The organism is Piezobacter thermophilus (assembly GCF_055386745.1).
This window is the reverse complement of sequence record NZ_AP042380.1, coordinates 2,095,278-2,151,587: the sequence shown is the minus strand read 5'-3', so window position 1 is coordinate 2,151,587 and position 56,310 is coordinate 2,095,278. Positions and strand designations below refer to the sequence as shown.

The window sequence follows — 56,310 nt, the reverse complement described above, 5'->3', positions numbered from 1 at the left end:
GGAATGATCGGGGCGGGCTCAGCGGTCGCGCCTGCGGCGCGAAGCTTTTCGGTCGGGGCGAGGGGCGCTGCCCCTCGCGCTCCCCGGGATATTTGGGGCCAGAAAATGATCGGGAAACGGGCGGGAAAGCGGTGAAACGGGTGTATCTGGACCACAATGCGACGGCGCCCTTGCGCGCCGAGGCGCGGGCGGCGATGGTCGCGGCGATGGAGGTGGTGGGTAACCCGTCCTCGGTGCATGCTGAGGGGCGCGCGGCGCGGGCGCTTGTGGAACGGGCGCGGGCGCAGGTGGCGGTGGCGTTCGGGGCCGAAGGGGCCGAGGTGGTGTTCACCTCCGGCGCGACCGAGGCGGCGGCACTGGCCTGTGCGGGGCGTTCGTTGCACGGGGCGGAGATTGAGCATGATGCGGTCAGGGCCTGGGTGGAGGAGGATCTTCCGGTGCGCCCGGATGGCGCGGTCGAGGTGGCCGATCCGGCGGCATCGGTGCTGCAGATGGCCAATTCCGAGACCGGGATCATCCAGGACCTGCCCTCGGGGCTGGCGGTGACCGATGCCACCCAGGCCTTCGGCAAGCTGCCGGTGGCCTTCAACTGGTGTGGGGCCGAGATGGCGCTGATCTCGGCGCACAAGCTGGGCGGGCCGAAGGGTGTGGGCGCGCTGGTGTTGCGGCGCGGGCTGGAGGTTGCGGCGGTGTTGCGCGGTGGCGGACAGGAGATGGGCCGGCGCGCGGGCACCGAGAACGTCATCGGCATTGCCGGCTTCGGCGCGGCGGCCGAGGCGGCGGCGCGGGATCTGGCCGATGGCGTGTGGGAGCGCGTGGCCGGCCTGCGCGACCTGCTGGAGGAGGCTCTTGCCGCCGGCGCGAAACAGACTGTTTTTGTCGGGAAAGATGCGCTACGGCTTCCCAACACGCTGTGCCTCGCGACGCCGGGCTGGAAGGGCGAGACGCAGGTGATGCAGATGGACCTTGCGGGATTTGCCATCAGCGCCGGGTCGGCCTGTTCCAGCGGCAAGGTGCGTGCCAGCCGCGTGTTGCGGGCGATGGGGTTTGACGAGTCGGTGGCCGCCAGCGCGATCCGCGTCTCGCTGGGGCCGCAGACGCGGGAAGAGGATGTGCTGCGTTTCGCCGAGACGTGGCTGGACAAGGAAAAGAAGCATCGCGCCCGCGCGGCGTGAGGTCAGGAGAAACGGACATGGCCGCATTGGACAACAACGAAGTCAAGGAAGGTGTCGATCAGGAAACGGTCGATGCGGTGCGCGAGGTCGGCGGCACCTACAAGTATGGCTGGGAAACCGAGATCGAGATGGAATACGCCCCCAAGGGGGTGAACGAGGACATCGTGCGGCTGATCTCGGAGAAGAACGGCGAGCCGGAGTGGATGACCGAGTGGCGGCTTGAGGCCTTCCGCCGCTGGGAGAAGATGGAAGAGCCGAAATGGGCCATGGTCAACTACCCCGAGATCGATTTTCAGGACCAGTATTACTATGCCCGGCCCAAGAGCATGGAGAAAAAGCCGAAGTCCCTGGACGAGGTGGATCCCAAGCTGCTGGCCACCTATGAAAAGCTGGGCATTCCGCTGCGCGAGCAGATGATCCTGGCCGGGGTCGAGGGGGCCGAGGCCGCCCCCGCCGAAGGGCGCCGGGTGGCGGTGGATGCGGTCTTTGACAGCGTCTCGGTGGGCACCACCTTCCAGGAAGAACTGAAGAAGGCCGGGGTGATCTTCTGTTCGATCTCCGAGGCGATCCGCGAGCATCCCGAGCTGGTGAAGAAATATCTCGGCTCGGTGGTGCCGCCCACCGACAATTTCTACGCGACGCTGAACAGCGCGGTGTTCTCGGACGGCTCCTTCGTCTACGTGCCCCCCGGCGTGCGCTGTCCGATGGAACTGAGCACCTATTTCCGCATCAATGCCGAAAACACCGGGCAGTTCGAGCGCACGCTCATCATCGCCGACAAGGGCAGTTACGTGAGCTATCTGGAGGGTTGCACCGCGCCCAAGCGCGACACCGCGCAGCTGCATGCGGCGGTGGTGGAGATCGTCATCCTGGAGGATGCCGAGGTGAAGTATTCCACCGTGCAGAACTGGTATCCGGGCGATGAAGAGGGCCGGGGCGGCATCTACAACTTCGTCACCAAGCGCGCCGACTGCCGCGGCGACCGCTCCCGGGTGATGTGGACGCAGGTGGAAACCGGCAGCGCGGTGACGTGGAAATACCCCTCCTGCATCCTGCGCGGCGAGGGCAGCCAGGGCGAGTTCTACTCGATCGCCATCACCAACAATTACCAGCAGGCAGATACCGGCACCAAGATGATCCATCTGGGCGCCAATACGCGTTCGCGCATCGTGTCCAAGGGGATCAGCGCGGGGCACGCCCAGAACACCTATCGCGGGCTGGTGTCGATGCACCCGAAGGCGAAGAATGCCCGCAACTACACCCAGTGCGACAGCCTGCTGATCGGCGACAAATGCGGGGCCCATACGGTGCCCTATATCGAGGTGCGCAACAACTCGGCCCGGGTCGAGCACGAGGCGACCACCTCGAAGGTGGACGAGGATCAGCTGTTCTACTGCCGCTCGCGTGGCATGGACGAGGAAGAGGCCGTGGCGCTGGTGGTCAACGGCTTCTGCAAGGACGTGCTGCAGGCGCTGCCGATGGAATTCGCCATGGAGGCGCAGCAGCTGGTGGCGATCTCGCTGGAAGGGTCGGTGGGATGACGGCGGGGATGGTGGCGGCGCGGGCTGCGACCGGTACGGCGCCCGGCGGGCGGTCCGGTGGATGAGGCCGGCGGCCGGGCATATGGAGCGTCCGGTGCTGACCATGCCCGAGGAGGCGGCCGCGGCCGTGCGCGAAGCCTATGGGCGGGCCTCGGTGATCCTGGAATACGGCTCGGGCGGCTCGACCGTTCTGGCGGCCGAGATGCCGGGCAAGCAGGTGACCAGCGTCGAAAGCGACCGCAAATGGGCGCGGATGATGCGGAGCTGGTTCGACGCCAACCCGCCGGTGGCAGGCTCGCAGGTCGAGATCGTCCATGCCGATATCGGTCCGACCCGGGAATGGGGGCGGCCGGTGGACGACCGCGCCTGGCGGCGCTTTGCCCGCTATCCGCTGGCGGTGTGGGAGGAGGGCGCGCGTCCCCACCCGGACGTGGTGCTGGTCGATGGGCGCTTCCGGGTCGGCTGTGCGCTGGCCTGCGCCTTTCACATCACCCGGCCGGTGACGCTGCTGTTCGACGACTACCGGGATCGCAAGTGGTTTCATCAGGTCAAGGAGTTCATCGGCCCGCCGGCGCGGATGGCCGGGCGCATGGCGGTGTTCGATCTGGCGCCGATGGCGATCCCGCTTGGGCGGCTGTCGCGCGTCATCCGCCTGATGCAGCGGCCATGAGAATTTTGCCGCAGGCGCGGCTCGGAACATGAGAGACGAGGAAAAAATGCTGAAAATCAACAATCTGCACGTGAAACTTGAGGAAGAGGACAAGGAAATCCTCAAGGGCGTGGACCTGACGGTCGAGGCCGGCAAGGTGCACGCGATCATGGGGCCGAACGGCTCGGGCAAATCGACGCTGAGCTATGTGCTCTCGGGGCGCGACGGCTATGAGGTCACGGAAGGCTCGGCCACGCTGGACGGGCGCGACCTGCTGGCGATGGAGCCCGAGGAACGCGCCGCCGCCGGGCTGTTCCTCGCCTTCCAGTATCCGGTCGAGATCCCCGGCGTCGGCAACATGACCTTTCTGCGTACCGCCGTGAACGCTCAGCGCAAGGCCCGCGGAGAAGAGGAGATCAGCGCCGCCGATTTCCTCAAGCTGGTGCGCCAGAAGGCGAAGACGCTGAAGATCGACGCCGAGATGCTCAAGCGCCCCGTCAATGTGGGCTTTTCGGGCGGCGAGAAGAAGCGCAACGAGATCCTCCAGATGGCCATGCTGGAGCCGCGCATGTGCATCCTCGACGAAACCGATTCGGGGCTGGACGTGGACGCGATGAAGCTGGTCGCCGAAGGGGTGAACGCGCTGCGCAGCCCCGATCGCGGCTTTCTGGTCATCACCCATTACCAGCGGCTTCTGGATCATATCAAACCGGACGTGGTGCATATCATGGCCGATGGCCGCATCGTGAAGACCGGCGGGCCCGAGCTGGCGCTGGAGGTGGAAAACAACGGCTATGCCGACATTCTGGCCGAGGTGATGTGATGGGGCTGGCCGAACGCAAGCAGGATGCGACCGCGGCCCGGCTGGCCGGGCTGGAGATTCCCCGCGGCGGGTGCACCGAAGCCGCGCGCGAGGAGGCGCTGGCCCGGCTGCGCGAGATGGGTCTGCCGGGGCGGCGCGACGAATACTGGAAATACACCCGCCCCGAGACTCTGGTCCAGCCCGACCCGCCGCCGGCGGCGGTGCTGCGCACGGACGAGCCGCCGATGTTCGACGCCTTCGAGCGGCTGAAGATCGTCTTCGTGGACGGGGTGTTCGACCCGCAGGCCTCGGATGATCTGGCGCTTGAAGGGGTGCGCATCGAGCGCATCGCCGATCTGTGTGCGCGCGATATCCACTGGGCGCGCGATCTCTACGGCGTGCTCGAGGCACGCGGGCAGAAGCCCGTGCCGCGGCCTCTGGCAGCCTTCAACACCGCCTTTGCCCGCGACGGGGTGGTGATCCACGTCACCGGCAGGCCCTCGAAGCCGATCAATCTGATCTATCGCCATGAATCGGAAGAGTCCGATGCGGTGCTTCACCACCTGCTGCGCATCGAGAAGGGCGCCGAGGCGACGATCCTCGAAAACGGCCCGGCGGCGGCGCGCTTCAACAAGTGCATGGAGATCGACATCGCCGATGGCGGCAGGCTGCATTTGGTGCGTGCCCAGGGGCGCGATCACGAACGGCGCGCGGCCACGCACATCTTCGCCCGGCTGGGGCGGGAATCGGTGTTCAAATGCTTCACCCTGACGGTCAACGGTGTGCTGACCCGCAACGAGGTGGTGGTCGAACTGACCGGCGACGAGGCGGTGGCGCATGTGGCCGGGGCCTGCGTGGGGGATGGCGATTTTCACCATGACGATACGGTGTTCGTCACCCATGACGCGGTGGGCTGCGAAAGCCGCCAGGTGTTCAAGAAGGTGCTGCGCAACGGCGCCACCGGCGTCTTTCAGGGCAAGATCCTGGTGCGCGAGGGGGCGCAGAAGACCGACGGCTATCAGATCAGTCAGGCGCTGCTGCTGGACGGGGACAGCCAGGTCTTCGCCAAGCCCGAGCTTGAAATCTACGCCGATGACGTGGCCTGCAGCCACGGCTCGACCAGCGGCGCCATCGACGAGGAGGCGCTTTTCTACCTGCGCTCGCGCGGGGTGCCCGCGGGCGAGGCGACGGATCTTCTGACGCTGGCCTTTCTGGCCGAGGCCATGGACGAGATCGAGGACCGCGCCCTGGCCGAGGAGATCACCGGGCGTGTCCGGGGCTGGCTTGCGCGTCATCGCTGATGTCGGTCACCCTGGACATTGCGGCCACCTGGCGCGGGCCGCGCCGGGTCATGCGGCGGCTGCTGGCCATGGGCCAGCGCGAGGACCGTGCGCTGGCCTTCCTGATGGGATTCTGCCTGCTGGCCTTCACCGCCGAGATGCCGGCGCTGGCCCGCAAGTCCTATCTCGAGGGCCTGGAACTGAACCCGCTTCTGGGTGGGGCGCTGCTGGGGACGGTGGTCATCCTGCCGCTGCTGCTTTATGGCCTGGCGGCGCTTTCGCATCTGCTGGCGCGGCTCGCGGGCGGGCGTGGCAGCTGGTACGGGGCGCGGCTGGCGCTGTTCTGGTCGCTGCTGGCGGCCTCGCCGCTGCTGCTCCTGCGCGGGCTGGTGGCGGGCATGATCGGCCCCGGGGCGGGATTGACCCTTGTGGATGTGCTGTGGCTGGCCATATTCCTGTGGTTCTGGGCCTCCTGCCTGTTCGAATCCGAAAGGGCCGATTCATGACCTCTGCCGATCTGCGTGCGTTGTTCCTGGCAACGCTGACCGACCCCGCCCGCGCCGCCCGACAGCTGATCGCCGCCGAGCTGCCCCGTCAGGCGGTGTGGCTGGCGCTGCTGCTGGCGGCGGCGCTGAACGCAATCCTGTTTTCGCTGTCGAACATGGCTCTGCCCACGCCCGAGATGTTCCCCGGCTTCATGCGTTCGCCACTGGTCTATTTCGCGCTGGTGGTGCTGGGCATGGTCGTCTTCGTGATGGCGCTGTCATGGGCCGGCCGGCTGCTGGGAGGACTGGGCGAGTTCGACCGGGTGCTGGTGGTGATGGTCTGGTTCCAGTATCTGCGCCTGGGCGTCCAGGCGGCCTCTTTCGTGCTGGTGCTGACCATTCCGGTCCTGTCGGTGGTGCTGGTGATGGCGGCCACAGTGGTCGGCATCTGGATCCTGCTGCATTTCATCGCCCAGGCGCACGGGCTGGACAATCTGGGCCGGGCTGCCGGGGTTCTGATCGTGGCGGCCCTGGCCATGGTGGTCGCCACTTCCATGTTCATCGCCCTTGTCGGAGGGCCCATGCTGGGATCCGTGCATCATGTATGACGTCGAAGCGATCCGCGCCGAGTTTCCGATTCTCGCGCGCCAGGTGAACGGGCGGCCGCTGACCTATCTGGACAACGGGGCTTCGGCGCAGAAGCCGCAGGCGGTGATAGACGCCGTCACCCGCGCCTATGCCGAGGAATACGCGAATGTCCATCGCGGCCTGCACTACCTGTCCAACATCGCCACCGAGAAATACGAGGCCGTGCGCAGCATCGTGGCACGGTTCCTCGGCGCGCGGGACGAGGACGAGATCGTGCTCACCACCGGATCGACCTTCGGCATCAACATGGTCGCCTATGGCTGGGCCATGCCGCGGCTGCAGGCGGGCGACGAGATCGTCCTTTCGGTGATGGAGCATCACGCCAATATCGTGCCCTGGCATTTCCTGCGCGAACGTCAGGGCGTGGTGCTGAAATGGGTCGATATCGCCGATGACGGCGCGCTGGATCCGCAGGCGGTGATCGACGCCATCGGGCCCAGGACGAAGCTGGTGGCGGTGACCCATGTCTCGAACGTGCTGGGCACGGTGGTGGACGTGAAGGCGATCACCCGGGGCGCCCATGACAGGGGCGTGCCGGTGCTGGTCGATGGCAGCCAGGGCGCGGTGCACATGCCGGTGAACGTGGACGACATCGGCTGCGATTTCTATGCCATCACCGGGCACAAGCTTTACGGTCCCTCGGCCTCGGGCGCGATCCACATCCGCAAGGAGCGCATGAACCAGATGCGCCCCTTTCTGGGCGGCGGCGACATGATCAGGGAGGTCACGCGCGACGAGGTGATCTACAACGATCCGCCGATGAAGTTCGAAGCCGGCACGCCGGGCATCGTGCAGACGATCGGGCTGGGCGTGGCGCTGGAATACCTGATGGATCTGGGCATGGAGAACATTGCCGCCCACGAGGCCGATCTGCGCGATTACGCCCTGTCGCGGCTTTCGGGTCTGAACTGGCTGCATCTTCAGGGCACGGCGCCGGGCAAGGCAGCGATCTTCAGCTTCACGCTTGAGGGTGCGGCACATGCCCATGACATCTCGACCATTCTCGACAAGAAGGGGGTGGCGGTGCGCGCCGGCCACCACTGTGCTGGCCCGCTGATGGAGCGCCTGGGGCTGACGGCCACATGCCGGGCCTCGTTCGGGTTGTACAATACGCGCGAAGAGGTGGACCGGCTGGTCGAGGCGCTGGAGCTGGCCCATGATCTGTTCTGCTGAGAGCGTTTCCCTTCGCGCCGGCGAATTTTGCGATTGCGACGGGGCCGGTGCGCGGCTATACCCCGCCTGGCAAGGCACCTGTAGCTCAGCTGGATAGAGCGCTGCCCTCCGAAGGCAGAGGCCAGAGGTTCGAATCCTCTCAGGTGCGCCAGAATCTCCCCTGATCGGTCGCGGGCCTGCATCCGTAGACAGCCCGGCCCCGATCGTCCGCATCGCCGGGCGGTGGCCCGAGCGACGGGCATCCCGGGACTGCTCGCAGACCCTTGTGCCCCGCTGTGCAAAAGTTTCTCAAACCTGTTGCGGTAATGCATCAGCCCATGTGGCGCGCGGAAAATTGATCACGTCCGCAAACCCTTAGGTTTTTCTCTTGCGAAGTGAACGACCGGCTGTTTCCTCCCTCGAAACGGTTCCCGGGGTGACGGGCATCTGTCCGCCCCTTCACGAACACATTATCGCCCGTATCATGCATACATCATTGGCGATGAAATCAGACGAGCGACCACGACCAAGACCGACGACCCAGACACTCCCAGGAAATATGGACCAGCAAGACCCCCCGGCATGTCGTCCGGGGGCCCTCGGATATTTTTCTGCAAGCCGCTCTGACGCAAGCAGCCGGAAATAAGGAGGAACGCATCCAGACCCGCCAGGACGCCTGCGTGTCGCATGTCAGGCAGCAGAGACAAGACGATGAACAAGGCTTCTCAATCTTCGCGAACACCGCACGGCACCAATTCCCTGATCCGGAAAATCGATAATGCCAAGTATAGGATCGCTGAAATATACGACACGCTCGACCTTCTGCCCGTGTCGGTAACCATGATAGATCCCGCCACCCTGCGTTTCGTATATCTCAACCGGGCCGCGAAAAGGCGGTTCGGCTGGTCGGATGCGGAATATCGCACCAGGACGCCGCTCGAGGCATTGAGCGATCTCGACGAGGACGGCTATCGCAGCCTGGTCGCGCCGCTGTTCACGGGGAAGGCCGACCAAGTGGCCCATGAACTGGTCGACAGGAACGGCCGTCCGGTCGAGGTCACGTTTCACCTTGTCCGGCGGTCGGGCGCCGACGAGGCCCTCATCGTCACCATTGCCCAGGACATTTCGGAGCGCAGGAAATCCGAGGAACGGATCCGGGAACTGGAATTCACGCTCGATTACGTCGAGCACGAAGTCTACATGTTCTGGCCGGACAGCAGGCGGTTTTTCTATGCCAACAAGGCCGCGCTGCACCGCAACGGGTTGACCGAGGACGAGATCCTGAACCTTGTTCCGACCGACCTGAAGAACAGTCTGACCGCAGAGGACTGTCGCTCTGTCCTGGGGCCGATGATCCGCGGCGACAGGACCAAGGCAAGTTTCGAGCGCAACTACCAGCGTCAGGACGGAACCTGGGTCACGGGCGAGATTACCATCCAGCTCATCCATCCCGAGGGCCACGCCCCCCGCTTTCTGATGACGATCCGGGACATATCGGACAAGAAGGCGGCACAGGACGAAGCCACGCTGCTGTCCCAGACGCTCGACCTGACCCAGGACGAGGTTTACCTGTTCTGGCCGGACAGCTACGAGTTCATCTATCTGAACGAGGCAGCCGCCGCCCGCGCCGAGGCCGACGGGTTGAAATGGCGCGGACGGCGGGTGGACGAGTTCATCTCGGAGTCCCGTTTCGCGGCGCTCCGGCAGCGATGCGCAACCCTGATGCGAGGCCCCGCGCGCAGCCTGTCCTACGAACTGACGGACAGGGACGGGCGAATGATCGAGGTCTTCCTGCATCTGGTTCAGCCGAGGGGGGCCAAGCCGCGATTTCTGGCCATCTATCGCGACATCACCGAACGCAAGGTGGCCGACAGGGCCAAGGCCGAATTCATTTCCACCGTCAGTCACGAGTTGCGCACGCCGCTGACCTCGATCAAGGGTGCATTGAGCCTGATCGGAGCCGGTGCAGGAGGAAATCTTCCGGCCGAAACGGCCACGCTGGTTTCGCTTGCGAACAGGAATTGCGATCGTCTCGTTCTGCTGATCAACGATCTGCTGGATCTGGACAGGTTGAGTTCGGGAGATATCCATCTGAAGATGGAGCCCCTGTGCCTGGCCGACCTGGTGCGGGAGGCGATCGAGGCGAACCGCGGTTATGGCGAGGAATTCGGCGTCTGCTTTGACGCCACGCATCTTGAAGAGAGCGTCGTGGTCAGAGGCGACAGGATGAGGCTCATGCAGGTTCTGGACAACCTGATGTCGAATGCCGCGAAATTCTCGAACAAGGGTGACCAGGTCGAACTTTCGGTCACCCGAGAAGATGATATCGCGGTGATCTCGGTCAGGGATCACGGCGTGGGCATTCCCGAGGACGCGCGCGATCGGATATTCGAGAGATTCACCCAGGCCGATTCCTCCGACCAGCGGCAGAAGGGCGGCACCGGCCTGGGATTGAACATTGCCAGATCGATCGTCGGGCTGCATCGCGGCAAGATCAGTTTCGTCAGCCGGATAGGCGAAGGAACCGAGTTCTTCGTGCGCCTGCCGATCACGCGAGAGTGGAGCGGCGCCGCGATGCAGGCCGGCTGAAGGCGGCCCATCGAATTGCTCGGAACTGCCCGACCGGTCGGGCCTTGCCCCGCATGTCTTTGGGGTTCGCCATGCGCGCGGCTGCGAAAGCCGGCACCGCGCGTGCCGCCGTCCGGCCGGGCGCCCGGGCGGCTCCGGCTCCGGCAAATTGTCCGGGGGATTCCCATTGCCCGCGCCGGGGTCTATGGTGCCTTCGGCAGACGGGCCGGAACAAGGCCCGATCTATACGGGGCGCGCGTTGGGCGATGGGCAGGTTTCTCTTCTGGCTGACATGGGCGATGACCGTGGCAAGCGCCGCGGTCGCGCAGGATTTCAGTGCTCTGGCCCGCATCGACCCGGCGACAAGCCGTATCACCGACAGCGGCGATGGGGTCGAGATCGAACTGGGGCTCAGCCAGGGCGTGCCGTGGCGGCTGTTCACGCTGGCTTCGCCGCCGCGGCTGGTGCTCGATTTTCAGGAAGTGGACTGGACCGGGCTGCAGGCCGAGGCGCTGCTGCGCTCGCGGCGGGTCCGATCCGTCCGTTTCGGCAGCTACGTGCCCGGCTGGTCGCGGCTGGTGGCCGAGCTTGCCGGGCCTTACGGCATCGACAGTGCCGGGATGCGCGTGGACGAGGCCACCGGGTGGGCCCGGTTGTCGGTGCGGTTGAGCCGGCGTGACGAGGAAAGCTTCGTCGCCGGGTCCGGTGCGCCCCATGACCCGCGCTGGGATCTGCCCGAACCGAGCCTGCCGGTGGCAACTGGCGCGGGGAACGGGACCGGGGATGACACTCGCCCGATGGTGGTGGTGATCGATCCCGGCCATGGCGGTATCGACCCTGGCGCCCAGGTGCCCGGCATCGACGAGAAGGCGGTCACTCTTGCCTTCGCGCGCGAACTGCGCGAGGCGTTCGTGCGCGGCGGGCGCGTGCGGGTGGTGCTCACCCGCGAGGACGATCGCTTCGTGTCGCTCGAGCGGCGCATATCGGTGGCGCAGGAGGCCGGTGCCGACCTGTTCATCTCGCTGCATGCGGATTCGCTGTCGGAGGGGCTGGCGCACGGGGCCACGGTGCATGTGCTTTCGCCCGAGGCCTCGGATGCGGCCAGCGCGCGCCTGGCCGAGCGCCACGACCGGGACGAGATCCTCTCGGGCGTCGATCTTTCCGGGACCGATGACGAGGTGACCGACATCCTGCTGGATCTGGCCCGCCAGGAGACTCAGCCGCGCACCGAGGCGCTGGCGCGGGCGCTGGTCGAGGGCATGGCCCAGGTCGGCGGTCCGATCAACCGCAGGCCGCTGCGGCGGGCGGCGTTTTCGGTGCTGAAATCGGCCGACATTCCCTCGGTCCTGATCGAGATCGGCTTCCTCTCGAGCCCCCGAGACCTGAAGAATCTGCAGGATCCGCAGTGGCGGGCGCGGCTGGCCCGCGGCATTCGCAACGGTGTGATGAACTGGCGCGCCGCCGACCTTGCCCGCCGGCCGCTGGTGCGGCAATAGCTGGCCGGAGGCTTCCCGGCCGGTTGGGGGCCTGTCCGCGCACTGCCGGAGCCGGCATCAATCCGCCGTCCCGGCGCCCGTGCCGGCGTCTTCCGGTTTTGACCCCGGCCGGAACCCCGCCTATATAGGCCGCACGGCGCTAACGAAGGCATCAACGTGATCCGGTTCATCCTCTCCTTTCTCGGAGCGATCTTCAGCTTTTTCACGCTGGGCATCTTCATGGTCATGCTGACCGTGGGCGGCATCTTCTGGATGTACAGCCGGGATCTGCCAAGTCACGAGTCGCTGGCCCAGTATCAGCCGCCGATGATCAGCCGGATCTATTCCGGCGAGGGCAGGCTGATCGACGAATTCGCGCGCGAACGGCGCCTGTTCACCCCGGCCGAGGAAATCCCGGACCTGATCAAGCAGGCCTTCATCTCGGCCGAGGACAAGAACTTCTACAACCACAAGGGCTATGACACCCGTGGCATCGCGGCGGCGGCCTTCGAGGCCATCCGCTCGCGCGGGCGCAACGTGCGCGGGGCTTCGACCATCACCCAGCAGGTGATGAAGAACTTCCTGCTTTCGGGCGACCGCAAGATCGAGCGCAAGATCAAGGAGATCATCCTCGCCGCGCGGCTGGAGGAGACGCTGCCCAAGGAAAAGATCCTGGAACTCTACCTGAACGAGATTTTCCTCGGCCAGAATTCCTATGGTGTGACTGCCGCCGCGCAGACCTATTTCAACAAGACCCTGGACGAGCTGGCCCCGCACGAGGCGGCCATGCTGGCGGCGCTGCCCAAGGCGCCGTCCGACTATCATCCGGTGCGGAACAAAAAGCGCCTGCTCGAGCGGCGCAACTACGTGCTGCGCGAGATGTATCAGAACGGTTATCTCTCGAAGGCGGTCTACGAGCGCGAGATCGAGGCGCCGCTGAAGACGGTCCAGAACGGCGACTACCCGAACTTTCGCGCGGCCCTGCCGCCGCGCGACTATTTCACGGATGAAATCCGCCGGCAGCTGACCGAATCGGACGAATTCATCGGCCAGCGCGGCGAGGACGGCTTCTTCACTGGTGGCTACACGGTCCGCGCCACCATCGACGAAGAAATGCAGCAGGCGGCGGCGCTGGCTCTGCGCACCCAGCTGGAAAAATACGACCGCGGGCGGGGGGTGTGGCGGGGCACCGGCAAGAGGATCCCGGCCGAGCGGCTGACATCCGAGGAAAGTTGGCGCGCGGCGCTGGCCGAGATCGAACTGCCCCGCGATGTGGTGCTGCCGACGCGGTGGTATCCGGCGGTGGTGCTGGAGGTGGGCCGACAGGATGCCCGCATCGGCATCGAGGACGTGCCTGAGAAACCGGGCGGTCACTGGATTCGTGCGCGCGACGTGCAATGGGCGCGCCCGCTGGGTCCCGACGGCAGGCCGGGGCGCAAGGCGCGGGTCGCGGGCGACCTGCTTTCGGTGGGCGACGTGGTTCTGGTGCGGGCGGTGACCAGCGACAAGGATGGCTCGGTCAAGGGCTGGAGCCTGCGCCAGATCCCCGAGATCCAAGGCGCCTTCGTGGCCATGGACGTCCATACGGGGCGGGTTCTGGCCATGCAGGGCGGGTTTTCCTACCAGTCGTCGGTGTTCAACCGCGCCACCCAGGCGATGCGCCAGCCGGGGTCGAACTTCAAGCCCTTCGTCTATGCCGCCGCCCTCGACAGCGGCTATTCTCCGGCCACCATCGTCGTCGATGCCCCGATCGAGATCGACACGCCCGAAGGCGTCTGGCGGCCGCACAATGCCTCGAACAAGTATTACGGACCGACGCCGCTGCGCACCGGGATCGAGCAGTCCCGGAACCTGATGACCATCCGCCTCGCGCGCGAAGTGGGGATGCCGGTGGTGGCCGGCTATGCCGAACGCTTTGGCGTGTACGACCGGCTCGAGCCGTATCTGGCCAATGCTCTGGGCTCGCAGGAGACGACGCTCTATCGTCTGGCCACGGCCTACGCGATGATCGCCAATGGCGGCGAGCGGATCCGGCCGACGCTGGTGGACCGAATCCAGGACCGCTATGGGCGGACCATCTATCGGCATGACCGGCGCCGCTGCCTGGGCTGCGATACGGCCGAACTGGGTCCGGACGAGGTGCCGAAGATCGTCTCGGACCGCCAGCGGGTGATCGACGCGATCACCGCCTATCAGATCACCTCGATGATGCAGGGGGTGGTGCAGCGGGGCACGGCGGCGGGGCGGATCAACCTGCCGGTTCCGGTGGCCGGCAAGACCGGCACCACCAACGAGGCCCGCGACGTCTGGTTCACCGGGTTCACCTCGAACATCGTCGCCGGCTGCTACATGGGCTTCGACCAGCCGCGGCCGCTGGGGAGGGGGGCCTATGGTGCCTCCATGTGCGGGCCGGTGTTCCAGAGCTTCATGGAAAAGGCGGTGGCGAAATATGGCGGCGGGCCGTTCAAGGTTCCGCCCGGCGGGCGGTTCATCAAGATCGACCGTTTCACCGGGGCGCGGTTGCCGGACGATGCCACCGGCGACAATGTGGTGGCGGAGTATTTCCGTGACGGGGAAGAGCCGATCTTCGGGCTGACCTATGATGGCGGCTTTGCCATGGGTTCCAACCTGCCGCTGTTCGAGGAAGTGCGCGAGGCCGGTCGCAAGGTGCGCACCTCGACCGGTCAGACCACGACGGTGGGGCCGAAGGCCAATTTCGGCACCGTCAGTTCCGGCGGGCTGTACTGAGGGCGCGGCCCGGCGTCGGGGAAGGGAATCGCGCCTGCGGCGCGATGCCTCCGGCGGGGATATTTCCGGCCAGAAAAAGGATGCGAGGGGGATGGCGGCGGCGCGCGGGCGGGTGGGGTGCAAGGCGGCGCTTGCCCGTGCCTGCGGGCTGGTCTATCACGCACACTCACGCAGACATGTTGCAGGATCCCCCATGCGCGCCGAGACGCAGAACATCGTTGCCGAGATCGAGAAGTCGCTGTCGCTCCTGGCACAGCGGATGGATCGGGAGACGGCCCAGCACCGGCTTGAAGAGTTCAATGCGCGGGTCGAAGATCCCAACCTGTGGGACGATCCGGCGGCCGCGCAGAAGCTGATGCGTGAGCGCCAGATGCTGGTCAACGCGATGGAGACCTACGAGTCCATCCGACAGGAACTGGAGGACAATGTCGGCCTGATCGAACTGGGCGAGGCCGAGGGCGATGACGAGGTGGTGGCCGAGGCCGAAGAGGCATTGCGAGCGCTGAAGGAAAAGGCTGCCCAGAAGGAGCTTGAGGCGTTGCTGGATGGCGAGGCCGACGCCAACGATACCTTCCTTGAAATCCATGCCGGTGCCGGCGGTACCGAAAGCTGTGACTGGGCGGCGATGCTGGCGCGGATGTATGTGCGCTGGGCCGAAAAGCACGGCTACAAGGTCGAGCTGGTCGAGGAGACGCCCGGCGAAGAGGCCGGGATCAAGTCGGCCACCTACAAGATTTCCGGGCACAATGCCTATGGCTGGCTGAAATCGGAAAGCGGCGTGCACCGGCTGGTGCGGATCTCGCCCTATGACAGCTCGGCCCGGCGGCATACCTCGTTTTCCTCCGTATGGGTCTATCCGGTGGTGGACGACAACATCGAGATCGAGGTGAACCCCGCCGACATCCGCATCGACACCTTCCGCTCGTCCGGGGCGGGCGGGCAGCATGTGAACACGACCGACTCGGCGGTGCGGATCACCCATATTCCGACGGGGATCGTGGTCACCAGCTCGGAAAAGTCCCAGCATCAGAACCGCGAGATCGCCATGAAGACGCTGAAATCGCGTCTCTATCAACTGGAGCTGGACCGGCGCAACGCCGAGATCACCGCCCAGCACGAAGCCAAGGGAGAGGCCGGCTGGGGCAACCAGATCCGCTCTTACGTGTTGCAGCCCTACCAGATGGTGAAGGATCTGCGCACCGGCCACGAAACCTCGGACACCAAGGGCGTTCTGGACGGGGATCTGGACGCCTTCATGGCCGCCACCCTGGCGATGAACGTCTCGGGCAAGAGCCGCGCCGAGGCTCAGGCCGAGGACTGACCCCGGCCGCCGCCGACCGGCCGGCGGCACCTTCCCGCGGGGGAAGCTGACCCTTTTCAGGAAAAGATGTACGGTTTAGGCTTGTTTTCGGGCAAGCTTGGAAAAGGGCGGCCCGACATCGGCCCCACGCCTTGCGGGCGGCCCATTGGCCGCAGCGGGCGCGGGGTGCGGATGGAGGCATCTGCGATGCGTGGGATGCTGAAAAGGGAGGAGGAGGAAACATGTTCAGAGAAAGGGAATTCGGTGCGCCGGAACTGCACCCCATGACCTTTTCGACAATGCAGGAGGCAGTCCGGCTGGGGTGGCGCGATTTCGTCCGCGCACCGCGCTGCGGAGTGGTGATCGCGGCATTTTACGTGGCGGCCGGATGGGCCATGACCTGGATCACGATCCAGACGCAGACGACCTTCTGGCTGGTGCTGGCGGTTCTGGGGTTCCCGCTGATCGGCCCTTTCGCCGCGGTCGGCATGTACGAGGTCTCGCGCCGGCTGGGGTGGAACGAGGACACGAGACTTTCCCGGATCTTGGGCTGCATCCGGCGGCAGGGCAAGCGCCAGTTGCCGTCGCTGTCGGCGGTGATCGGCGTGATCTTCCTGTTCTGGTTCTTTCTGGGCCACATGATCTTTGCATTGTTCATGGGGCTGATGCCGGCGGTGAACCTTGCCTCTCTGGAGCTGTTGGCGAGCGTGAACGGAATCGCGATGCTGTTCGTCGGCTGCGGGGTCGGGTTGATGTTCGCGCTGCTGCTCTACATGATCACGGTGATGGCGGTGCCGATGCTTCTTGATCGCGAGGTGGATTTTGTCACCGCCATGATCGAAAGCTTTCAGTACGTCCTGGCCAACCCGGTTCCGATGCTTGCCTGGGCGGCGTTCCTTGCTGGCATGACCTTCCTCGCCATCATTCCCATGTTCCTGGGGCTGCTGGTAGTTCTGCCGCTTCTGGGACACGCGTCCTGGCACCTGTACCGGCTGGCGATGCAGGAGCCGGTGCCGGACGCGGTTCATCAGATGGCCTGAGCGGGGCCGAGAAGACGGCGGTGGCGGGGCGCCAGGGCATCCTCGCCGCACGTCCCGGCCGCCCGCGCTGCCGGCAGCACGCGCCGGGGCCCGTGGCCGAGATGTTCGCAGACGACCCGCGTGGCATGAATGCCGGCGGGGATGCCGTGCGAGGGCCGTGCCATGTACCCGGACCAGAGCTTGCCCGCAAAGCCCCTGGCGCGGGTCAGGTGGCCGAAGATCCGGTCCCTGCCGCCGCGCCGCGCCGCGATCAGGCCAAGCCCGTCCGCCTGCCGCGTGACGAGGCCGCGGAATTCGCGTTCGGCCGGTGTCGTGCCGGGCCCGGAACGGCGCTTCCCGTCGCGGTCCTCGTAGCCGCGCAGGCAGGTCAGCCCCCCGTCGCGGAAGACGAATACGACTCTGACCGTGAACCGGGTCTCATCCGCGAAACTGCGCCGGACCACCCGGTAGAACCCGTCCGGAAACTCTTCTTCCGTCACCTCGTTCAGCACGTGTCCCAGAAACGCGCCGAGAACCGGACCGTCGAGGGCGGGGCAGGAGCGGCCCAGCTCTGCGACCGGTTGCAGACGGATTCGGGCATCGACCTCGAAAAAGCGGCAGATCCGGTCAAGCACGTCGGGACGGGGAAAGCTTTCCCCGGCGAGGTAGCGGTTGAACTGGGTCCGGTTGATGCCCAAGCGCCGCGTCAGCGCCGAGATCGAAGGATACCCGCGCGCAAGAACGCGAAGGTTGTCGCCGAACATGCTGCGCAGTTCGGCCGGCGATCTGTCGGCTGCGTTCATCATGGCTCCCGTCCGGGTCGCACGGCTGTCGTCGCACCGAAATACCGGAGTGGACTCACAACCGGTTCTTGCCCGGCCGCCCATTACGGCACCTTCGAAGGAAGGCACCGCCTGCGCGACTGACCGAAATGGTAGCCCGAGCAGGGAGCAATTCAAGGAATCGGTGGCAGATTCATGAATCCTGAAGCCACCTTTTCACTTTGCGGTAGCCGGGCGAAAGCGCCGGCTGCCCCTTTCACTCGCCCCGCAGCAGGGCGGCGACCCCGGTGCGGGCGATCTCTGCCAGCCCCAGCGGCCGCATGAGATCGGCAAAGGCGTCGATCTTTTCCGGCGCGCCGGTGATTTCGAAGATGAAGCTGCCCAGCGTGCTGTCCACCACGTTGGCGCGGAAGATGTCCGCCAGCCGCAGCGCCTCGACCCGCTTGTCGCCGGTGCTCACCACCTTCAGCATGGCCAGTTCGCGTTCGACCGACGGGCCCTCCACCGTCAGGTCGTGGACTTCGTGTACCGGCACGATGCGGCCCAGCTGGGCCTTGATCTGTTCGATCACCTGCGGCGTGCCGGTGGTGACGATGGTGATGCGCGACAGGTGCCCGGTATGGTCCACCTCGGCCACGGTCAGGCTTTCGATATTGTAGCCGCGGCCCGAGAACAGGCCGATCACCCGCGCCAGGACGCCGGGTTCGTTTTCCACCAGAAGCGCCAGGGTGTGGCGCTCCTCGACATCCGAAAAGGTGGGGCGCAGGTTGTAGGCCGAGTGGCGGGTCGAGCCTTTCTTGATCTGCAGGGCTGACATTTTCTGGTTCCTCGATCTCGTGTTCCGGTTTCTTCCTTGCCGTTCAGACCAGCACCGCGCCGCCCCGTTCGATCGCCCCTTCGGTCGAGGCCTCGCCAAGCAGCATCTCGTTATGGGCCTTGCCCGAGGGGATCATCGGGAAGCAGTTGGCGTGTTTCTCCACCACGCAGTCGAAGATCACCGGGCCGTCATGTTCGATCATCTCCATGATCGCGTCGTCCAGATCGGCCGGATCGTCGCACAGGATGCCCTTGGCCCCGAAGGCCTCGGCCAGCTTGACGAAATCGGGCAGCGATTCCGACCAGGAATGCGAATAGCGCGAGCCATGCAGAAGCTCCTGCCACTGGCGGACCATGCCGAGGCGTTCGTTGTTGAGGATGAACTGCTTGACCGGCAGGTCGTATTGCGCGGCGGTGCCCATCTCCTGCATGTTCATCAGCCAGCTGGCATCGCCCGCCACGTTGATGACCAGCGCCTCGGGGTGCGCCAGCTGCACCCCGATCGAGGCGGGAAAGCCGTAGCCCATGGTGCCCAGACCCCCCGAGGTCATCAGCCGGCCCGGCTCGTCGAAGGTCAGGAACTGGGCCGCCCACATCTGGTGCTGGCCCACCTCGGTGCAGATGTAGCGGTCATGCCCCTTGGTCAGCGCCTCGAGCCGTTGCAGCGCATATTGCGGCTGGATGGTCTTGTCGGTGTTGCGATAGGCGAGGCAGTCGATCTTGCGCCATTCGTCGATCTGCGCGTGCCATTTCGCCACCGCCTCGGCCCGGGTCTTGCGGCCGCGCGACTTCCAGATCTTCAGGACGTCCTCAAGCACATGGGCCACGTCGCCGACGATGGGGATGTCGGTCTTGACCACCTTGTTGATTGAGGAGGGATCGATGTCGATATGCGCCTTCTTCGAGTTCGGGCTGAAGGCGTCGATGCGGCCGGTGATGCGGTCGTCGAACCGCGCTCCGATAGCGATCATCAGGTCGCAGTCATGCATGGCCATGTTGGCTTCATACAGCCCGTGCATCCCCAGCATGCCCAGCCAGTTCGGCCCCGAGGCCGGATAGGCGCCCAGCCCCATGAGCGTCGAGGTGATCGGAAAGCCGGTCGCATCCACCAGCTCGCGCAGCAGCTGGCAGGCGGCGGGGCCGGAATTGATGACGCCGCCGCCGGTGTAGAAGACCGGGCGCTCGGCGGTCTCGATGGCCGCCACCAGTTCGGTGATTTCCTCCGGGTCGCCCTTGACCTGCGGCTGGTAATGCGAGTTCGAGGGCCGGGGCGGCACGTAGGTTCCGGTGGCGAACTGCACGTCCTTGGGAATGTCCACCAGCACCGGGCCGGGACGCCCGGCGGTGGCGACGTGAAAGGCCTCGTGGATGGTTTCGGCCAGGCGGTCGGTGTCCTTGACCAGCCAGTTGTGTTTCGTGCAGGGGCGGGTGATGCCGACGGTATCGGCCTCCTGAAAGGCGTCGGAGCCGATCATGAAGGTGGGCACCTGCCCGGTGATCACCACGACGGGTATCGAATCCATCAGCGCGTCGGTCAGCCCGGTCACCGCATTGGTGGCGCCGGGGCCGGAGGTGACCAGCACCACCCCGGGCCGGCCGGTGGAGCGGGCATAGCCCTCGGCCGCGTGCACCGCGCCCTGTTCGTGGCGCACCAGGATGTGGCGGATGTCGTTCTGCACGAACAGCTCGTCATAGATGGGAAGAACGGCGCCGCCGGGATAGCCGAATACCGTGTCCACGCCCTGGTCCTTCAGGGCTTGAACCACCATTTTTGCGCCGGTCATTTCACGTTTCATCTGGCTTGCTCCATTGGCGACATCCTGCATCCCGTGCGAACAAAAAAAAGCCCCCGGTCGGAAACGAGGGCGCATGGGTTCGATTATGGTCAACCGTTACCGGCCCATGCGCGCGCGTCCTACGATGACGATCAGGAAATCCATGCCCCGCGGCCCTTTCATGTTCGAAGCGGACATTATGGGGGCGGGAAAGGGGCGTCAACCGGCAATCGGATGGTTTTCATGCAATTTCAGGGGTGAATCCGGTCATTTTCTTGCGTTCGTGACCGGGTGCGACGAAATATCCGGCATTTTCCGCCCCTTCAGCGGCGGTGTCAGGCGCCGCTTTCGACCGTCTCCAGCCGCTCCAGCGCCTGCATCCAGAGGGCCTCGGCCCGTTCCAGAGCGTCCTCGATTTCGGCAAACTTCTTCTGCCAGGTGGCGATATCGACCTGCCGGCCCGGTTCGTAAAGCGCCGGATCGGCCAGCCGGGCCGAGAGCTTCTCCTTCATCTCGACCAGCTTCTCGACCCGCGTTTCGCATTTTCGCAACTCGGCCCGGGCGGCGATGAGCGCCTCGCGCGCGGGGCGGGCGGGGCGGGGGCGTTTCGGCCGGGAAGAAGGCGGCCCCGCCTCCGTCTTTCCTGCCTTTCCCGTCTTCCCGGCTCCGCCGTCCTCGCCCTGCAGCAGCATTGCCCGGTAGCTTTCCAGGTCGCCCTCCCAGGGGCGCACCGTTCCCTGCGACACCAGCCACAGCCGATCGGCGAGAAGGCCCAGCAGGTGCATGTCGTGGCTGACCAGGATCACCGCGCCGCCATAGCCGGTGAGCGCCTCGACCAGCGCCTCGCGGCTTTCGATGTCGAGGTGGTTGGTGGGCTCGTCGAGGATCAGAAGATGCGGCGCGTCGATGGTGGCAATCAGAAGGCTCAGCCGCGCCTTCTGCCCGCCCGAGAGGTCGCCCACCTGCATCTCGGCCTGATCGGCCCCCAGCCCGAAGCCGGCCAGCCGCGCGCGCAGCTTCGCCGGTGGCTCGTCGGGGCGCAGGCGGACGAGATGGGCCAGCGGCGACTCTTCGGCGCGCAGCTCTTCGATCTGGTGCTGGGCGAAATAGCCGATGCGCAGCTTCGACGAGCGGACGAGGCGGCCCTCCATCAGCTCCAGCCGCCCCGCGAGCAGCTTCGCCAGCGTCGACTTGCCCTGCCCGTTGCGGCCCAGCAGCGCGATGCGGTCGTCGGGATCGATGCGCAGGTTCAGCCGCCGCAGCACGGGGCGGCCGTCATAGCCCGCCGCGCCGTCTTCGAGGTGGATGATGGGGGGCGACAGCGCTTCGGGTTCGGGGAAGGAAAACGCGCGCAGGGCGGCCTCCTGCGGGGTGGTGATCGGCTCCATCCGGGCCAGCGCCTTGAGCCGCGACTGGGCCTGTTTGGCCTTGTCCGCCTTGTAGCGGAAGCGGTCCACATAGGATTGCAGCCGGGCGCGGCGGGCCTGCTGCTTCTTCGCCTCGGCCTGCGCCTGGGCGAGCCGCTCGGTGCGGGTCCGGGCGAAGCGGTCATAGGGGCCGGGGTAGAGGGTGAGCCGGCGGTTCTCCAGGTGAAGGATGGACCCCACCGCGCGGTTGAGCAGGTCGCGGTCGTGGCTGATGATGAGGACGGTATGGGGATAGCGGGCGATGTAGCTTTCCAGCCACAGCGCACCTTCGAGGTCGAGGTAGTTGGTCGGCTCGTCCAGCAGCAGCAGGTCGGGCTGCGCGAACAGCGCGCCGGCCAGCGCTACCCGCATCCGCCAGCCGCCCGAGAAGGCGGCGCAGGGGCGGCGCTGGTCGTTTTCGTCGAAGCCCAGCCCCTTGAGGATGGCGCTGGCGCGGCCTTCGGCGCTCCAGGCGTCGATATCGGCCAGCCGGGTCTGGATTTCGGCGATGCGGGCGGGGTCGGTGGCGGTTTCGGCCTCGGCCAGAAGCCGGGCGCGTTCGGTATCGGCGGCCAGAACCGTGTCGAGGAGCGTCTCCTGCGTCGCCGGGGCTTCCTGCGCCACGCCGCCGATGCGGGTGCGGGGGGGCAGGGTGATGGAGCCGCCCTCCAACGCCAACTCGCCCCGGATCAGGCGAAAGAGCGTGGTCTTGCCGGTGCCGTTGCGCCCCACCAGCCCGACCTTGTGCCCGGCCGGGATGCGGGCCGAGGCGTTCTGGAACAGGGGGCGGCCGCCGATGGAGAAGGTGATGTTGTCGATCCGGAGCATGGGCGGGTGATGGCGCAGGGGGGCGGGGGATGTCAATCGCGGCGGGAGGGGCAACAAGTCCCTTCCCAAGGCGGGCGCCGCATGTTAGGCGGCGCGCGATATTTCCCGGCGGGCCGGGGTTTTCGCGCCCGCCCCCTGTCATCCATGAAGGAGAGCCCGATATGGCCATCGAACGCACCCTGTCGATCATCAAGCCCGACGCCACCCGCCGCAACCTGACCGGCAAGATCAATGCCAAGTTCGAGGAGGGCGGCCTGTGCATCGTGGCGCAGAAGCGCATCCGCCTGACCCGCGAACAGGCGGGCGAGTTCTATGCCGTGCACAAGGACCGCCCGTTCTATGACGAGCTGTGCGAATTCATGTCCTCGGCTCCGGTGGTGGTGCAGGTCCTGGAAGGCGAGAACGCGATCGCGCGCAACCGCGAGATCATGGGCGCCACCAACCCCGCCGATGCGGCGCCGGGCACGATCCGGGCCGAGTTCGCCGAGTCGGTCGGCGAGAATTCGGTGCATGGTTCGGACGCGCCCGAGACGGCGGCGCAGGAGATCGCCTTTTTCTTCTCGGGCATCGAGATCGTCGGCTGAGCGGTTCCGGGCGCTTGCGCGCCCGGCCGGGCGAGGGGGACGCTGTCCCCATCCTGGCCCGTGCGGGCCAGTTCACCCCCTGGAGTATTTTCGGCAAGAGGAAGGGCAGGCGGTACGGGGTGCCGCCTGTTCTTGTCGCGTTCAGCTTCGGCGGGGGCGTTGAATGACGCCGATCGCATCGAGGCTGCGCTCCAGTTCCGACCGGTGGTGGTCGAAGGCGCGCGCCTTGATTGCGTTGAAGCGGGCGCGCAGGGCCTTTTTTTCGTCGCCCTTGCAATCGTTCCACGGGCGCCCCTGCAAACCCATGACCAGAACGTAATAGCCGATGAAATGCGGCTTCGTGCCGGTTTTCAGGAGGCGGGCATAGGTTTCGTCGGGCCCCAGTGCGCGGATCGCCTCGGCCGAGTGGATGCCGGCGCGGGCGCAGGCGGCCTCGTAGGCGGGGCCGAGATTGCGGATCGACGATACGGGCGTTGGCATGGTGCCAGTCTAGCCGCCACGCGGCCGGCTGTCACGATGGGGCAGGATGGGGGGCGGCCGGGGCGGGCTCCGCGTCCGGCGCCGCGGCAACGGTCGGGGCCGGAGAGCGGGCGAGGCGTTCGAGTTCGTCCTTGTTCATGCAATAGCCGGGGGTGGCGTGCAGGCGGCTGCAGCCGGCCTGAAGGGCGCGGCATTTTTCCTGTTCGCGGCACGCGGCGCAGCGAATCACGAGGCTGCGGAGCCTGAGCGCCGCGGAGTCGGGGCGCGCGGCGATATCCGAGGAAAGATCGGCGCCCAGCCGGCGGGCCATGCCCTCGACCAGGTCGGTACTCTGAAAGAATCCGGAAAAGATGCCCATTTCTTCGTCTCCTTGCCTTTGTGGGCGCATGCATCGCAGCCTCGGGCGCCAAGTGGCAGATTCGTCGCGGCCCGTTCTTGATTTCAGTCAAGCGAGCGGGATGTCGGGGGCAGGAATTTCTGCAATGGCGAAAATGCTTGCGGCATTGCGGCGAATTGGGCATTCAGGGCGGACAGGTTCAAAGGAAGGATGGGAGACAACGACATGACCCTTGCCGCGACCAACGGTGTTCTCGCCGAGGCACTCGGCCCCCGCGAGGGCGCCGCGCTGCGTATCAAGCAGGTGGTTCTGGTGATGCTGGGGATCGCCGTGCTGGCGGTTTCCGCGAAGATCAAGGTGCCGATGTGGCCGGTGCCGATCACGATGCAGACATTCGTCGTCCTGTCGGTCGGTGCGGCCTATGGCGCGCGGTTGGGGCTTGTGACCATCCTTGGCTATCTGCTGATCGGGGCGCTGGGTTTCGACGTGTTCGCCGGCTCGTCGGCCGAGAAATACGGGCTGGCCTACATGATGGGCGGCACCGGCGGCTACCTTGTCGGGTTCGCGCTGGCTTCGGTCGCGCTGGGCGCCCTGGCGCGGCGGGGCTGGGACCGTTCCTTCGGCTGGATGGCGCTGGCCATGCTGATCGGCAACGTGCTGATCTATGTGCCGGGCCTGCTCTGGCTGGGTCAGCTTTACGGCTGGGACAAGCCGATCCTCGAGTGGGGGCTGTATCCGTTCCTCGTGGGGGATGCGATCAAGCTGGCGCTGGCGGCGGTGGTGATGCCGGTGCTGTGGAAACTGGTGGGCAGCGCCCGCGCCTGAGCGCATCCATGTGACGCATCGCGGGGCCCGGACCATTGGTTCGGGCCCTTTTTCGTGCCGGGGGCGTCGGGCGCCTGGATAAGGACCAGATGGCCTTGTCTCGTCACCCTTCTGTCGGTTCGCCAGGGAGGCATGTTCACGCCGAAACGGGTTCGGAGCGCATTGGCGGGACTTGCCCTTGCCATGGCGGCGGTCGGGGCCATGCAGGCCGGGACGCCGCCGGTCTCGTTGCCGATCGCGCCTCCGATCACCGCCCCGCCGATACGCCGTGCCACTGCCTTCGGCGTTTCGAGCTCTCAGCCGTCGATCAGGGAGGTTTCGATCCTGGCGCCGCGGGTGAGCGTCCGGTGAACGGGGCATTTGTCGGCAATTTCCATCAGCCGCGCCCTCTGGGCTTCGTCCAGCGGCCCCTCGAGGCGAATCCTGCGGGTGAAACGGTCGATCTTTCCGCCACTGCCGGGTTCTGCGTCCTGCGCGTGGATCTTGTCGTGGCAGACGTCGACGCTGATGCCGGTCAGCGGCCAGCCCTTGCGCCGGGCGTAGAGGCGGATCGTCATCGAGGTGCAGGCGCCCAGCCCGGCGGCAAGGAAGCCATAGGGCGACATGCCCCGGTTGGTGCCGCCATGGGACTGCGGTTCATCGGCCAGCACGTGATGATACGGTCCCGACTGCACGTCCTGCAGGAAACCGTCGGGATCGGCCTCGGTCACGCGCACGATGCCTTCGGGCGCGCCGGGCGGGGCGGGCGGGGGTTGCAGGCCGAGATAGCGGCGTGACAGCGTGGCGATCACCTCCGCCGCATATTCGGCATCTTCGGGGCGGGAGACAAGGTGGTCGGCATCGTCGAGGGAGACGAAGCTTTTGGGATGCTTCGCCGCCCCGAAGATGGCGGCCGCGGCGTCGATGCTCACGATCTGGTCGCGCGGCGCGTGCAGCACCACCAGTGCCGCCCGCAGCCTGGCCAGGGCCGGACCCAGGGCGCTGTCCCGGACATCGTCGAGGAAAGCCCGACCGACCCGGAAGGGGCGCCCGCCGATCATGATCTCGGCCGTCCCGTCGCGACGCATGTCGTCAAGGCTGCGGTCCAGGTGGCGGGTCACGTGCGACGGGTCGAAGGGGGCGCCGATGGTAGCGACTGCCCGAGTGGAGGGGATGTGTTCGCGGGCCCGGATCACCGCGGCGCCGCCCAGCGAGTGGCCGATGAGCAGTGCGGGCGCCATGCCGCGCCCCTCCAGATAGCGGGTCGCCGCGACCAGGTCCGCGACATTGGATGAAAAATTCGTGTTTCCGAATTCGCCGCCTGAATGGCCCAGCCCGGTGAAGTCGAAACGCAGCACCGCGATGCCCATGGAGGCAAGCCGTGCCGCGATGCGCCGGGCGGCGTGAATGTCCTTGCCGCAGGTGAAGCAGTGGGCGAACAGCGCGGTGGCCAGAACCGGCCCGTCCGGCAGGTCCAGACGGGCGGCAAGGTCATGGCCGGTATGTCCGGGAAAGGTGACGGCTTCGGTCGGCATGGTCTGGCTCCTGATCCGGGGACAGGTCCAAGGTGGGCCTTCTTTCGCCGCAGGCAAGGGGCGGCGAAAGAGGGGTCATGCCATGGTTGCGGCAGCCGGGGACCGGCGCCCGGCGCAAAGGCGCGCGCGCGGCGCGCGGGGAGGGTGCTCAGGCGCGCTCCAGCTCGCCGCCGGCCTGCACCCAGTGGGCCAGCCCGCCGATATTGTGGACATCCTCGTAGCCCAGCTGCCTGAGCAGCGATTGCGCATGGTGCGAACGCGCGCCCGAGGCGCAATAGACGGCGATGGAGCCCGCGGATTTCAGGGCGGGGTGAAAATCGGGATGGCGCGGGTCGGCCGCATCGCGCAGGCGCATCAGGGGAATGTGCAGCGCCCCGCGGGCCTTGCCGGACATGGCGACCTCGCCATGTTCGCGAACGTCGATCAGCGTGATCTTTCCTTCCCGGGCCGCCTGCACGGCCTCGTGCGGGCTCATGCCGGGGGCGGGGCGGGGTTTGCGCATGAAGAACATCTCGATCCTTTCCTGTCTGTCCTGCATCGCCGCTTGCGGCGTCGTCGGAAATATAACATTCAAAATATCGAATACAATCGGGATTGCGATGAAACGATCAGGTTCCGCCTTTGTTCGCAGTTTCCGGTTGGAGACTCGACCGGGCTCGACTATTTCTTGACCATCTGTCCGGGGACTCGCATGGCTGAGCCGAAAATGATCGAAGTGCGCGGTGCGCGCGAACACAATCTCAAGGGGATCGACGTGGACATCCCGCGCGACAGGCTGGTGGTCATCACCGGCCTGTCGGGGTCGGGCAAGTCGAGTCTCGCCTTCGATACCATCTACGCCGAAGGGCAGCGGCGCTATGTCGAAAGCCTCTCGGCCTATGCGCGCCAGTTCCTGGACATGATGGAAAAGCCGGATGTGGACCACATCACCGGCCTTTCCCCGGCCATTTCCATCGAGCAGAAGACCACCTCGAAGAACCCCCGCTCGACCGTCGGCACGGTGACGGAAATCTACGACTATCTGCGGCTGCTGTTTGCCCGCGCCGGCACGCCCTACAGCCCCGCCACCGGCCTGCCGATCGAGGCAAGCCAGGTGCAGGACATGGTGGATCGGATCATGGCGATGGAGGAGGGCACCCGCGCCTATCTGCTGGCTCCGATCGTGCGCGACCGCAAGGGCGAGTACCGCAAGGAATTCCTGGAGTTGCGCAAGCAGGGATTCCAGAGGGTCAAGGTGGACGGCCAGTTCCACGAGCTGGACGAACCGCCGGCGCTCGACAAGAAGTTCCGTCACGACATCGACGTGGTGGTGGACCGCATCATCGTTCGCCCCGGCATGGAGACGCGGCTGGCCGACAGCCTGCGCACGGCGCTGGACCTGGCCGACGGGATCGCGATTCTGGAGACCGCCCCGCGCGAAGGCGAGGGCGCGCCCGAGCGCATCACCTTCAGCGAGAATTTCGCCTGCCCGGTCAGCGGTTTCACCATCCCCGAGATCGAGCCGCGGCTGTTTTCCTTCAATGCCCCCTTCGGCGCCTGCCCGGAATGCGACGGGCTGGGGGAGGAGCTGTTCTTCGACGAACGTCTGGTGGTGCCGGACGTGACGCTGCGGGTGGCGGACGGGGCCATCGCCCCCTGGCGCAAGGGCAAGTCGCCCTATTTCCTGCAGACCATCGAATCGCTGGCCCGCCATTACGGATTTGACCGCAACGCCCGCTGGAGGGACCTGCCCGAGAAGGTGCAGAGGATGTTCCTTTACGGTTCAGGCGACGAGGAAATCCGCTTCCGCTATGACGAGGGGGGGCGGGTCTATGAGGTCACGCGGGTCTTCGAAGGGGTGATCCCCAACATGGAACGCCGCTGGCGCGAGACCGACAGCGCCTGGGTGCGCGAAGAGTTCGAACGCTACCAGAACCGGCGCCCCTGCGGGGCCTGCGGCGGCCACCGGCTGCGCGCCGAGGCGCTGGCGGTGAAGATCGCCGGCCTCCATATCGGCGAGGTGGTGCAGATGTCGATCCGCGAGGCCCTTGCCTGGGTCGAACGGGTGCCCGAAAGCCTGAGTGCGCAGAAGAACGAAATCGCCCGCGCCATCCTGAAGGAGATCCGCGAACGTCTCGGATTCCTGAATAACGTGGGACTGGAATACCTTACCCTGAGCCGTTCAAGCGGCACCCTGTCGGGCGGGGAAAGTCAGCGGATCCGGCTGGCCAGCCAGATCGGCTCGGGGCTGACCGGGGTGCTTTACGTGCTGGACGAGCCCTCCATCGGCTTGCATCAGCGCGACAACGGGCGGCTTCTGGCGACGCTGAAGAACCTGCGCGACCAGGGCAACACGGTGATCGTGGTGGAACATGACGAAGAGGCGATCCGCGCCGCCGACCACGTCTTCGACATCGGGCCCGGCGCCGGCGTGCATGGCGGACGGGTGGTGGCCCAGGGCACGCCCGAAGAGGTGGCCGCCGATCCGGCGTCGCTGACGGGGCAGTATCTGAGTGGCAAACGGGCGATCCCCATTCCTGCCGAGCGGCGCCCTGGAAACGGGAAAAAGGTAACCGTTGTTGGAGCTTGCGGCAACAACCTCAAGGATGTGACGGTGGATTTTCCGCTGGGCATGTTCATCTGCGTCACCGGGGTTTCGGGGGGCGGCAAGTCCACCCTGACCATCGAGACGCTGTTCAAGGCGGCCTCGATGCGGCTCAACGGCGCGCGCCAGACGCCGGCGCCCTGCGAAACCATCCGCGGGCTGGAGCATCTCGACAAGGTGATCGACATCGACCAGCGTCCGATCGGGCGCACTCCGCGCTCGAACCCGGCCACTTATACCGGTGCCTTCACCCCGATCCGCGACTGGTTCGCCGGTCTGCCCGAGGCGCGTGCGCGCGGCTACAAGCCGGGGCGCTTTTCCTTCAACGTCAAGGGCGGCCGCTGCGAGGCCTGCCAGGGCGACGGGGTGATCCGCATCGAGATGCACTTCCTGCCCGATGTCTATGTGACCTGCGAGACCTGCAAGGGCGCGAGATACAATCGCGAGACGCTGGAAGTTCGCTTCAAGGGCAAAAGCATAGCCGACGTTCTTGACATGACGGTCGAAGAGGCGCTCGCCTTCTTCAGGGCCGTGCCCTCGATCCGCGACAAGATGGAGGCGCTGCATCGGGTGGGCCTTGACTACATCAAGGTCGGTCAGCAGGCCACCACGCTTTCGGGGGGCGAGGCGCAGCGGGTCAAGCTTTCGAAAGAACTGGCGCGGCGCGCGACGGGGCGCACGCTCTACATTCTCGACGAACCCACGACGGGGCTGCATTTCGAGGACGTGAAGAAGCTGCTCGACGTGCTGCACGAGCTTGTGGACCAGGGCAACACGGTGGTGGTCATCGAACACAATCTCGACGTCATCAAAACCGCCGACTGGATCATCGACATCGGCCCCGAGGGTGGCGATGGCGGTGGCGAGATCGTTGTCACCGGCACGCCCGAGGATGTGGCCGCCTGTGAGCGCAGCCACACCGGGCGCTATCTCAAGGACATGTTGGGGGCCGGTCGCGTAGCTGCCGAGTAGTCACGAAAACGGCCCGTCCGGGCGGGAACGGGCCTTGTGTGGTCAAGCGGCTTCGGCTCAGGCCTTGGCTGCACCGCCATGCCCCTTGCCGCCATGCGAGCTGTTGGTGGACCAGCCCAGCATCCTGTAGATCGGGCAGAAGCCGACGGCGCCGGTGACGACCGGGATCAGGCCCAGCCAGAACACCCACCTGTAGGCCCAGTCGGTCCAGTAGAAGAAGCCGGCAATGATGACGAGGCCGACGATCACGCGGATCACGCGATCCAGAACACCAGTGTTGACGTCGAACATTTTCACATCCTCCGTAACTCTGATCCCGTGCGGGCTGAACGCACGCACCATCGAGAATCTGGTTTTCCGGGGCGGGTTTTCAAGGGGCGGCGGCGTGGGGTGCAGGGCCGGGAAGGGGGGCTCTGCCCCCCTCGGCCCTGCGGGCCTCTCCCCCCGGGATATTTGCGGGCCAGAAAAAGAGTATCGATTCGGGAAAGGCAGAGACGCTGGGCCGGGGGGTGGGCGACCCGGGCTGGGTGGGAGGGATTGAACGCGACTTGTCCGGGGGCGGGAAACGGTCCGACCGGCTGCCGATGCTTCATCAGCGACACGCGATGTCGCATTCGGCGCGGCGGCGCTCTGCCATTCGGGTCCCACTGGAGCCGACCGGCAGGAGGGGGGCCGACATGGCGAGGAAACCGGAACGCGGACGGCGCGGCGGAGGACGGGCAGGGGCCGCGGCCCGGCGCGGTCCGGCCGTCATCGAGCAGATGCCCTGGCGGTTACCGGTCAATCTCGACCTGCCAGTGGAGCCGCTTGGCGAAGAGGGCGTGCAGGCCATCCACGATGGCGCAATGCGCATACTCGAAGAGATCGGGGTGCGCTTTCTCAATGCCGAGGCGCTGGCGATCCTGCGCGAGGCGGGCTGCATCGTCGAGGGCGATCTCGTGCGCATGGGGCGCGATTTCGTGATGGAGATGATCGCCCGCGCGCCCGACAGTTTCACCCTCACCCCGCGCAACCCGGAGCGCGAGATCGTGTTGGGCGGGGCCTTTGTGCTGTTCGGAAACGTGTCCTCGCCGCCGAACTACTGGGATCTGGATCTTGGCCGCAAGGTGCCTGGAACCCGGAAAACCTGTGCCGACCTTCTGAAGCTCACGCAATATTTCAACTGCATCCATTTCGCGGGTGGCTACCCGGTCGAGCCGGTGGACATTCACGCTTCGGTCCGTCACCTTGATGTGCTGCATGACAAGCTGACGCTGACCGACAAGGTGGTTCATGCCTACAGCCTCGGGCGCGAGAGGGTCGAGGACGTGATGGAGATGGTGCGCATCAGTGGCGGCCTGAGCGAAGAGGAATTCCGCTCGAAACCGCGGATGTACACCAACATCAACTCCACCTCGCCGCTCAAGCACGACCAGCCGATGATCGACGGCTGCCTGCGGCTGATCCGGCAGGGGCAGGCGGTGGTGGTGACGCCCTTCACGCTGGCCGGGGCCATGGCGCCCGTGACCATGGCCGGCGCGGTCGCCCAGTCGCTGGCCGAGGCGCTCTGCGCCATCGCTCTTTTCCAGTACGTGGCCCCCGGCGCACCTTGCGCCATCGGCACCTTCACCTCGAACGTGGACATGAAATCCGGTGCTCCGGCCTTCGGTACGCCCGAATACATGCGCGCGACCCAGATGACGGGGCAGATGGCCCGGTTCTACGGGCTGCCGCTGCGCTCGTCGGCCTGCTGCACGGCGAACGTCCCCGACGGGCAGGCGATATGGGAGACCGCCAACAGCCTGTGGGCCGCGATCCAGTCGGGCACCAACATGGTCTATCATGCCGCCGGCTGGCTGGAAGGCGGGCTGATCGCCAGCCCCGAAAAATTCGTCATGGATTGCGAGATGCTGCAACAGCTTCAGCGTTACATGGAGCCCGGGATCGTGGCGACCGATGCGGATGCGCTTGCGCTCGAGGCGATCCGCGAGGTCGGGCACGAGGGCCATTTCTTCGGCGTGCGGCATACGCAGGACCGCTATGCCACCGCCTTCTACCAGCCGTTCCTGAGCGACTGGCGCAATTTCGAGGCCTGGGAGGCCGCCGGAGCGGTCTGGACGCCCGAGCGCGCCCATCGCCTGTTCAAGAGGATCATTGCGGAATTCGAGCCCCCGCCCATGGATGTCGCCATCCGCGACGAGCTGGCCGATTTCGTGGCCCGGCGAAAGGCCGAGGGCGGCGCGCCCACGGATTTCTGAGGCGTATCGCCGGCCGGCGCGTTCCGAAAAGATCTGCAATTTTAACTGTTCAGCGGGCGTTAATTGCCTTCGGGCAAGGTTGCCGGGCAGGGATGACAACGGCCAGGGCGATGCACGGTCTGATCAACAGCGCGATTCAGTCCTTCATCTGTGCGACCTACGGTCGGGGCAGGTGGCGGCGCGTGGCCGAACTGGCCGGAATCGACCCCGGGAATTTCGAGGCGATGCTGCACCATGACGACAAGCATGGCAGGCGAGTCCTGTCGGTCCTGTGCGAGGATCTGGGGCGCGGGCAGGCCGAGCTGCTGGAGGACCTGGGCACCTTCCTGGTATCGCATCCGCGCATGGCGGCGCTGCGCCGGCTGCTGCGCTTCGGCGGTGAAAGCTATGTGGATTTCCTCTACTCCCTGGATGAACTGGCCGGGCGCGCCCGGCTGGCCGTGCCCGATCTTCACCTGCCGGCTCTGGAGCTGTGGGATTGCGGTGAAGGCCGCTACACGCTGATCTGTCATCCCGGCCTTGACGGCTATGGCAGCGTGATGACGGGCCTGCTGCGGGCCATGGCCGACGATTACGGTGCATTGGTGGTGCTGGAACATGAAATGCCCGAGCAGGGGCAGGAGGTCATCCGCATCTCGCTGGTCGAGCCAGCCTTTGCCCAGGGACGGAATTTCGCGCTGGGGGCGCAGGGGGCATGACGGAATCCGCCGTCGTGGACGGGCTGCTGGCGGCGCTGTGTCCCATGCATCTGCTGCTGGATCCGACCGGCCATGTTCGCCGAGCGGGCGCGACATTGCAGAAACTGCGCCCTGGCGTGGCGCTTGAGGGGCTGCGCTTTCTCGATCTTTTCGAACCGCTCCGGCCGCGCGCGGTGTCGTCCATGGCGGATCTGTGCGCGGCCCCCGGCGGACTTTTGCGGGTGCGGTTCCGGGCTCCGCCCAGGACCACGCTCAAGGGGATGATCCTGCCGCTGCCACAGGACCAGGGGGCGGTTGTCAACCTTTCCTTCGGCATCTCGCTGGTCGATGCGGTGCGCGAGCATGACCTGACCGGCGCCGACTTCGCCCCCACCGATCTGGCCATCGAACTTCTCTATCTGGTCGAGGCCAATGCCGCGGTCATGGACGTCTCGCGCCGGCTGAACCTGCGTCTCCAGGGGGCCATGGTCGCAGCCGAAAGGCGGGCATTCACCGATACGCTGACGGGGTTGCGCAACCGCCGTGCGATGGATCACGTGCTGGACCGGATGGTCGGTGCGGCGGCGCCCTTTGCGCTGATGCATCTCGATCTCGACCACTTCAAGACGGTGAACGACACGCTGGGCCATGCCGCCGGCGACCACGTCCTGCGCCGCGCCGCCCGGGAGATGGTGAGCGAGATCCGCGACCGCGACATGGTCGCGCGGATCGGGGGCGACGAATTCGTGCTGATCCTCGACAGCGTGACCGACCGCGACCGGCTGGCCGCGATTGCCGGCCGCCTCATTGCCAAGCTGGAAAGGCCGGTGCCATGGCGCGATGCCGAATGCCGCATTTCGGCCAGCATCGGCATTGCCTTCTGGCCGGAGGACGACGCCCCGGATCCGGCGACGCTGCTCCACCGCGCCGACCTGGCGCTTTACGCGGCCAAGCGGGCGGGCCGCGGCCGGTTCCGGTTTTACGAGCCCGCGATGGAACAGGCCGGCGCCCTGCCCGGGGCCGGGCCTCCGGCAGCGGGGTGACGGAGCGGTGGTGACGGCGCGGCGCGGGTTCCGGCCTCAGCGGATGTCGATGCTCTTGCGCAGGGCGCCGCTGGCGCTGTCGAAGATCAGGATCCGGTCGTCATCGGTGACCACCGCGTACCATCCCTTGCCCATGGTGAAGGCTTCGGCCTTGACGCCATCGGGCAGGACGATCATGTCGGGGAAGGCGGGGCGATCGTCGGCAAGGCGGATGGCGAACATCGCCACGATCAGGACGAAGCCGCCGATCATGACCGCCAGAAGGGTGGTGACCAGGCGCCGCAACAGGCGCAGATTGCCCGGTTCGGGCGCGGAAGGGTCGGGTGAAGGGCCGGGTGCGGAAGAGGGGGCCATGGGCAGCCGTCAAGTTGTTTTCACCATTGCGGCGAACCCGCCGCCCCGCCTAGATAAGGCGCTTGCGCGGGATGCGCCAGACGCCGCGGCGCTGTCGCGGACGCGGATCGCGCGACTCATCGCCGATGGCGCGGTCGCGGTGAATGGCTCTCTCGTCACCTCGCCCAAGGCGCGGGTGCAGGAAGGTGATGAGGTACGCATCCACCTGACCGAGGCCGAAGAGAGCCATATCGGCCCCGAGCCGATCCCGATCGAGATCGTCTACGAGGATGCCACGCTGATCGTGGTCAACAAACCCGCCGGCATGGTGGTGCACCCGGCGCCGGGCACGCCCTCGGGGACGCTCGTGAATGCGCTTCTGCACCATTGCGGCGACAGCCTGTCCGGCGTCGGCGGCGTCCGGCGGCCGGGCATCGTGCACCGGATCGACAAGGACACCTCGGGCCTGCTGGTGGTGGCCAAGACCGACGCCGCCCATCACCGGCTGGCCGCGCAGTTCGCGGCGCATCGGGTCGAGCGTCACTATACCGCTCTGTGCCACGGGGTGCCTGATGCCAACGACCCGCGGCTGCTCGGCCAGCGCGGGGTCAGTTTCGAGCCCGGCAACATCCTGAAGATCACCACCCGGCTGGCCCGGCACGGAACCGACCGCCAGCGCCAGGCGGTGCTGTTCGACACCGGGCGCCATGCGGTGACCCGCGTTCGGGTGGTGGAAAGGTTCGGGACCCCGCCGTCGCTGGCGCTGCTGGATTGCTGGCTGGAGACCGGACGTACCCACCAGATCCGGGTGCATATGGCCCATGCCGGTCACGGGCTGGTGGGTGATCCGGTCTATGGGGGGCGCCGCAAGCCGCCGGCGCGGGCGCTGGGCGCGACGGCCGCCGCGGCGCTGGCCGGTTTCCACCGCCAGGCGCTGCATGCGGCGACCTTGGGTTTCGTCCATCCCGAAAGCGGCAAGGCCATGCAGTTCGAGGCGCCTCTGCCCGCCGACATGGCCGCGCTGGTAACGCTTTTGCGTGCGGAGGGCTGATTTTCCGCCAATTTTCAGCACATGCGCGTGATCTGCGGCATTCCGCCCTTTCCGATCCTTCGGCCCGCGCGCTAGGGTGGGGGCAGGAAATTTCCCCACCGGCCTTGAAGCCGAAAAATTCTTGACCCATATGGTATGTTAAATGTCTAAACATCATGGGAGGCACTGAGACAGCATGGCGAATTACGCAAATCTCCCGGCTCCGACCCCCGAAGGCGGTCTGAACCGCTACATGCAGGAAATCCGCAAGTTCCCGCTGCTCGAGCCGGAAGAGGAATACATGCTGGCCAAGCGCTGGGTGGACCACCAGGACACCGAGGCTGCGCACAAGCTGGTCACCTCGCATCTGCGGCTGGCGGCCAAGATCGCCATGGGCTATCGCGGCTACGGCCTGCCCCAGGCCGAGGTGATCTCCGAGGCCAATGTCGGCCTCATGCAGGCGGTCAAGCGCTTCGACCCGGAAAAGGGGTTCCGCCTCGCCACCTATGCCATGTGGTGGATCCGCGCGGCGATCCAGGAATACATTCTGCGGTCGTGGTCGCTGGTCAAGCTGGGCACCACCAGCGCGCAGAAGAAGCTGTTCTTCAACCTGCGCAAGGCCAAGGCGCGCATCGGTGCGCTGGAAGAGGGCGACCTGCACCCCGACAAGGTGAAACAGATCGCCCATGACCTCGGCGTGACCGAGGACGAGGTCATCTCGATGAACCGGCGCATGTCCGGCGGCGATGCGTCGCTGAATGCCACCGTCGGCAGCGATGGCGACAGCGCCATGCAGTGGCAGGACTGGCTGACCGACGAAAGCGCAGACCAGGCCGCCGATTACGAAGAGCGCGACGAGCTGGAGGCACGCCGCGAACTTCTGGCGCAGGCGCTGGACGTGCTCAACGACCGCGAAAAGGATATCCTGACCCAGCGCCGGCTGGCCGACACCCCGGTGACGCTGGAAGAGCTGAGCAAACAGTACAATGTCAGCCGCGAACGCATCCGCCAGATCGAGGTGCGCGCTTTCGAGAAACTGCAGAAGAAGATGCGGGAACTGGCGGCCGAGAAGGGGATGCTCACCCCCGCCTGACGGCCATGGCCGCCGTCTCCACCTCCGAGGGGCATGACCGTCATCGCGCCCCTCCCTTCCTCTTGCAAAAAATACTCCCGCCGGAGGCATGGCGGCCGCGCGCGCTGCGTGCGCGGTCGCAAGGATTAGCCGTCGCGCCGTATGCGCGGCCGCATTTTCCGGCGCAGCTCTTCCCGGCTTGCCTGCCGGATCCGGCAGGGCCTTAATCCTGCCGCAAAACCGGGCTAGGATGGGCCCGAGGCAAAGAGCGGGCCATGGACAGCAAAGCGACAGGGCGCAAGGGCGCGCAGGTGCGCCGCCGCCGGGTGTTCTACATCCCCGGCTATGATCCCATTCACCCCCGGCGCTATCGCGAACTCTACCGGAAGGAAGCCGCCCGGCAGGCGGCCATTTCGGGCCACGAGATCGCACTCAGCCCCAAACGGGGCGGCGGCCCTTACGGCTGGCATGTCTCCGCCCGGATCGAAGGCGCGCCCTGCGAGGCGGATTTCGAGGTCCTTGTCTGGTCCGACATCGTGCGCGACAGCATGTCGAATTCCATCCCCGCCACCTATCTGCAACTGGCGCGCACGGCCTGGATCTATGCTGCCACCGGGGCGCTGTGGCGGCTGATGCAGCTGCGCAAGGGGCCGGTGATCGCCGCGCTCTACCCGGTGGGCATGCTGGTCCTGCAACTGCTCCTGGCCTTGCTGGCCGGCTGGGGGGCGGGGGCGCTGGCGGCGTGGGGGGCGCGGCAGCTGCCGGTGGCGATGCCCCCCGCGGCGGGGGCGGCGGCGGGCCTTGTCATCGGGGCGGGCGTGGCGGTCGCGATCCTGCGGAAATTCCGGTCATGGGACAACAGGCTGTATGCCTATTACCTGATGCATGACTATGCCTATTCGGCGCGCTGGCGCGGGGCCAACCCGCCCGAGCTCGAAGAGCGCATGGCCGATTTCGCCGCCCGCATCGCCGCGGCGCTGGCCGAGCCCGGCCTCGATGAGGTTCTCGTCGTCGGCCATTCCTCGGGCGCGCATCTGGGCGTTTCGGTACTGGCCGACCTCATCCGCGCGGGGCGGGTGCCGGAAGACGGCCCGGCGCTGGGCTTTCTCACGCTGGGACAGGTGGTGCCGATGGTCTCCTTCCTGCCCGAGGCGCGGCGGCTGCGAGCCGATCTGCGCTATCTCTCGGCCCGGGACGAGCTGACCTGGCTGGACGTGACCGCGCCGGGCGACGGCTGCGCCTTCGCGCTGTGCGACCCGGTCGCGGTCAGCGGCGTCGCGCTGCCGGACAAGCGCTGGCCGCTGGTGATCTCGGCCGCCTTCACCCAGACCCTTTCGCCCGAGCGCTGGAAGGCGCTGCGCTGGCGCTTCTTCCGTCTGCATTTCCAGTATCTGTGCGCCTTCGACCGGCCCGGAGACTACGACTATTTCCGCGTGACCGCCGGGCCGCGCACGCTGGCCACCCGCTATGCCGGGCGCGCGCCGTCGAAATCGCGGATCGAGCAGCCCCTGTCCCCGCACAGATCCGTGGTGCCCGCATGATCCCGCCCAAGCCGCAGGCCAGGCCGGACAAGGTGTCGCTGTGGCGCTACGGGCGGCTGTTCCGGCAGGATATCCTCTCGGCCCAGCCGGCCCGGCTTTATCGCGCCTGGATGGCCGAGTTCCGCACGCCCTTCTTCCGGTCATTCCTGCTCAACCAGCCCTCGCTTGTCGATCTGGTGCTGAAGGACAGGCCCGACGACTTCCCCAAATCCGCCCGGGTGCGCGAGGGGCTGCGGCCGCTCCTGGGCGATTCGGTCTTTCTGACCAATGGCGAAACATGGAAGCGGCAGCGGCGCATCATCGACCCCGCCTTCGAAGGAGGCCGGCTGAAGGATACCTTCCCCTCCATGCTGGCCGCGGCGCGGGCGGCGGTGGCGCGGCTGGAGGCCCCGGCGGCGGCGGGAGAGGCGGTGGAATTCGAGGAAATCACCAGCCACGCGGCGGCGGACGTGATCTTCCGCACCCTGTTTTCCATTCCCATCGAGGATGAGACCGCCTCGCGCGTGTTTTCGCTGTTTCGCGCCTATCAGCGCGAACAACCCCTGCTGAACCTTGCCGCCTTCCTGCCCCTGCCGCGCTGGATGCCGCGCCTTCATTCCCGGCGCACCCGCGCCACCGCCGCGGCCATCCGCGCCCTGATCGCGGATCTGACCGCCCGTCGCATGGCCGAGATCGACGCCGGCACCGCCCCGGACGACCTGGCCACCAAGATCATGACCACCGCCGATCCGCTGACCGGGGAGCGCTTTTCCACCGCCGAGATGGTGGACCAGGTGGCGATCTTCTTTCTTGCCGGGCACGAAACCAGCGCCTCGGCCCTGGCGTGGACGCTTTACCTGATGGCGCTGTTTCCCGACTGGCAGGAAAGGGTCGCGCAGGAGGCCGCAGCCGCCCCGCCGGGGAAGGGGGCGGATTTTTCGGTCATGTCGCAGCTGCGGATCAGCCGCGACGTGTTCCGCGAGGCGCTGCGCCTCTACCCACCGGTGCCGATGATGGTGCGTTCGGCCTCTCGCACCGAATGTTTCCGCGGCCGCAATGTGCCGAAAGGGGCGCAGCTGGTGATCAGCCCATGGCACCTGCACCGGCATGAGCGGCTGTGGGACAATCCCGACGGTTTCGACCCCGGCCGCTGGCAGACCGAAAACGGTCGGCAGTGTCAGCGCGAAGCCTTCATCCCCTTTTCCGCCGGGCCGCGGGTCTGCACGGGGGCGGGTTTTGCCATGGTCGAGGGGCCGCTGATCCTGTCGGTGCTGCTGCGCGCGTTCCGGGTCGAAAGGATTCCCGGCCGCGATCCGGTGCCGGTGGCGCATCTGACGGTGCGCTCCCGCGACGGCATCTGGCTGCGGATTGTCCGGCGCTAACAATCTACCATCACCTCCGCCCTTGCTCTAATCAGGGTCCGACAGTGACTCGGCAGCACGGGAATTTCAGCATGACCAATTCGGAAAAGCGCGATCGCATTGCCGGCGGCAGGGGGTTCATCGCCGCGCTCGATCAAAGCGGCGGCTCCACGCCCAGGGCCCTGGCGCTCTACGGGGTGGAGGCGTCCGACTATGACGGCGAAGAGGCGATGTTCGCCGAAATCCAGAAGATGCGTGCCCGGATCATGCAGGCCCCCGATTTCAACAGCGACAAGATCGTCGGCGCCATCCTGTTCGAACGGACCCTTGGCGAAAGCATAAATGGCCGGAAGGTGCCTGACTACATCTGGAACGAACGCGGCGTGGTGCCGTTCCTCAAGATCGACAAGGGGCTGGCCGAGCGGTCGGGCGCCGTGCAGTTGATGAACCCCATCCCCGATCTTTCTGCCACGCTGGGCGCGGCTGCCGAACAGGGCATTTTCGGGACCAAGGAACGCTCGGTCATCCACGAGGCCGACCGCGACGGCATCCGCGCCGTGGTCGAGCAGCAGTTCGACCTTGCGCGCGAAGTGATCGCCGCCGGCCTGGTCCCGATCGTGGAGCCCGAGGTGAACATCCACTCTGCCTCCAAAGCCGAGGCCGAGGCGCTGCTGAACGCCGAAATCCTGCGCCAGCTCGACCGCCTGGCCGAAGGCGCGGAAGTGATGCTCAAGCTGACCCTGCCTTCCGAGGCCAATCTCTATGCGGATGTGGCCGCCCATCCGCGGGTTCTGCGTGTCGTGGCGCTTTCGGGGGGCTATTCCACCGAAGAGGCATGTCGCCTTCTGGCGCAGAACCGGGACATGATCGCCAGCTTCTCGCGGGCGCTGACCGAGGGGCTGAAGAAGCAGATGAGCGACGCGGAATTCAACGCCGCGCTGGGGCGCAATATCAACATGATCTGCGAGGCCTCTCTTTGCGGCTGATCGGCGCGTGTGTTGCCTTTCGCCACCAGGTTTGACCGACATCATGGCACCGCGCCATGCCTGCCCTATATCGGGGTTGGACTCGCATGGATTCAGCCGGGGTGCATCGAATGGCGGACAGGATTTCCGAACCGGTCGTGTCGCTGCCCGTCGAGCGGCGACGCGACAGTGACAGTCTCCATCAGCTGGCAACCCTTGTGGACAGGGACAACCGGTCGCGGCTGGCGCGGCTCACCTCGGGCATATCCCCGGCCGCGGTGGCGGGGGCGTGGCTCGACTGGGGCGTGCATTTTGCCGCCGCGCAGGGCAAGCAGCTCGAGCTTGCCAACAAGGCGGTGGCCGACGGTACGCGGCTGGCCCGCCATGTCGCGGCGCGGATGCTGGGGCAACCGACCGAGCCGGTTGCCGAACCGGACCCGACCGACCGCCGGTTCCGTCATGACGGCTGGTCGCACATGCCTTTCGATCTGTGGAAGCAGTCCTTTCTTCTTGCGCAGGACTGGTGGGACAGCGCCACGACCGAGGTGCGGGGCGTAAGCCGCGCCAACGAACGCGCGGTGCGGTTCATGGCGCGGCAGATGCTGGACGCGGCAAGCCCGGCGAATTTCCTGCCGACGAATCCCGAGGTGCTCGAACGGACAAGGGCCGAGGCGGGCGCCAACCTGCTGCGCGGCCTGCGCAACTGGGCCGAGGATCTGGCGGCACTTGCCGCTGATGCGCCGAAGGCGCCCGAATCCTGCTACGAGGTGGGCAGGAACCTTGCGGTGACACCGGGCAGGGTGGTCTATCGCAACCATCTGATCGAGCTGATCCAGTACCTGCCAACCACGAAGAAGGTGCATCGCGAACCGGTGCTGATCGTGCCTGCATGGATCATGAAATACTACATTCTCGACCTGCGCCCGGAAAACTCGATGGTGCGCTGGCTGGTCGAACGCGGCTACACGGTCTTCATGATCTCGTGGCGCAACCCGGATGCCGGGGATCGCGACCTGGGAATGGAGGACTACCTGCGCCTCGGCCCTCTGGCGGCCCTGGACGAGATCGCCCGCATCGTCGGACCGGCGAAGGTTCACCTGACCGGCTATTGCCTGGGCGGAACGCTGTCGGCGATCGCGGCGGCGGCGCTGGCCCGCGACGGGCAGGAGCGGCTGGCCTGCCTGACGCTTCTGGCCGGTCAGACCGATTTCACCGAGGCGGGCGAGCTGATGCTGTTCATGGACGAAAGCCAGGTCGCGCTGATCGAGGACATGATGTGGCGGCAGGGCTATCTGGATGCCCGGCAGATGTCGGGCGCGTTCCAGATCCTGCGTTCGAACGACCTGATCTGGTCGCGGATGCAGCGGCAGTACCTGATGGGCGAACGGCCCGAGCCGAACGACCTGATGACATGGAATGCCGACAGCACGCGGATGCCCTACCGGATGCATTCGGAATATCTGCGCAAGCTGTTCCTGCGCAACGAACTGGCCTCGGGCAAGTACGAGGTGGGCGGGCGCCCGGTCTTTCTCAGCGACATCCGGGGGCCGATCTTCGCCGTGGGGACCGAAACCGACCACGTGGCGCCGTGGCGGTCGGTCTACAAGATCTCGCAGCTCAGCGATGGCGACACCGCCTTCGTGCTGACCAATGGCGGGCACAATGCCGGGGTGGTGAGCGAACCGGGCCACCCGCGCCGGCACTACCGGTTTCTGGTTCACCGGCATGGCGAAAACCACCTTTCCCCGGACGAATGGGAAAAGGCGGCGTCCTGCCACGGAGGGTCGTGGTGGCCGGAATGGGACCGGTGGCTTGCCGGGCACAGCTCGGGCAAGGTGGCGCCGCCGGAAATGGGCGAGGCGCTGTGCGATGCGCCGGGCACCTATGTTTTCATGGATTGACGTCTGCCGCGCATGAGCGGACCCTTTCCGCCCGCCGCGTCAGCGCGCCTCGTAGCCGGTCATTTCCAGATAGCCCCGCCCTGCATGGCTGCCGCTGATCCGGACCGGGCCTTCCCAGTAGGGAAAGGATGTGCCCATCCAGCTTTGCGGGTTGAGCGCGGTCGCTTCGATATCCAGGCTGCGCCCGGGCAGCCGGATGCGCCAGCGCACCGGCACCTCGCGCCCGGCCACGCGGGCGGTTTCCAGCGGCTCGGCCTCGAAGGCATCGGCGGCCAGGGCGGTGGCGGAGCCATCCGCCTCGATCCATGTGGCGGCGGTGAAATCGCCGCTCGCCCCGCGCAGGCGAAAGGCCATCAGCTTCTCTCCGGTATCTAGGCGCAGCCCGAACCAGTCCCACCCGGCCTGGTCCCCGGCCAGGGGTTGCGACGACCATTCCCGGTCGAGCCAGCCCTTGCCGGTGACCTCCACCCGCCCTTCCGGCAGGACGAGCGTGCCGGAAACATCGTATTCGGGTTGCGAATAGTAGTAGCTGGCCTGACCTTCGGCGGATTTCACCGAATAGCCCTGGCGCCCGTGCAGCACCAGCGGCCCGCGCGCCTGCAGGGTCAAGTCATAGGAAAAGTCGCCCCCCGAGGCCCGCAGGCGCAGGCGCGAGAGATCGTCGGGGCCTTCCATCCGCCAGTCGTCGATCCAGGCTGTGAAGGGGGACAGCGTCACCCCCGCCTGCCCGATGCCGCCGCGGGCGCGGCGTTCGGCAAAACGGTGGGCGCGGGCCGAGGTGACGGCGGCGTTTCCCATCCACAGCTGCGGGCTGCGCCAGCCCTCGGCCTCGCCGGGGCGCAGGGCGGTGCGGAACAGGGTCCACTGGATGCCGTATTCGGTGCCGTCGGCGGCGGTGAGATTGGCGGTCAGATACCACCATTCGATGCGGAAATCCGGGTGCGGCCCGTGATCGGAGGGAAAGCTCAGCGCCACGCCGGGGCGCACCGGGGCAAAGCCTTCGGCATCCGTGCCCAGCCCGGCAAATCCCTGCGCCCGGGCCGGCGCCTGCACGGCCAGCGCCAGCACCGCGATCATCAGCGCGCAAAGCATTCTAGCGTTCATTGGCAAACACCTTCAGCAGCTCCGAGGGCGGCAGTCCGATCAGGCGTCGCGCCGGGATTGCGGCGGCCACCGCCGCCGTCCCCAGCGCCAGAGCCAGCAGGCGCAGCCAGTCCAGCGGGAACAGATGCATCGGCAGGCGCCAGCCGAAGGCCTCGACGTTGATGACCGTCAGCAGCACCCGGGCCAGCACCAGCCCCAGCGGCAGCGCCAGCACCGCGGTCAGCCCGGCCAGCGCCACGCTGCGCAGGATCTCCAGCCGCATCAGCCGCGCCCGCGTGATCCCCAGCGCCCAGAGCGGCGCCAGCTGCGGCAGGCGCATGCTCCACAGTGCCAGCAGGCTGGTCAGGATGGCGAATCCCGCCACGCCCAGCGTCAGGATGTTGAGCGCGCCGGTGATGACGAAGGTCCTCTCGAAGATCTCCAGCGATCGCGCCTTGAGCGCCGCCTGGTCGATCAGCGCGCCCGCAGGAAGGTCGAAGGTGGCGCGCAAGGCGCGGGCCAGCTCCGGCACCCGCCCGGGCGCAACACGGATGCCGAAGCGCCGGTTGGGGACGTTGCGCGCATGCGCCAGCAGATCCTCCATCGACACCATCGCCTGGCCGGTGGGATTGCCGTAATCGGCATAGACGCCGAGGATGACGCGCTCCCATCCGGGGCCGAGGGCAAGCTGCGCGCCGGTCCATTTCCCGCTGCGGCGGGCCAGCTGTTCGTTGATCAGCACGCCTTCGCCCCGGGCCAGCCGCTCCCATGCGCCGGGCGCCGCATCCAGCAGCGGCCAGTTGTCGCGATAGACGGGATGATCGATGATGCCGTGAACGAAGACCGGCTGGCCCGCCGCGCGCAGCTCGACCGACCGGATCGGCAGCACCGCATCGACGCGGGGGCGCAGCCAGTCGGCGATCTGCCCGCCCTGGGCGTCGTCGCGCGCGGTAACATAGAGTTCCGACACCAGTCGCTGATCGAGCCAGCCGGTGAAGGTCAGGCGGAAGCTGGCCACCATGGTGCCGACGCCGATATTGGCGGCCAGCGCCAGCAGCAGCGCCATCAGCGCCAGCGACAGCCCCGGCAGCTGCGCGCGCATGTCGGCGCGGAACCACTCGGCCAGGGGGTCGTCCGGCGCGCCGGCCCTTCGCGGCAGGGGGATGCGCAGGATCAGCCCCAAGAGCGGTGGCAGCAGCAGCGCCGCCCCCAGCATCAGCCCGGCCAGCAGCGCAAAGCCGGCGATGAGCCCGTCAAGCAGCACCATTGCCAGCCCCCCCGCGGCGATCAGCGCCAGCCCTCCGGCGCCCAGAGTCAGGTCGGTTCTTGCTGCGGCCAGACCCCAGGCATGTTGCCCCGGCGCGGCAAGGATCGGCAGCCGCCGCAGCCGCCACAGCACCTGCGCCCCGGCCAGAAGCGCTCCGGCCAGGCTCATGCCCATGCCACCGGCGATCCATTCCGGCCGCAGGGTCAGGCTGCCGGGTGTGGGCACGCCGTAGATCCCGCCCAGCGTGGCCGCCACGCCCGGCAGCAGCGCGGCGGCGATCAGATAGCCCAGCACCAGCCCGGCGCCGCCCGCCAGCGTTGCGAACAGAACCATCTCGGCCAGGGCCAGCACCGCCAGCCGCCGCGCGGGCAGGCCCAGCGCGCGCAGGGTGCGAAAGACGGGGCGGCGCTGCTCGAAGGCAAGGCCGATGGTGCCATGCACGATGAACAGCCCCACCGCGAAGGACAGCAGGCCGAAGGCGGTGAGGTTGAGCTGGAAACTGTCGGTCAGTCGCGCCATGTCCGAGCGCGCGGCAGCGTCGATCCGTTCCAGGGCGGGTGCGATTTCGGCCAGGGGCGGGATGCCCTGCGGCTGATCGGGCAGGATCAGCAGCCGGCTGACCCGGCCGGGCAGGCCCAGAAGCCGCTCGGCCAGGCCGATATCGGTGATGACGGTGCCGGGGGGGATCTGTTCGATCTCGGCCACCGGCGGCAGGTCGGGGCGCGCCCGGATCCGCGCCGCCGTCTGCGCATCGGCCAGAAGCAGCCCGCGGGGGCCGAGCAGTTCGCCCGGTTGCACGCGCCCGCCGGCCTCGTCCAGCGCCGGCAGCGAAGGGTGGGTCAGCGGATCGATGCCGATGATCGTCACCCGGTCCGGCCCCAGCCGCATCCGCCCCTCGAGCACCGGCGTGACCTGCCAGCCGGCGCGGCGCAGCGCCACATAGGCGGTCACGCCCATGAATGCGCCGGAGCGCGATTCCAGCCGGTCGTAGCCCGCCGCCCCCAGCTGCTCGGCGGCGCGGGCATAGGCGGCGCGGGCTTCCCCGTTGATGGCCTGCACCGCCGACCACAGCCCCGTGGCCAGCGCCAGCCCGGCCAGCAGCGTGAACAGCTGCAGCGGATGGCGCCGCCAGTGGCTCAGAATCGCCAGCGCCGCCGCCCCCGTCATCGCGCCCGTCATCCTATCTTTCCGCCCGCCAGATGCACCCGCCGCCCCAGCCGCGCGGCGATGCGCGGCGAATGGGTGACCAGCAGCAGCGCGGCGCCGGTCTCGGCCACCAGCTCGAGCATCAGGTCGAGAACCGCGTCGCTGCTGTCTTCGTCGAGATTGCCGGTGGGTTCGTCCGCCAGCAGCAGCGCCGGGCGCATGGCCAGCGCCCGGCCGATCGCCACCCGCTGCTGCTGACCGCCCGAAAGCTGTTCGGGATAGCGCCGCAGCAGTGCCTCAAGCCCCAGCCGCCCGGTCAGGCGGGCGATCCAGTCCCGATCGACCCGCCCGGCCAGCCGGGCATGAAAGGCCAGATTCTGCCCGACCGTGAGTGTGGGGATCAGGTTGAACTGCTGAAACACCAGCGCCACCCGCTCGCGCCGCAACGCCGCGCGAGTGGCCTCGTCCAGCCCCGAAAGGGCGGTGCCGTCGATGGTGATTTCCCCCGAATCGAAAACATCAAGCGCGGCAACCAGGTGCAGAAGCGTGCTCTTGCCGCTGCCGCTTTCGCCGGTCAGGGCCAGTGTCTCGCCCGCCGCCAGCGCCAGCGAGGCCCCGCGCAGCACGGGCACGGCGGTTTCGCCGGGCCAGGACTTGGTGACGTTGTCGATGGTCAGAAGCACGGGATGCGGCACCGTCTGCGTCGGTTGTCCTGCAATCAATTGGCCCTTGGGGCGCAACTGTCCAGCCTCCGAGCCGGTTTTGTCGTGCTGGTCTTGTCATGCCGGTTTTGCCTGCCGCCCGTCGGCAGGAGGTGCCGGGCCGGAAATTCCCGGCCCGGCGCCGTTATCACAGCGCGGTCGCCTCGTAGCCGGCTTCCTTGATCGCCGCCAGAAGCGCCGCGTTGTCCAGCGCGCTGCTTTCCACGGTCACCGTGCGGTCGTCCAGATTGCAGTTCACGCTGGCCGCGGCATCGGCCGCCTTGATCTGCTTTTCGATCGCCGAGGTGCAGTGGCCGCAGCTCATTTCCGGGACGGAAAATTTTGCCATCTCATGTCTCCTGTAATGTATGAAGGGTGCCTTCGCCGCGGGTCTGAACCCTTCCAGCGCTGGAAGGTCAAGAAATGAATTCGGAAACGGGCATGTCTCGCTCAAGGCTATTGACCTTCCAGTTAGAGGAACCTTTATGTGGGGTGCAGGAAACATGAAAGGACCGAGTCGGATGGGCAATTTGCACGAAGTGAAACTGTCGGTCGAAGGGATGTCCTGCGCCTCCTGCGTGGGTCGGGTCGAACGCGCGCTGAAGGCCGTTCCGGGCGTGGAAGAGGCCAATGTCAACCTCGCCTCCGAGACGGCCACGGTGCGGTTCGACGGGCCGGCGGATATCGCCACGCTGGTCGCTGCGGTGGACGAGGCCGGCTATCCCGCGCGGCAAAAGACCGTGACGCTGTCGATCGAGGGCATGACCTGCGCCTCCTGCGTGGGGCGGGTGGACAGGGCGCTGGCCGCGGTGCCCGGCGTCCTGGACGTGAGCGTGAACCTGGCCGCGGAAACGGCAACCGTGACCTACCTGGAAGGTCAGGTTCAGATCGCCGACCTGATCAAGGCGTCGAACGATCTGGGCTACCCGGCCAAGATCAGGGAAGCCGAGGACAGCCAGGACATGGGCGAACGCAAGGCGGCCGAGGCGCGCAAGCTGCTGCGCCTGACGGTGATAGCCGCGATTCTCACCGCGCCGGTGCTGACGCTGGAGATGGGCAGCTACATCTTCGGCTTCATCGCCGATTTCAAGGAAAATGTCCTGGGCGTCCAGATGGACCGCTACATCCAGTTCGTCCTGACCACCATCGTGCTGTTCGGGCCGGGGCTGCGCTTTTACGCCAAGGGTTTTCCGGCGCTGTTCAAGGGCGCGCCGGACATGAACTCGCTGGTGGCGCTGGGCACTGCCGCCGCGTGGATCTATTCCACCATCGTGACCTTCACGCCTTCGCTGCTGCCGGCCGAGGCGCAGAACATCTATTTCGAGGCCGCGGCGGTGATCGTCACCCTGATCCTTCTGGGCCGGTTTCTCGAATTGCGGGCCAAGGGCCGCACCGGCGAGGCGATCCGCAAGCTGATGGGCCTGCAGGCCAAGACCGCCCGGGTCGAACGCGACGGCGAGGTGGTCGAGGTGCCGATCGAGGAAATCGTGGTGGGCGACATCATCCATGTGCGCCCGGGCGAGAAGATCGCCGTGGATGGCGAGGTGATCAGCGGATCCTCCTATGTGGATGAAAGCATGATCACCGGCGAACCGGTTCCGGTCGAGAAGAAGGAAGGCGAAGTGGTCGTGGGCGGCACCGTCAACGGCACCGGCATCCTCACTTTCCGCGCCACCAAGGTGGGCGCCGACACGATGCTGGCGCAGATCATCAAGATGGTCGAACAGGCCCAGGGCGCCAAGCTGCCGATCCAGGCGCTGGTGGACAAGATCACCCTGGTCTTCGTGCCGGTGGTGATGTCGGTGGCCGCGCTGACGGTTCTGGTATGGTTCTTCTTCGGGCCGGATCCGGCGCTGACCTTCTCGCTGGTGGCCGGGGTTTCGGTGCTGATCATCGCCTGTCCCTGCGCCATGGGGCTTGCCACGCCGACCTCGATCATGGTCGGCACCGGGCGCGCCGCCGAGATGGGGGTGCTGTTCCGCAAGGGTGACGCGCTTCAGTCGCTGCAGGAGGCGAAGATCGTCGCGCTGGACAAGACCGGCACGCTGACCGAAGGGCGTCCCGAACTGACCGACCTGACGGTGGCCGGGGGGATGGACGAGGCCGAGGTGCTGCGGTTGGTGGCCTCGGTCGAGGCGACCTCGGAGCACCCGATTGCCGAGGCCATCGTGCGTGCGGCCAAGGCCCGCGGGCTGGATCTGGCCGGGGCCGAGGATTTCGACTCGATCACCGGTTTCGGCGTGCAGGCCACCGTGGACGGGCGCAAGGTGCTGATCGGCGCCGACCGGCTGATGACCCGCGAGGGGATCGAGCTGGGCGATCTGGCCGAGGTGGGCCAGGCGCTGGGCCGCAAGGGCAGGACGCCGCTTTATGCCGCCATCGACGGCAAGCCGGCGGCGGTGATCGCGGTGGCCGACCCGATCAAGGAAAGCACGCCCGAGGTGATCGCGGCGCTGCACGCGCTGGGCAAGAAGGTGGCCATGATCACCGGCGACAACCGCGGCACGGCGCAGGCCATCGCCCGCGAGCTGGGCATCGACCACGTGGTGGCCGAGGTGCTGCCCGAGGGCAAGGTCGAGGCGCTGCACAAGCTGCGCGAGGGCGGCGAGAAGCTGGCCTTCGTCGGCGACGGCATCAATGACGCCCCGGCGCTGGCCGAGGCCGATGTGGGCATCGCCATCGGCACCGGCACCGACATCGCCATCGAAAGCGCCGATGTGGTGCTGATGTCGGGCGACCTGCGCGGCGTGGTGAATGCCTTCGACATCAGCCAGAAGACCATGCGCAACATCCGCCAGAACCTGTTCTGGGCCTTCGGCTACAACACCGTTCTCATCCCGGTGGCAGCGGGTGTGCTCTACCCGATCTGGGGGATCCTGCTTTCGCCGATGCTGGCGGCCTTCGCCATGGCGATGTCCAGCTTCTTCGTGCTGAGCAACGCGCTGCGCCTGCGCTGGGTCAAGCCGGCCGTGGCGGAAACCGGGAAACCGACCGAGGCCGGCGTGGCCGAGCTGCGCCCGGCTCCGGCGGAATGATGAAGGAGACGGGATCATGAACATCGGAGATGTATCGCGCCTGTCGGGCCTGCCGGCCAAGACGATCCGCTATTACGAGGAGATCGGGCTGGTCGAGCCCATGCGCGGGCTGAACGGCTATCGCCAGTTCCGCGAGCGCGACCTGCACAAGCTGGCCTTTCTGGGGCGGGCGCGGTCGCTGGGCTTTTCGCTGGAGGATTGCCGGTCGCTTCTGGCGCTCTATGAGGACCGGCAGCGGGCCAGTGCCGATGTGAAGCGGATCGCCCAGGAGCATATCGAGCGGATCGAGAAGAAGATGGAGGAGCTGCGGCAGATGCACCGGACGCTCACCCATCTGGTCGAGAAATGCGCCGGCGATCACAGGCCCGACTGCCCGATCCTGTCCGATCTGGCGGCCGAGGCCGAGGAGGAAGCCCGGAAAGGGGCGGGGGTGCCCTGCCACGGCTGAGTTCGGACGGCCGCGCCTGACGGCGCGACACCGAAATCCTTGCGGCCGCGCCCTGGGGCGCGGCCGCGATGCCTCCGGCGGGAGTATTTTGGGCAAGAGGAAGTCCGCATTGTTCCCGTGCCGCGGGCCGGTGCGAGCGGGTTTCAGTCGGTGCTGCGAAGCGGGGTGCGCTGGACGATGGCGATGGCCAGAAGCGGCGCGGCCACGGTGATGATGGCGGTGGTGATCAGCAGCATGCCGAGCTGCGAATAGTCTGCCGGGGTGACGATGGCACCGGTGGTGGGGTCGGTCACTTCGCGGGTGATGGTGAAGATCCGGTTGAGATACTTGGTGCCGAGGCTGGACGCCGACAGCGCCAGGTTGGTGAACGAGGCCATGACGGCGAAGAAGGTGGCCTTGAGGTTTTCGGGCGCATTGCGGGCGATCCAGGCCAGCATGGGGATCATGGCCACCTGGCCCAGCGGCGATTCCACTGCCGCGTCGATCACGGCGATGAAGCGGGCGTCCACGATGCCGCCGGTCATGGCCGCTGTCCATTCGTGGATGCCGTAGTAGAGGCCGATATTGGGCAGCGACAGCAGGCCTGCGGCGATGCTGAGGATGATGACGATATCAACGATGGTCTTGCGCGCCATCATCGGCCGCAGCACCACCATGCCGACCAGCGTCAGCACCGAGGTGAGCAGGTAGAGCACGGACAGGAACTGCTGGTCGAAGCCGAGCACGTCGATCTCGAACCATGTGGCGCCGGCGCCGGGCAGGGGGACGGCGCGGAAGACGAAGACGATGATCGCCGTGCCGATCAGGGTGCGTGCCTTTTCGGGCGGAAGGGCGCGGACGAGCTGGCGCATGAGGAACAGCACCACCGCCATCGACCCGGCGAAGACGATTTCCTGCGCGCCGGGGACCTCTCCGATGCCGACGGCCAGCGACAGCGCCACGAAGGCGGCGCCGCCGATGAAATACCACCAGTTCGGCTTGACCGCTTCGCCGCCGCGTTCGAGGCGGGCCAGAGCAGTGGCGCGGTCGATGCCCCGGGCCAGCAGCGACCGGACGGCACGGCGTCTCTGGATCGTCGCCACCACGGTGCCCGAGACCGAAATCATGGGGATGATCAGTGCCAGCAGGTAGATGCCGGCATAGAGCGCGGATTTTTCGGCCGGGGCCAGGGCCTCGATCCCGGAAAACAGGTAGATGTTGGCGGCGGCGACGAAGCTGGCGCCGCTGATGACCGCGAACCGGCCCAGCGTCTGCATGGTGGTGTGCAGGGCGCGCGTCTCATCTGCCGGCAGCGGCTGGCCGCCCGCGTCCGTCCGCGGCACCGCCTCGACCGACATGGCGTCGGCCACCGCGTCCTGAAGCACGTAGCCGAAGGGCGAGATCAGCACCGAAAGCACGTACCACCAGGTCATCGGCATGATCGAGGTCATCCACTCCAGCCGCAGTGCCAGCCCGTGCATGATCAGGAACGAGGCGGCGATCAGCCCGGCGCCAAGAAAGATCAGCCCCGCCTTCCAGCGCCAGATCAGGTCCACAAGGTGCCCCACCGGCATCTTCAGCGCCCAGGGCAGGCCCGCCCAGAAGGCCAGCCCGGCCAGGAAGGCGGGCGAGACATCGAGATATTCCTTGACGAAGAAGGTGCCCACGATCGCCGTCAGCCCCGAGGCGCCGGCGGCGAAATAGACCATCAGGGGCGGCAGGAACGACCAGCGGAATTGCCGGCCGAGATCCACGATGACAGTGTCGAAAAGCTTTCGGGCGCGGCCGGCGGTCATGCGGTGTCCTGGTCTGCTCTATCCTGCCGACGGGCGGCGATCCTGCAGCGGCCTGATCTTCAGCCGGGTGATCCGGTTACCTTCGCGCCCCAGCACCTCGAACCGGAAGCCGTGGAAGGAAAACACCTGTCCCGTGGTGGGTATCGTCTGGGCTTCGTGAATGACCAGCCCGGCCACGGTATTGGCCTCTTCGTCGGGCAGGTTCCAGTCGGTGGCGCGGTTCAGGTCGCGGATCGTCATGGCGCCATCGACGATGAAATGGCCGTCCTCGGTCCGGCACAGCAGGTTGTCGGTGGCGCTGTCGAATTCGTCGGTGATCTCGCCCACGATCTCTTCGAGGATGTCTTCCAGCGTGATCAGCCCCTGCAGCACGCCGTATTCGTCCACCACCAGCGCGAAATGGGTGTGCCGCCGCAGGAACTGCCGCATCTGGTCGTCGAGCATGGTGGTTTCGGGGATGAAATAGGGGGGCTTGGCCACGTCGGTGATGCGGAACTTCGCCAGCGCCTCGGCACCGGCCTTGCCGTCGGTGACGGCGCGGTACATGGCGCGCAGCAGATCCTTGGCGTGGATCACACCGATGATGTTGCCCGGCTCGCCCCGGTAGACGGGCAGGCGGGTAAAGCGGCTTTCCAGGCACTGGCGCAGGATGTCCTGCGGGTCGGCATCGGCATCGATCATCTCGATCTGCGAGCGGTGGAGCATGATCTCTTCCACCGTGCGGTCGCCCAGGTCGAGCGCGCCCAGGATGCGGTCGCGGTCCTCCTTTTCCACCACGCCCTCGGAATGGCCCAGCTGAAGCGCTCCGGCGATTTCCTCGCGTACCGCCAGAACCCGGCTTTCGGGATCGACCCGCACGCCGAACAGGCGCAGCACGCCGCGCACCAGCAGCCGCACCGCCGAAACCACCGGCGAAAACAGGACCACCACCACCGAGATGACCGGCGCGACCACCGCGGCGGCCCTTTCGGCATTGGTGATGGCGTAGGTCTTGGGCAGGACTTCCGCGAAGATCAGCACCAGAAGCGTCATGACCAGCGTCGCGATGGCCACGCCGCTGTCTCCGAACAGCCGGGTGAACAGCGCCGTGGCCAGCGATGCGGCCAGGATGTTGACCAGGTTGTTGCCCAGCAGCACCGAACCGATCAGTCTTTCGCTGTCCTCGGTCAGCCGCAGCGCCCGCGCCGCTCCGCGCGATCCCTTGTCGGCCTGGATGCGCAGCTTGCCGCGCGAGGCCGCCGTCAGCGCGGTTTCCGAACCCGAGAAGAAGGCGGACAGGACCAGCATCAGGAGGATGACCCCGGCGCTGATCCAGAAGGCGAGGTCAAGAGCGGGTGAAGAGGCTTCCATTTCCGGGCATCCTTTGTTCCTGTCGGGTTATGGGGCGCGCGGCGGCGCCGATCAAGGGGGATGAAGATGCGCGTTGTCGATCTGGGGCAGCTTCCCGGCCCGGTCCTGCTGTTCGGCGGGCCCTATTCGAACCTTTTGGCGCTGGAGGCGCTGATCGCCCTGGCCGCCGCCCGCGGCATCCCTCCGGCGCGCATGATCTGCACCGGCGACGTGGTGGCCTATTGCGCCCGGCCCGCCGAATGCGTGGCCCGCATCCGCGCCCTGGGCTGCCCGGTGCTGGCCGGCAACTGCGAACGCCAGCTGGCCGTGGGGGCGGCCGATTGCGGCTGCGGGTTCGAAGAGGGCAGCACCTGCGACCGGCTCTCGGCCGGGTGGTTCGCCCATGCCGACGCTTGCCTCGACGATACGGCGCGGCGCTGGATGGGCGGCCTGCCCGATCTGATGGTGTTTCGCCATCATGGCCGGCGCTACGGGGTGGTCCATGGCGGGGTCACGGATATCGCCCGCTTTCTCTGGCCGGTGGACGATGCGGCGGCTTTCGCGGAGGAGTTCGCCGCCTTTGCGGAAATTGCCGGGCCGGTGGATGCAATTATCGCCGGGCATTGCGGAATTGCCTTTACGCGCCATGGCGAGGAGGGGACGTGGATCAATGCCGGGGCGATCGGCCTGCCGCCCAACGACGGCGCGCCGCAGACGCGCTTTGCGCTGCTGGAAGGGGGGCGGGTGCGGATCCTGCGGCTGGACTATGACCCGGGCCCCGAACGCGCGGCGATGGTGCGGGCGGGGCTGGTGCAGGGCTATCACGACACCCTGCGCAGCGGCTACTGGCCCTCCGAGGACGTGCTGCCCCCGCCTTTGCGGGCCAGCGGGTGATGTTTCAGCACCAGCTCGGCCAGCCGGTGCTCCAGCACATGGGTGTAGATTTCGGTGGTGGACAGGTCGGCATGGCCCAGCAGGGTCTGGATCGACCGCAGGTCGGCGCCGTTGGCCAGCAGGTGGGTGGCGAAGGCATGCCTCAGCGTGTGCGGCGTGACCTTCGCGGGGCTGATCCCGGCGCGCACGGCGATTTCCTTGATGAGCAGGTAGAACCGGTGCCGGGTCAGGTGCCCCGCGCGCGAGCGCGATGGAAACAGGAAGGGCGAGGGGGCCGCGCCCTTGCGGCCGCCTTCGGTTCGGGCCGCGTCGCGGGCCTCGATCCATGCCGCCAGTGCCGAGCGCGCAGGCGGCGACAGCGGCACCAGGCGCTCCTTTCCGCCCTTGCCGCGCACCAGCAGCATGCGCGGATCCCCCCGCGCCGCTGCCACCGGCAGCGAGACCAGTTCGCTCACCCGCATGCCGGTGGCATAGAGAAGCTCCATCAGGCAGGTATTGCGCAGCCGCTCAGGCGTGCCGCGCCCGGTGCTGCGGGCGGCGTCCAGCAGCCGATCCACCTCGGCCACCTCCAGCGTCTTCGGCAGGCGCCTGTCCCGCCCCGGTCCGCCAATCCGGATCGCCGGGTTGTCGGCGCGCCAGCCTTCGTCAAAGGCAAAGCGGAAGATCTGGCGGATGGCCGACAGGCGCCGGGCACGAGTGGCGCGGGCCAGGCCCTGCGCATCGCAGTCGATCAGGTAGGCCTCGATGCGGTCGCGGTCCACCTCGGCGAAGCTGGTGTTTCGGCGCTCCATCCAGGCGGCAAAGTCCTTCAGGTCGCGGCCATAGGCCAGCAGCGTGTTGGTGGCGGCCCCGGCCTCGGCTGCCTGTGCCTCGAGAAAGGCCGAAATCCAGTGATGCGGATGGGCCGGCGCGGTCATGTCCTACCTGTCTTCCAGCAACATCAGTTGCAGGGCGGCGCGGATCGCCGTGTCCTCCAGCCCGGCGGCGCGGAAAAAGGCCAGCGCGGCGGTCAGGTCCGCCGGATTGCCCTGGCGACCGCTGTCGAAAAGCGCGATGGCTTCCAGCAGCGCCTCTCCCAGGCGGGCGGTGCCGATCCGGTCGGCAAGGCGGGCAGGCGGGACGGCGTCGGGGCCGAAGCCCGCGGCGATGGCGCGGGCGCGCGGCGTGGGGGGCTGTGCCAATCCGGGCCTGCCTCTGGCCAGAGCGGCAAGGAAACGCGTCTGGGGGTCGGCGTCGGCGTCGGCGGGCGGCGTCTGCGCCGCCTCCGAATAGCCCGAGGACAACAGGCGGATGCGCCAGATCAGCGCTGCGACAGGGGCGGAGGTGGCCTGCAGATCGGCAAGGCGTTCGCCGAACATCTCGGCAAAGGCGGTTTCGAGCCGGGCTTCGCGCATGGCGGCCCAGGCGGCGGGCAGGGTGGTGGCCACGGCGCGCGCGTCACCATCCGTCAGCGCGGCATCGAGGTCCTGGATCGCCGCGACCCGCTCCCACACCCCGCCCGAGGCCGCGGGCCTGCGTTCGGTGTAAAGCCCCAGCAGCAGGTTGGGGCCGATGGCCCCGGTGCGGGTCAGCCGCTCGGCGGCCTCGATCTGGGCCTTCCACCCGGCCACGTCGCGCAGGTCGGCGGTGGCGAAGAGGCGCGGCAGCGGGGCGGTGGGCAGCCTTTCCCCGATCGCCTCGAACAGGCGGAAGGTCAACGGGTCGGGATCGGCGGGCGCGGGCAGCGGCGGGGCGCCTTCGAAGATTTCGGGGCTCACGAACCGGTCGAGCAGCGCCAGCCGGTCCGCGGGCAGCAGCTCCAGCGCGTGGACCGCCTCCAGCGTCAGCGCCGCGGTCTGCCAGTCGCCGCGGCGCATGTGGCAGAAGATGGTGGCGGCATAATCGGGGGCCAGCCAGGGCGCGGCGGTCAGTGCCGCGCAGCTGCGGTATTCGTCGCCGGTCAGCAGGGTGGCGTCGAACCAGCGGCGGAAGCGGTCGGCGGTTTCGGTCGGTCCGGCCAGTTGCACCAGCGCCTGCGCGGGATCGACGGCGCCCAGCTCCATCAGCCGGTCGAGCCGGGCCAGCAGCAGCGTTTCGGCCTGCTCCGCGGCCGGGGGCGGGCGCGATTCCGAAAGCAGCAGCGTATAAAGCAGCTTCTGCATCGCCGGGCTGTATTCGACCGGGGCATCGGCGATCAGGCGCGCCAGAACCGCCGGGTCGGAGCCGATCCACAGATCCACCGGCAGGCCGGTCACCGCCGCCCCTACCAGCCCCAGCGGCGGCGCCAGCTTTTCCAGCGGCGTGATCTCGATGGCCGGCATCCGGGCCGAGTCGCTGACCGGCGGCTCCATCAGCACGGTGCCCGGCAGGGTCCGTGGTGGCGGCCGGTTCAGCCAGTCGATGGCGGAAAGCGGCGCCTGTGCCGCGGCCGGGGGCGCTAGGGCCAGAAAGGCGATCAGTGCCGTTTCAGTCCGCATCCAGCGTCACCGGAACCCGGATCTCGTCCATCGGGGGGGCGAAATCGGCGCCGAACCACGGGCCCACATAGGCATAGGCGACCAGCGCGATGCCCGACAGAACCAGAAGATAGAGCAGAAGCTTGACCAGTCGTCGCATGGGGTTCCCTGCCTCGTTCGCTGCCTTTTGCGGCTGTTTATATATGGCCTTTTCGTCAAGATCACGTCATTCACGGAATCATGAGCGAAAAAGAGCGGGAATCGTCGCAAGGGGCTGCCTCTCGGGCGTCGGGCAGGCTGCTCAGGACCGTGG

At 67.1% G+C, this 56,310-nt stretch carries 49 protein-coding genes and 1 tRNA gene (2 of these 50 running past the window's edge); 31 read left to right on the top strand and 19 right to left on the bottom strand.

Annotation, left to right across the window (positions count from 1 at the left end; genetic code table 11):
- From iscR to ACZ5CM_RS10370, 15 genes are all read left to right on the top strand, one after another.
- Window positions 1–7 carry the end of a Fe-S cluster assembly transcriptional regulator IscR gene (gene iscR / locus ACZ5CM_RS10440; RefSeq protein WP_464638420.1) on the top strand. 455 nt of this gene lie to the left of the window's left edge, so the window shows 7 of its 462 coding nt (coding positions 456–462); the start codon falls outside the window, past its left edge; it ends in the stop codon at window positions 5–7.
- A 124-nt stretch (window positions 8–131) separates the two neighbouring features.
- Window positions 132–1,175: a cysteine desulfurase family protein gene (locus ACZ5CM_RS10435; RefSeq protein ID WP_464638418.1), complete on the top strand. Its 1,044-nt coding sequence runs from the start codon at window positions 132–134 to the stop codon at window positions 1,173–1,175.
- A gap of 17 nt (window positions 1,176–1,192) precedes the next feature.
- Window positions 1,193–2,716, top strand: coding sequence for a Fe-S cluster assembly protein SufB (gene sufB, locus ACZ5CM_RS10430; RefSeq protein WP_464638415.1), 1,524 nt, complete (start codon window positions 1,193–1,195; stop codon window positions 2,714–2,716).
- A gap of 61 nt (window positions 2,717–2,777) precedes the next feature.
- Window positions 2,778–3,386, top strand: coding sequence for a hypothetical protein (locus tag ACZ5CM_RS10425; protein WP_464638413.1), 609 nt, complete (start codon window positions 2,778–2,780; stop codon window positions 3,384–3,386).
- 46 nt (window positions 3,387–3,432) lie between these two features.
- Window positions 3,433–4,188 (top strand): Fe-S cluster assembly ATPase SufC, encoded by a 756-nt coding sequence (sufC, locus tag ACZ5CM_RS10420; protein WP_464638411.1) that lies wholly within the window; start codon window positions 3,433–3,435, stop codon window positions 4,186–4,188.
- Window positions 4,188–5,468 carry a Fe-S cluster assembly protein SufD gene (gene sufD / locus ACZ5CM_RS10415; RefSeq protein WP_464638409.1) on the top strand — a complete coding sequence of 427 codons (1,281 nt, stop codon included), beginning with the start codon at window positions 4,188–4,190 and terminating at the stop codon, window positions 5,466–5,468. Before sufC ends, sufD begins: the two co-directional genes overlap by 1 nt.
- A complete protein-coding gene (locus tag ACZ5CM_RS10410) occupies window positions 5,468–5,953 on the top strand; it encodes a YIP1 family protein (protein WP_464638407.1) in 486 nt (161 codons plus the stop codon). The genes sufD and ACZ5CM_RS10410 overlap by 1 nt, the downstream gene beginning before the upstream one ends.
- Entirely contained in the window at window positions 5,950–6,540 is a 591-nt protein-coding gene (locus tag ACZ5CM_RS10405) for a YIP1 family protein (protein WP_464638405.1), read from the top strand. The genes ACZ5CM_RS10410 and ACZ5CM_RS10405 overlap by 4 nt, the downstream gene beginning before the upstream one ends.
- Window positions 6,533–7,753: a cysteine desulfurase gene (locus ACZ5CM_RS10400; protein WP_464638403.1), complete on the top strand. Its 1,221-nt coding sequence runs from the start codon at window positions 6,533–6,535 to the stop codon at window positions 7,751–7,753. The genes ACZ5CM_RS10405 and ACZ5CM_RS10400 overlap by 8 nt, the downstream gene beginning before the upstream one ends.
- A 74-nt stretch (window positions 7,754–7,827) precedes the next feature.
- Window positions 7,828–7,904 (top strand) — tRNA-Arg (locus ACZ5CM_RS10395).
- Between the two features lie 515 nt (window positions 7,905–8,419).
- Window positions 8,420–10,321 (top strand): PAS domain S-box protein, encoded by a 1,902-nt coding sequence (locus ACZ5CM_RS10390; RefSeq protein ID WP_464638400.1) that lies wholly within the window; start codon window positions 8,420–8,422, stop codon window positions 10,319–10,321.
- Window positions 10,322–10,566: 245 nt separating this feature from the next.
- A complete protein-coding gene (locus tag ACZ5CM_RS10385; protein WP_464638397.1) occupies window positions 10,567–11,796 on the top strand; it encodes an N-acetylmuramoyl-L-alanine amidase in 1,230 nt (409 codons plus the stop codon).
- Window positions 11,797–11,952: 156 nt separating this feature from the next.
- Window positions 11,953–14,523 carry a penicillin-binding protein 1A gene (locus ACZ5CM_RS10380; protein WP_464638394.1) on the top strand — a complete coding sequence of 857 codons (2,571 nt, stop codon included), beginning with the start codon at window positions 11,953–11,955 and terminating at the stop codon, window positions 14,521–14,523.
- A 193-nt stretch (window positions 14,524–14,716) separates the two neighbouring features.
- A complete protein-coding gene (gene prfB / locus ACZ5CM_RS10375) occupies window positions 14,717–15,844 on the top strand; it encodes a peptide chain release factor 2 (RefSeq protein WP_464638392.1) in 1,128 nt (375 codons plus the stop codon).
- Window positions 15,845–16,065: 221 nt separating this feature from the next.
- Entirely contained in the window at window positions 16,066–16,863 is a 798-nt protein-coding gene (locus ACZ5CM_RS10370; RefSeq protein WP_464638389.1) for a DUF2189 domain-containing protein, read from the top strand.
- On the opposite strand, the gene ACZ5CM_RS10365 is transcribed toward ACZ5CM_RS10370, so the two are convergent.
- From ACZ5CM_RS10365 to ACZ5CM_RS10350, 4 genes are all read right to left on the bottom strand, one after another.
- The gene (locus ACZ5CM_RS10365) at window positions 16,851–17,648 is read right to left on the bottom strand and encodes a helix-turn-helix domain-containing protein (protein ID WP_464638386.1); all 798 of its coding nucleotides are present in this window, start codon (window positions 17,646–17,648) and stop codon (window positions 16,851–16,853) included. The genes ACZ5CM_RS10370 and ACZ5CM_RS10365 overlap by 13 nt on opposite strands.
- A 232-nt stretch (window positions 17,649–17,880) precedes the next feature.
- Entirely contained in the window at window positions 17,881–18,441 is a 561-nt protein-coding gene (gene ilvN, locus ACZ5CM_RS10360) for an acetolactate synthase small subunit (protein WP_464638384.1), read from the bottom strand.
- A gap of 43 nt (window positions 18,442–18,484) precedes the next feature.
- A complete protein-coding gene (locus ACZ5CM_RS10355; protein WP_464638381.1) occupies window positions 18,485–20,236 on the bottom strand; it encodes an acetolactate synthase 3 large subunit in 1,752 nt (583 codons plus the stop codon).
- 314 nt (window positions 20,237–20,550) lie between these two features.
- Window positions 20,551–22,449, bottom strand: a complete 1,899-nt coding sequence (locus ACZ5CM_RS10350) for an ABC-F family ATP-binding cassette domain-containing protein (RefSeq protein WP_464638378.1) — start codon at window positions 22,447–22,449, stop codon at window positions 20,551–20,553.
- A 161-nt stretch (window positions 22,450–22,610) separates the two neighbouring features.
- Between ACZ5CM_RS10350 and ndk the strand changes: the two genes are divergently transcribed.
- Window positions 22,611–23,033 (top strand): nucleoside-diphosphate kinase, encoded by a 423-nt coding sequence (ndk, locus tag ACZ5CM_RS10345; protein ID WP_464638375.1) that lies wholly within the window; start codon window positions 22,611–22,613, stop codon window positions 23,031–23,033.
- A gap of 141 nt (window positions 23,034–23,174) precedes the next feature.
- Here the strand turns inward: ndk and ACZ5CM_RS10340 are convergent, their stop codons facing one another.
- Both ACZ5CM_RS10340 and ACZ5CM_RS10335 read right to left on the bottom strand, forming a co-directional pair.
- The gene (locus tag ACZ5CM_RS10340) at window positions 23,175–23,513 is read right to left on the bottom strand and encodes a TfoX/Sxy family DNA transformation protein (RefSeq protein ID WP_464638372.1); all 339 of its coding nucleotides are present in this window, start codon (window positions 23,511–23,513) and stop codon (window positions 23,175–23,177) included.
- A 31-nt stretch (window positions 23,514–23,544) separates the two neighbouring features.
- Complete coding sequence (locus ACZ5CM_RS10335; protein ID WP_464638369.1) at window positions 23,545–23,871, bottom strand: DUF6455 family protein; 327 nt, start codon at window positions 23,869–23,871, stop codon at window positions 23,545–23,547.
- A 204-nt stretch (window positions 23,872–24,075) separates the two neighbouring features.
- Between ACZ5CM_RS10335 and ACZ5CM_RS10330 the strand changes: the two genes are divergently transcribed.
- The gene (locus tag ACZ5CM_RS10330) at window positions 24,076–24,675 is read left to right on the top strand and encodes a biotin transporter BioY (RefSeq protein WP_464638366.1); all 600 of its coding nucleotides are present in this window, start codon (window positions 24,076–24,078) and stop codon (window positions 24,673–24,675) included.
- A 296-nt stretch (window positions 24,676–24,971) separates the two neighbouring features.
- Here the strand turns inward: ACZ5CM_RS10330 and ACZ5CM_RS10325 are convergent, their stop codons facing one another.
- Both ACZ5CM_RS10325 and ACZ5CM_RS10320 read right to left on the bottom strand, forming a co-directional pair.
- On the bottom strand, window positions 24,972–26,189 hold the full coding sequence (locus tag ACZ5CM_RS10325; protein ID WP_464638363.1) for a bifunctional alpha/beta hydrolase/OsmC family protein: 1,218 nt from the start codon (window positions 26,187–26,189) through the stop codon (window positions 24,972–24,974).
- 148 nt (window positions 26,190–26,337) lie between these two features.
- Complete coding sequence (locus tag ACZ5CM_RS10320) at window positions 26,338–26,727, bottom strand: rhodanese-like domain-containing protein (protein ID WP_464638361.1); 390 nt, start codon at window positions 26,725–26,727, stop codon at window positions 26,338–26,340.
- 153 nt (window positions 26,728–26,880) lie between these two features.
- On the opposite strand from ACZ5CM_RS10320, the gene uvrA reads away from it, so the two are divergent.
- Entirely contained in the window at window positions 26,881–29,745 is a 2,865-nt protein-coding gene (gene uvrA / locus ACZ5CM_RS10315) for an excinuclease ABC subunit UvrA (protein WP_464638358.1), read from the top strand.
- A gap of 57 nt (window positions 29,746–29,802) precedes the next feature.
- Here the strand turns inward: uvrA and ACZ5CM_RS10310 are convergent, their stop codons facing one another.
- Window positions 29,803–30,036 carry a YgaP family membrane protein gene (locus ACZ5CM_RS10310; RefSeq protein ID WP_464638355.1) on the bottom strand — a complete coding sequence of 78 codons (234 nt, stop codon included), beginning with the start codon at window positions 30,034–30,036 and terminating at the stop codon, window positions 29,803–29,805.
- Window positions 30,037–30,422: 386 nt separating this feature from the next.
- On the opposite strand from ACZ5CM_RS10310, the gene ACZ5CM_RS10305 reads away from it, so the two are divergent.
- The 3 genes from ACZ5CM_RS10305 to ACZ5CM_RS10295 all read left to right on the top strand — a co-directional run bounded on the left by ACZ5CM_RS10305 (window position 30,423) and on the right by ACZ5CM_RS10295 (window position 33,702).
- On the top strand, window positions 30,423–31,982 hold the full coding sequence (locus ACZ5CM_RS10305; protein ID WP_464638353.1) for a trimethylamine methyltransferase family protein: 1,560 nt from the start codon (window positions 30,423–30,425) through the stop codon (window positions 31,980–31,982).
- 110 nt (window positions 31,983–32,092) lie between these two features.
- Window positions 32,093–32,680 carry a heme NO-binding domain-containing protein gene (locus ACZ5CM_RS10300; RefSeq protein ID WP_464642577.1) on the top strand — a complete coding sequence of 196 codons (588 nt, stop codon included), beginning with the start codon at window positions 32,093–32,095 and terminating at the stop codon, window positions 32,678–32,680.
- Window positions 32,677–33,702, top strand: a complete 1,026-nt coding sequence (locus tag ACZ5CM_RS10295; protein WP_464638352.1) for a diguanylate cyclase domain-containing protein — start codon at window positions 32,677–32,679, stop codon at window positions 33,700–33,702. The genes ACZ5CM_RS10300 and ACZ5CM_RS10295 overlap by 4 nt, the downstream gene beginning before the upstream one ends.
- A gap of 36 nt (window positions 33,703–33,738) precedes the next feature.
- Here ACZ5CM_RS10295 and ACZ5CM_RS10290 read toward each other — a convergent pair whose 3' ends face one another.
- Window positions 33,739–34,056, bottom strand: coding sequence for a DUF6476 family protein (locus ACZ5CM_RS10290; protein WP_464638351.1), 318 nt, complete (start codon window positions 34,054–34,056; stop codon window positions 33,739–33,741).
- On the opposite strand from ACZ5CM_RS10290, the gene ACZ5CM_RS10285 reads away from it, so the two are divergent.
- The 6 genes from ACZ5CM_RS10285 (at window position 34,055) to ACZ5CM_RS10260 (ending at window position 41,884) form a co-directional block, all read left to right on the top strand.
- Window positions 34,055–35,086, top strand: coding sequence for an RluA family pseudouridine synthase (locus ACZ5CM_RS10285; RefSeq protein ID WP_464638350.1), 1,032 nt, complete (start codon window positions 34,055–34,057; stop codon window positions 35,084–35,086). The two genes, ACZ5CM_RS10290 and ACZ5CM_RS10285, sit on opposite strands and share 2 nt — an antisense overlap.
- A 175-nt stretch (window positions 35,087–35,261) precedes the next feature.
- Complete coding sequence (rpoH, locus tag ACZ5CM_RS10280; RefSeq protein WP_464638348.1) at window positions 35,262–36,158, top strand: RNA polymerase sigma factor RpoH; 897 nt, start codon at window positions 35,262–35,264, stop codon at window positions 36,156–36,158.
- 254 nt (window positions 36,159–36,412) lie between these two features.
- Complete coding sequence (locus tag ACZ5CM_RS10275) at window positions 36,413–37,678, top strand: hypothetical protein (protein ID WP_464638347.1); 1,266 nt, start codon at window positions 36,413–36,415, stop codon at window positions 37,676–37,678.
- Window positions 37,675–39,039 (top strand): cytochrome P450, encoded by a 1,365-nt coding sequence (locus ACZ5CM_RS10270; RefSeq protein WP_464638346.1) that lies wholly within the window; start codon window positions 37,675–37,677, stop codon window positions 39,037–39,039. Before ACZ5CM_RS10275 ends, ACZ5CM_RS10270 begins: the two co-directional genes overlap by 4 nt.
- A gap of 71 nt (window positions 39,040–39,110) precedes the next feature.
- Window positions 39,111–40,004: a fructose bisphosphate aldolase gene (locus tag ACZ5CM_RS10265; protein WP_464638345.1), complete on the top strand. Its 894-nt coding sequence runs from the start codon at window positions 39,111–39,113 to the stop codon at window positions 40,002–40,004.
- A gap of 110 nt (window positions 40,005–40,114) precedes the next feature.
- Window positions 40,115–41,884: a PHA/PHB synthase family protein gene (locus tag ACZ5CM_RS10260; RefSeq protein WP_464638344.1), complete on the top strand. Its 1,770-nt coding sequence runs from the start codon at window positions 40,115–40,117 to the stop codon at window positions 41,882–41,884.
- Window positions 41,885–41,923: 39 nt separating this feature from the next.
- Here ACZ5CM_RS10260 and ACZ5CM_RS10255 read toward each other — a convergent pair whose 3' ends face one another.
- The 4 genes from ACZ5CM_RS10255 to ACZ5CM_RS10240 form a co-directional block, all read right to left on the bottom strand.
- Window positions 41,924–42,988 carry a lipocalin-like domain-containing protein gene (locus ACZ5CM_RS10255; RefSeq protein ID WP_464638341.1) on the bottom strand — a complete coding sequence of 355 codons (1,065 nt, stop codon included), beginning with the start codon at window positions 42,986–42,988 and terminating at the stop codon, window positions 41,924–41,926.
- Window positions 42,978–45,401, bottom strand: a complete 2,424-nt coding sequence (locus ACZ5CM_RS10250; RefSeq protein ID WP_464642575.1) for an ABC transporter permease — start codon at window positions 45,399–45,401, stop codon at window positions 42,978–42,980. The genes ACZ5CM_RS10255 and ACZ5CM_RS10250 overlap by 11 nt, the downstream gene beginning before the upstream one ends.
- A gap of 8 nt (window positions 45,402–45,409) precedes the next feature.
- A complete protein-coding gene (locus ACZ5CM_RS10245) occupies window positions 45,410–46,063 on the bottom strand; it encodes an ABC transporter ATP-binding protein (RefSeq protein ID WP_464638338.1) in 654 nt (217 codons plus the stop codon).
- A gap of 166 nt (window positions 46,064–46,229) precedes the next feature.
- Window positions 46,230–46,430: a heavy-metal-associated domain-containing protein gene (locus tag ACZ5CM_RS10240; protein ID WP_464638335.1), complete on the bottom strand. Its 201-nt coding sequence runs from the start codon at window positions 46,428–46,430 to the stop codon at window positions 46,230–46,232.
- Window positions 46,431–46,602: 172 nt separating this feature from the next.
- Here ACZ5CM_RS10240 and ACZ5CM_RS10235 point away from each other — a divergent pair, with 172 nt between their 5' ends.
- Window positions 46,603–49,116: a heavy metal translocating P-type ATPase gene (locus tag ACZ5CM_RS10235; protein ID WP_464642573.1), complete on the top strand. Its 2,514-nt coding sequence runs from the start codon at window positions 46,603–46,605 to the stop codon at window positions 49,114–49,116.
- Between the two features lie 16 nt (window positions 49,117–49,132).
- On the top strand, window positions 49,133–49,564 hold the full coding sequence (gene cueR, locus ACZ5CM_RS10230; RefSeq protein WP_464638332.1) for a Cu(I)-responsive transcriptional regulator: 432 nt from the start codon (window positions 49,133–49,135) through the stop codon (window positions 49,562–49,564).
- A gap of 143 nt (window positions 49,565–49,707) precedes the next feature.
- Here the strand turns inward: cueR and ACZ5CM_RS10225 are convergent, their stop codons facing one another.
- Window positions 49,708–51,339 (bottom strand): MFS transporter, encoded by a 1,632-nt coding sequence (locus ACZ5CM_RS10225; RefSeq protein ID WP_464638330.1) that lies wholly within the window; start codon window positions 51,337–51,339, stop codon window positions 49,708–49,710.
- An 18-nt stretch (window positions 51,340–51,357) separates the two neighbouring features.
- Window positions 51,358–52,689 carry an HlyC/CorC family transporter gene (locus ACZ5CM_RS10220; protein WP_464638327.1) on the bottom strand — a complete coding sequence of 444 codons (1,332 nt, stop codon included), beginning with the start codon at window positions 52,687–52,689 and terminating at the stop codon, window positions 51,358–51,360.
- 66 nt (window positions 52,690–52,755) lie between these two features.
- Between ACZ5CM_RS10220 and ACZ5CM_RS10215 the strand changes: the two genes are divergently transcribed.
- Window positions 52,756–53,562, top strand: a complete 807-nt coding sequence (locus ACZ5CM_RS10215; RefSeq protein WP_464638325.1) for a metallophosphoesterase family protein — start codon at window positions 52,756–52,758, stop codon at window positions 53,560–53,562.
- Here ACZ5CM_RS10215 and ACZ5CM_RS10210 read toward each other — a convergent pair.
- From ACZ5CM_RS10210 to ACZ5CM_RS10200, 3 genes are read right to left on the bottom strand one after another with little or no spacing between them, the layout of a single operon-like run.
- A complete protein-coding gene (locus ACZ5CM_RS10210) occupies window positions 53,511–54,479 on the bottom strand; it encodes a site-specific tyrosine recombinase XerD (protein ID WP_464638323.1) in 969 nt (322 codons plus the stop codon). The two genes, ACZ5CM_RS10215 and ACZ5CM_RS10210, sit on opposite strands and share 52 nt — an antisense overlap.
- Window positions 54,480–54,482: 3 nt before the next feature.
- Window positions 54,483–56,018: a hypothetical protein gene (locus ACZ5CM_RS10205; protein ID WP_464638320.1), complete on the bottom strand. Its 1,536-nt coding sequence runs from the start codon at window positions 56,016–56,018 to the stop codon at window positions 54,483–54,485.
- Window positions 56,008–56,157 carry a hypothetical protein gene (locus ACZ5CM_RS10200; RefSeq protein WP_464638317.1) on the bottom strand — a complete coding sequence of 50 codons (150 nt, stop codon included), beginning with the start codon at window positions 56,155–56,157 and terminating at the stop codon, window positions 56,008–56,010. Before ACZ5CM_RS10200 ends, ACZ5CM_RS10205 begins: the two co-directional genes overlap by 11 nt.
- Window positions 56,158–56,237: 80 nt before the next feature.
- Here ACZ5CM_RS10200 and ACZ5CM_RS10195 point away from each other — a divergent pair, with 80 nt between their 5' ends.
- Window positions 56,238–56,310, top strand: the 5' portion of a protein-coding gene (locus ACZ5CM_RS10195) for a shikimate kinase (RefSeq protein WP_464638314.1). 518 nt of this gene lie beyond the right edge of the window; only the first 73 of its 591 coding nucleotides appear in the window; it begins with the start codon at window positions 56,238–56,240; its stop codon lies beyond the right edge, outside the window.

Bases quoted from the DNA above. Each gene is read 5' to 3' on its own strand.
- sufB (WP_464638415.1), top strand. From the start codon at position 1,193: ATGGCCGCATTGGACAACAACGAAGTCAAGGAAGGTGTCGATCAGGAA.
- ACZ5CM_RS10425 (WP_464638413.1), top strand. From the start codon at position 2,778: ATGAGGCCGGCGGCCGGGCATATGGAGCGTCCGGTGCTGACCATGCCC.
- sufC (WP_464638411.1), top strand. From the start codon at position 3,433: ATGCTGAAAATCAACAATCTGCACGTGAAACTTGAGGAAGAGGACAAG.
- sufD (WP_464638409.1), top strand. From the start codon at position 4,188: ATGGGGCTGGCCGAACGCAAGCAGGATGCGACCGCGGCCCGGCTGGCC.
- ACZ5CM_RS10410 (WP_464638407.1), top strand. From the start codon at position 5,468: ATGTCGGTCACCCTGGACATTGCGGCCACCTGGCGCGGGCCGCGCCGG.
- ACZ5CM_RS10405 (WP_464638405.1), top strand. From the start codon at position 5,950: ATGACCTCTGCCGATCTGCGTGCGTTGTTCCTGGCAACGCTGACCGAC.
- ACZ5CM_RS10400 (WP_464638403.1), top strand. From the start codon at position 6,533: ATGTATGACGTCGAAGCGATCCGCGCCGAGTTTCCGATTCTCGCGCGC.
- ACZ5CM_RS10390 (WP_464638400.1), top strand. From the start codon at position 8,420: ATGTCAGGCAGCAGAGACAAGACGATGAACAAGGCTTCTCAATCTTCG.
- ACZ5CM_RS10385 (WP_464638397.1), top strand. From the start codon at position 10,567: ATGGGCAGGTTTCTCTTCTGGCTGACATGGGCGATGACCGTGGCAAGC.
- prfB (WP_464638392.1), top strand. From the start codon at position 14,717: ATGCGCGCCGAGACGCAGAACATCGTTGCCGAGATCGAGAAGTCGCTG.
- ACZ5CM_RS10370 (WP_464638389.1), top strand. From the start codon at position 16,066: ATGTTCAGAGAAAGGGAATTCGGTGCGCCGGAACTGCACCCCATGACC.
- ACZ5CM_RS10365 (WP_464638386.1), bottom strand. From the start codon at position 17,648: ATGATGAACGCAGCCGACAGATCGCCGGCCGAACTGCGCAGCATGTTC.
- ilvN (WP_464638384.1), bottom strand. From the start codon at position 18,441: ATGTCAGCCCTGCAGATCAAGAAAGGCTCGACCCGCCACTCGGCCTAC.
- ACZ5CM_RS10355 (WP_464638381.1), bottom strand. From the start codon at position 20,236: ATGAAACGTGAAATGACCGGCGCAAAAATGGTGGTTCAAGCCCTGAAG.
- ACZ5CM_RS10350 (WP_464638378.1), bottom strand. From the start codon at position 22,449: ATGCTCCGGATCGACAACATCACCTTCTCCATCGGCGGCCGCCCCCTG.
- ndk (WP_464638375.1), top strand. From the start codon at position 22,611: ATGGCCATCGAACGCACCCTGTCGATCATCAAGCCCGACGCCACCCGC.
- ACZ5CM_RS10340 (WP_464638372.1), bottom strand. From the start codon at position 23,513: ATGCCAACGCCCGTATCGTCGATCCGCAATCTCGGCCCCGCCTACGAG.
- ACZ5CM_RS10335 (WP_464638369.1), bottom strand. From the start codon at position 23,871: ATGGGCATCTTTTCCGGATTCTTTCAGAGTACCGACCTGGTCGAGGGC.
- ACZ5CM_RS10330 (WP_464638366.1), top strand. From the start codon at position 24,076: ATGACCCTTGCCGCGACCAACGGTGTTCTCGCCGAGGCACTCGGCCCC.
- ACZ5CM_RS10325 (WP_464638363.1), bottom strand. From the start codon at position 26,189: ATGCCGACCGAAGCCGTCACCTTTCCCGGACATACCGGCCATGACCTT.
- ACZ5CM_RS10320 (WP_464638361.1), bottom strand. From the start codon at position 26,727: ATGCAGGACAGACAGGAAAGGATCGAGATGTTCTTCATGCGCAAACCC.
- uvrA (WP_464638358.1), top strand. From the start codon at position 26,881: ATGGCTGAGCCGAAAATGATCGAAGTGCGCGGTGCGCGCGAACACAAT.
- ACZ5CM_RS10310 (WP_464638355.1), bottom strand. From the start codon at position 30,036: ATGTTCGACGTCAACACTGGTGTTCTGGATCGCGTGATCCGCGTGATC.
- ACZ5CM_RS10305 (WP_464638353.1), top strand. From the start codon at position 30,423: ATGGCGAGGAAACCGGAACGCGGACGGCGCGGCGGAGGACGGGCAGGG.
- ACZ5CM_RS10300 (WP_464642577.1), top strand. From the start codon at position 32,093: ATGCACGGTCTGATCAACAGCGCGATTCAGTCCTTCATCTGTGCGACC.
- ACZ5CM_RS10295 (WP_464638352.1), top strand. From the start codon at position 32,677: ATGACGGAATCCGCCGTCGTGGACGGGCTGCTGGCGGCGCTGTGTCCC.
- ACZ5CM_RS10285 (WP_464638350.1), top strand. From the start codon at position 34,055: ATGGGCAGCCGTCAAGTTGTTTTCACCATTGCGGCGAACCCGCCGCCC.
- ACZ5CM_RS10290 (WP_464638351.1), bottom strand. From the start codon at position 34,056: ATGGCCCCCTCTTCCGCACCCGGCCCTTCACCCGACCCTTCCGCGCCC.
- rpoH (WP_464638348.1), top strand. From the start codon at position 35,262: ATGGCGAATTACGCAAATCTCCCGGCTCCGACCCCCGAAGGCGGTCTG.
- ACZ5CM_RS10275 (WP_464638347.1), top strand. From the start codon at position 36,413: ATGGACAGCAAAGCGACAGGGCGCAAGGGCGCGCAGGTGCGCCGCCGC.
- ACZ5CM_RS10270 (WP_464638346.1), top strand. From the start codon at position 37,675: ATGATCCCGCCCAAGCCGCAGGCCAGGCCGGACAAGGTGTCGCTGTGG.
- ACZ5CM_RS10265 (WP_464638345.1), top strand. From the start codon at position 39,111: ATGACCAATTCGGAAAAGCGCGATCGCATTGCCGGCGGCAGGGGGTTC.
- ACZ5CM_RS10260 (WP_464638344.1), top strand. From the start codon at position 40,115: ATGGCGGACAGGATTTCCGAACCGGTCGTGTCGCTGCCCGTCGAGCGG.
- ACZ5CM_RS10255 (WP_464638341.1), bottom strand. From the start codon at position 42,988: ATGAACGCTAGAATGCTTTGCGCGCTGATGATCGCGGTGCTGGCGCTG.
- ACZ5CM_RS10250 (WP_464642575.1), bottom strand. From the start codon at position 45,401: ATGACGGGGGCGGCGGCGCTGGCGATTCTGAGCCACTGGCGGCGCCAT.
- ACZ5CM_RS10240 (WP_464638335.1), bottom strand. From the start codon at position 46,430: ATGGCAAAATTTTCCGTCCCGGAAATGAGCTGCGGCCACTGCACCTCG.
- ACZ5CM_RS10235 (WP_464642573.1), top strand. From the start codon at position 46,603: ATGGGCAATTTGCACGAAGTGAAACTGTCGGTCGAAGGGATGTCCTGC.
- cueR (WP_464638332.1), top strand. From the start codon at position 49,133: ATGAACATCGGAGATGTATCGCGCCTGTCGGGCCTGCCGGCCAAGACG.
- ACZ5CM_RS10225 (WP_464638330.1), bottom strand. From the start codon at position 51,339: ATGACCGCCGGCCGCGCCCGAAAGCTTTTCGACACTGTCATCGTGGAT.
- ACZ5CM_RS10220 (WP_464638327.1), bottom strand. From the start codon at position 52,689: ATGGAAGCCTCTTCACCCGCTCTTGACCTCGCCTTCTGGATCAGCGCC.
- ACZ5CM_RS10215 (WP_464638325.1), top strand. From the start codon at position 52,756: ATGCGCGTTGTCGATCTGGGGCAGCTTCCCGGCCCGGTCCTGCTGTTC.
- ACZ5CM_RS10210 (WP_464638323.1), bottom strand. From the start codon at position 54,479: ATGACCGCGCCGGCCCATCCGCATCACTGGATTTCGGCCTTTCTCGAG.
- ACZ5CM_RS10205 (WP_464638320.1), bottom strand. From the start codon at position 56,018: ATGCGGACTGAAACGGCACTGATCGCCTTTCTGGCCCTAGCGCCCCCG.
- ACZ5CM_RS10200 (WP_464638317.1), bottom strand. From the start codon at position 56,157: ATGCGACGACTGGTCAAGCTTCTGCTCTATCTTCTGGTTCTGTCGGGC.